The sequence below is a fragment of the Pontibacter toksunensis genome (assembly GCF_042686245.1).
Lineage (GTDB): Bacteria > Bacteroidota > Bacteroidia > Cytophagales > Hymenobacteraceae > Pontibacter > Pontibacter toksunensis.
Genome location: NZ_JBHUOX010000018.1, coordinates 56,312 through 111,239, shown reverse-complemented (window position 1 = coordinate 111,239; position 54,928 = coordinate 56,312). Strand labels below are relative to the sequence as shown.

56 protein-coding genes and 3 pseudogenes (1 of these 59 only partly in view) are annotated in these 54,928 nt (G+C 48.7%); 38 read left to right on the top strand and 21 right to left on the bottom strand.

Features of this window, described 5'->3' with window-relative positions:
* A partial coding sequence (locus ACFS7Z_RS20185; RefSeq protein WP_377488560.1) for a hypothetical protein occupies window positions 1-252 on the top strand: 252 nt, incomplete at its 5' end.
* Window positions 253-685: 433 nt separating this feature from the next.
* On the opposite strand, the gene ACFS7Z_RS20180 is transcribed toward ACFS7Z_RS20185, so the two are convergent.
* Together ACFS7Z_RS20180 and ACFS7Z_RS20175 are read right to left on the bottom strand one after the other, a co-directional pair.
* Window positions 686-1,753, bottom strand: a complete 1,068-nt coding sequence (locus ACFS7Z_RS20180; RefSeq protein ID WP_377488557.1) for an SDR family oxidoreductase — start codon at window positions 1,751-1,753, stop codon at window positions 686-688.
* A gap of 80 nt (window positions 1,754-1,833) precedes the next feature.
* Window positions 1,834-2,184, bottom strand: a complete 351-nt coding sequence (locus tag ACFS7Z_RS20175; protein ID WP_377488554.1) for a winged helix-turn-helix transcriptional regulator — start codon at window positions 2,182-2,184, stop codon at window positions 1,834-1,836.
* A gap of 199 nt (window positions 2,185-2,383) precedes the next feature.
* Here ACFS7Z_RS20175 and ACFS7Z_RS20170 point away from each other — a divergent pair, with 199 nt between their 5' ends.
* From ACFS7Z_RS20170 to ACFS7Z_RS20150, 5 genes are all read left to right on the top strand, one after another.
* Window positions 2,384-3,025 (top strand): nitroreductase, encoded by a 642-nt coding sequence (locus tag ACFS7Z_RS20170; protein ID WP_377488551.1) that lies wholly within the window; start codon window positions 2,384-2,386, stop codon window positions 3,023-3,025.
* Between the two features lie 15 nt (window positions 3,026-3,040).
* Window positions 3,041-4,051 (top strand): zinc-dependent alcohol dehydrogenase family protein, encoded by a 1,011-nt coding sequence (locus ACFS7Z_RS20165; RefSeq protein WP_377488548.1) that lies wholly within the window; start codon window positions 3,041-3,043, stop codon window positions 4,049-4,051.
* A 124-nt stretch (window positions 4,052-4,175) separates the two neighbouring features.
* Window positions 4,176-5,534: an NtaA/DmoA family FMN-dependent monooxygenase gene (locus ACFS7Z_RS20160; RefSeq protein ID WP_377488545.1), complete on the top strand. Its 1,359-nt coding sequence runs from the start codon at window positions 4,176-4,178 to the stop codon at window positions 5,532-5,534.
* A 113-nt stretch (window positions 5,535-5,647) separates the two neighbouring features.
* Window positions 5,648-6,073 (top strand): organic hydroperoxide resistance protein, encoded by a 426-nt coding sequence (locus tag ACFS7Z_RS20155; protein ID WP_377488542.1) that lies wholly within the window; start codon window positions 5,648-5,650, stop codon window positions 6,071-6,073.
* A gap of 56 nt (window positions 6,074-6,129) precedes the next feature.
* A complete protein-coding gene (locus ACFS7Z_RS20150; RefSeq protein WP_377488539.1) occupies window positions 6,130-7,143 on the top strand; it encodes an LLM class flavin-dependent oxidoreductase in 1,014 nt (337 codons plus the stop codon).
* Between the two features lie 588 nt (window positions 7,144-7,731).
* On the opposite strand, the gene ACFS7Z_RS20145 is transcribed toward ACFS7Z_RS20150, so the two are convergent.
* From ACFS7Z_RS20145 to ACFS7Z_RS20120, 6 genes are all read right to left on the bottom strand, one after another.
* Window positions 7,732-8,583 carry a DNA/RNA non-specific endonuclease gene (locus ACFS7Z_RS20145; RefSeq protein WP_377488536.1) on the bottom strand — a complete coding sequence of 284 codons (852 nt, stop codon included), beginning with the start codon at window positions 8,581-8,583 and terminating at the stop codon, window positions 7,732-7,734.
* A 213-nt stretch (window positions 8,584-8,796) separates the two neighbouring features.
* On the bottom strand, window positions 8,797-8,979 hold the full coding sequence (locus tag ACFS7Z_RS20140; RefSeq protein WP_377488533.1) for a hypothetical protein: 183 nt from the start codon (window positions 8,977-8,979) through the stop codon (window positions 8,797-8,799).
* Window positions 8,980-9,606: 627 nt separating this feature from the next.
* Window positions 9,607-9,777 (bottom strand): hypothetical protein, encoded by a 171-nt coding sequence (locus ACFS7Z_RS20135; protein WP_377488530.1) that lies wholly within the window; start codon window positions 9,775-9,777, stop codon window positions 9,607-9,609.
* Between the two features lie 526 nt (window positions 9,778-10,303).
* Complete coding sequence (locus tag ACFS7Z_RS20130; protein ID WP_377488527.1) at window positions 10,304-10,780, bottom strand: helix-turn-helix domain-containing protein; 477 nt, start codon at window positions 10,778-10,780, stop codon at window positions 10,304-10,306.
* Between the two features lie 21 nt (window positions 10,781-10,801).
* A complete protein-coding gene (locus ACFS7Z_RS20125; protein WP_377488524.1) occupies window positions 10,802-11,095 on the bottom strand; it encodes a type II toxin-antitoxin system HigB family toxin in 294 nt (97 codons plus the stop codon).
* 150 nt (window positions 11,096-11,245) lie between these two features.
* Window positions 11,246-11,623, bottom strand: a complete 378-nt coding sequence (locus tag ACFS7Z_RS20120) for a hypothetical protein (RefSeq protein WP_377488521.1) — start codon at window positions 11,621-11,623, stop codon at window positions 11,246-11,248.
* Between the two features lie 531 nt (window positions 11,624-12,154).
* Here ACFS7Z_RS20120 and ACFS7Z_RS20115 point away from each other — a divergent pair.
* Window positions 12,155-12,556 (top strand): JAB domain-containing protein, encoded by a 402-nt coding sequence (locus tag ACFS7Z_RS20115; RefSeq protein ID WP_377488518.1) that lies wholly within the window; start codon window positions 12,155-12,157, stop codon window positions 12,554-12,556.
* Window positions 12,557-14,638: 2,082 nt separating this feature from the next.
* Here ACFS7Z_RS20115 and ACFS7Z_RS20110 read toward each other — a convergent pair.
* From ACFS7Z_RS20110 to ACFS7Z_RS20100, 3 genes are all read right to left on the bottom strand, one after another.
* The gene (locus tag ACFS7Z_RS20110) at window positions 14,639-14,914 is read right to left on the bottom strand and encodes a hypothetical protein (protein WP_377488515.1); all 276 of its coding nucleotides are present in this window, start codon (window positions 14,912-14,914) and stop codon (window positions 14,639-14,641) included.
* A gap of 665 nt (window positions 14,915-15,579) precedes the next feature.
* Complete coding sequence (locus tag ACFS7Z_RS20105) at window positions 15,580-15,843, bottom strand: hypothetical protein (protein ID WP_377488512.1); 264 nt, start codon at window positions 15,841-15,843, stop codon at window positions 15,580-15,582.
* The gene (locus ACFS7Z_RS20100; protein WP_377488509.1) at window positions 15,836-16,591 is read right to left on the bottom strand and encodes a ParA family protein; all 756 of its coding nucleotides are present in this window, start codon (window positions 16,589-16,591) and stop codon (window positions 15,836-15,838) included. The genes ACFS7Z_RS20105 and ACFS7Z_RS20100 overlap by 8 nt, the downstream gene beginning before the upstream one ends.
* Window positions 16,592-17,792: 1,201 nt before the next feature.
* Here ACFS7Z_RS20100 and ACFS7Z_RS20095 point away from each other — a divergent pair.
* Window positions 17,793-18,866, top strand: coding sequence for a replication initiation protein (locus ACFS7Z_RS20095; protein ID WP_377488569.1), 1,074 nt, complete (start codon window positions 17,793-17,795; stop codon window positions 18,864-18,866).
* Window positions 18,867-19,041: 175 nt separating this feature from the next.
* Complete coding sequence (locus ACFS7Z_RS20090; protein ID WP_377488566.1) at window positions 19,042-19,782, top strand: replication initiation protein; 741 nt, start codon at window positions 19,042-19,044, stop codon at window positions 19,780-19,782.
* Between the two features lie 30 nt (window positions 19,783-19,812).
* On the opposite strand, the gene ACFS7Z_RS20085 is transcribed toward ACFS7Z_RS20090, so the two are convergent.
* Window positions 19,813-20,838, bottom strand: a complete 1,026-nt coding sequence (locus tag ACFS7Z_RS20085; RefSeq protein WP_377488506.1) for a replication initiation protein — start codon at window positions 20,836-20,838, stop codon at window positions 19,813-19,815.
* 774 nt (window positions 20,839-21,612) lie between these two features.
* Here ACFS7Z_RS20085 and ACFS7Z_RS20080 point away from each other — a divergent pair.
* The 22 genes from ACFS7Z_RS20080 to ACFS7Z_RS19975 all read left to right on the top strand — a co-directional run bounded on the left by ACFS7Z_RS20080 (window position 21,613) and on the right by ACFS7Z_RS19975 (window position 39,176).
* Window positions 21,613-21,807, top strand: coding sequence for a hypothetical protein (locus ACFS7Z_RS20080; protein WP_377488503.1), 195 nt, complete (start codon window positions 21,613-21,615; stop codon window positions 21,805-21,807).
* A gap of 248 nt (window positions 21,808-22,055) precedes the next feature.
* Complete coding sequence (locus ACFS7Z_RS20075) at window positions 22,056-22,487, top strand: plasmid mobilization protein (RefSeq protein WP_377488500.1); 432 nt, start codon at window positions 22,056-22,058, stop codon at window positions 22,485-22,487.
* 71 nt (window positions 22,488-22,558) lie between these two features.
* Entirely contained in the window at window positions 22,559-23,950 is a 1,392-nt protein-coding gene (locus ACFS7Z_RS20070; RefSeq protein ID WP_377488497.1) for a relaxase/mobilization nuclease domain-containing protein, read from the top strand.
* A gap of 10 nt (window positions 23,951-23,960) precedes the next feature.
* Window positions 23,961-24,587 carry a ParA family protein gene (locus ACFS7Z_RS20065; RefSeq protein ID WP_377488494.1) on the top strand — a complete coding sequence of 209 codons (627 nt, stop codon included), beginning with the start codon at window positions 23,961-23,963 and terminating at the stop codon, window positions 24,585-24,587.
* A 156-nt stretch (window positions 24,588-24,743) separates the two neighbouring features.
* Window positions 24,744-25,151, top strand: coding sequence for a hypothetical protein (locus tag ACFS7Z_RS20060; protein WP_377488491.1), 408 nt, complete (start codon window positions 24,744-24,746; stop codon window positions 25,149-25,151).
* 69 nt (window positions 25,152-25,220) lie between these two features.
* Complete coding sequence (locus tag ACFS7Z_RS20055) at window positions 25,221-25,601, top strand: hypothetical protein (protein ID WP_377488488.1); 381 nt, start codon at window positions 25,221-25,223, stop codon at window positions 25,599-25,601.
* Window positions 25,602-25,623: 22 nt separating this feature from the next.
* Window positions 25,624-25,920 (top strand): DUF4134 domain-containing protein, encoded by a 297-nt coding sequence (locus ACFS7Z_RS20050; RefSeq protein ID WP_377488485.1) that lies wholly within the window; start codon window positions 25,624-25,626, stop codon window positions 25,918-25,920.
* A gap of 3 nt (window positions 25,921-25,923) precedes the next feature.
* Window positions 25,924-26,220, top strand: coding sequence for a DUF4133 domain-containing protein (locus ACFS7Z_RS20045; protein ID WP_377488482.1), 297 nt, complete (start codon window positions 25,924-25,926; stop codon window positions 26,218-26,220).
* A 32-nt stretch (window positions 26,221-26,252) separates the two neighbouring features.
* Window positions 26,253-28,697, top strand: a complete 2,445-nt coding sequence (locus ACFS7Z_RS20040) for a TraG family conjugative transposon ATPase (RefSeq protein ID WP_377488479.1) — start codon at window positions 26,253-26,255, stop codon at window positions 28,695-28,697.
* Window positions 28,672-29,343 (top strand): plasmid transfer protein, encoded by a 672-nt coding sequence (locus ACFS7Z_RS20035; protein WP_377488476.1) that lies wholly within the window; start codon window positions 28,672-28,674, stop codon window positions 29,341-29,343. The genes ACFS7Z_RS20040 and ACFS7Z_RS20035 overlap by 26 nt, the downstream gene beginning before the upstream one ends.
* A gap of 4 nt (window positions 29,344-29,347) precedes the next feature.
* Entirely contained in the window at window positions 29,348-30,040 is a 693-nt protein-coding gene (locus ACFS7Z_RS20030; protein ID WP_377488473.1) for a hypothetical protein, read from the top strand.
* Window positions 30,041-31,036, top strand: a complete 996-nt coding sequence (locus tag ACFS7Z_RS20025) for a plasmid transfer protein (protein WP_377488470.1) — start codon at window positions 30,041-30,043, stop codon at window positions 31,034-31,036. It begins immediately after the preceding gene.
* Window positions 31,037-31,050: 14 nt separating this feature from the next.
* Window positions 31,051-31,659, top strand: coding sequence for a conjugative transposon protein TraK (gene traK, locus ACFS7Z_RS20020; protein WP_377488467.1), 609 nt, complete (start codon window positions 31,051-31,053; stop codon window positions 31,657-31,659).
* On the top strand, window positions 31,637-31,990 hold the full coding sequence (locus tag ACFS7Z_RS20015; RefSeq protein ID WP_377488464.1) for a hypothetical protein: 354 nt from the start codon (window positions 31,637-31,639) through the stop codon (window positions 31,988-31,990). The genes traK and ACFS7Z_RS20015 overlap by 23 nt, the downstream gene beginning before the upstream one ends.
* Window positions 31,983-33,152, top strand: coding sequence for a conjugative transposon protein TraM (gene traM / locus ACFS7Z_RS20010; RefSeq protein WP_377488461.1), 1,170 nt, complete (start codon window positions 31,983-31,985; stop codon window positions 33,150-33,152). The genes ACFS7Z_RS20015 and traM overlap by 8 nt, the downstream gene beginning before the upstream one ends.
* Before the next feature lies 1 nt (window position 33,153).
* Window positions 33,154-33,948 (top strand): conjugative transposon protein TraN, encoded by a 795-nt coding sequence (gene traN / locus ACFS7Z_RS20005; protein ID WP_377488459.1) that lies wholly within the window; start codon window positions 33,154-33,156, stop codon window positions 33,946-33,948.
* A gap of 67 nt (window positions 33,949-34,015) precedes the next feature.
* On the top strand, window positions 34,016-35,983 hold the full coding sequence (locus tag ACFS7Z_RS20000; protein WP_377488456.1) for a type IV secretory system conjugative DNA transfer family protein: 1,968 nt from the start codon (window positions 34,016-34,018) through the stop codon (window positions 35,981-35,983).
* Window positions 35,980-36,336, top strand: a complete 357-nt coding sequence (locus ACFS7Z_RS19995; RefSeq protein WP_377488453.1) for a helix-turn-helix domain-containing protein — start codon at window positions 35,980-35,982, stop codon at window positions 36,334-36,336. Before ACFS7Z_RS20000 ends, ACFS7Z_RS19995 begins: the two co-directional genes overlap by 4 nt.
* 59 nt (window positions 36,337-36,395) lie before the next feature.
* Window positions 36,396-37,028 (top strand): DUF4099 domain-containing protein, encoded by a 633-nt coding sequence (locus tag ACFS7Z_RS19990; protein ID WP_377488450.1) that lies wholly within the window; start codon window positions 36,396-36,398, stop codon window positions 37,026-37,028.
* A 14-nt stretch (window positions 37,029-37,042) separates the two neighbouring features.
* Window positions 37,043-38,146: a DUF3991 domain-containing protein gene (locus ACFS7Z_RS19985; protein WP_377488447.1), complete on the top strand. Its 1,104-nt coding sequence runs from the start codon at window positions 37,043-37,045 to the stop codon at window positions 38,144-38,146.
* A 21-nt stretch (window positions 38,147-38,167) separates the two neighbouring features.
* Window positions 38,168-38,611: a beta-barrel fold lipoprotein gene (locus tag ACFS7Z_RS19980; RefSeq protein WP_377488444.1), complete on the top strand. Its 444-nt coding sequence runs from the start codon at window positions 38,168-38,170 to the stop codon at window positions 38,609-38,611.
* 250 nt (window positions 38,612-38,861) lie between these two features.
* The gene (locus ACFS7Z_RS19975) at window positions 38,862-39,176 is read left to right on the top strand and encodes a hypothetical protein (protein ID WP_377488441.1); all 315 of its coding nucleotides are present in this window, start codon (window positions 38,862-38,864) and stop codon (window positions 39,174-39,176) included.
* A gap of 29 nt (window positions 39,177-39,205) precedes the next feature.
* Here ACFS7Z_RS19975 and ACFS7Z_RS19970 read toward each other — a convergent pair.
* The 6 genes and pseudogenes from ACFS7Z_RS19970 to ACFS7Z_RS19945 form a co-directional block, all read right to left on the bottom strand.
* Window positions 39,206-39,754 (bottom strand): annotated as a pseudogene (locus ACFS7Z_RS19970) (heme NO-binding domain-containing protein).
* 793 nt (window positions 39,755-40,547) lie between these two features.
* On the bottom strand, window positions 40,548-41,315 hold the full coding sequence (locus tag ACFS7Z_RS19965; RefSeq protein ID WP_377488563.1) for a potassium channel family protein: 768 nt from the start codon (window positions 41,313-41,315) through the stop codon (window positions 40,548-40,550).
* A 21-nt stretch (window positions 41,316-41,336) separates the two neighbouring features.
* A pseudogene (locus ACFS7Z_RS19960) lies at window positions 41,337-41,615 on the bottom strand (potassium channel family protein); the annotation flags it as partial.
* A 211-nt stretch (window positions 41,616-41,826) separates the two neighbouring features.
* On the bottom strand, window positions 41,827-42,654 hold the full coding sequence (locus ACFS7Z_RS19955; RefSeq protein ID WP_377488438.1) for an ImmA/IrrE family metallo-endopeptidase: 828 nt from the start codon (window positions 42,652-42,654) through the stop codon (window positions 41,827-41,829).
* 12 nt (window positions 42,655-42,666) lie between these two features.
* Window positions 42,667-43,020, bottom strand: coding sequence for a hypothetical protein (locus ACFS7Z_RS19950; RefSeq protein ID WP_377488435.1), 354 nt, complete (start codon window positions 43,018-43,020; stop codon window positions 42,667-42,669).
* A gap of 2 nt (window positions 43,021-43,022) precedes the next feature.
* Window positions 43,023-43,697: a hypothetical protein gene (locus tag ACFS7Z_RS19945; protein ID WP_377488432.1), complete on the bottom strand. Its 675-nt coding sequence runs from the start codon at window positions 43,695-43,697 to the stop codon at window positions 43,023-43,025.
* 189 nt (window positions 43,698-43,886) lie between these two features.
* Here ACFS7Z_RS19945 and ACFS7Z_RS19940 point away from each other — a divergent pair, with 189 nt between their 5' ends.
* Genes ACFS7Z_RS19940 through ACFS7Z_RS19930 form a run of 3 tightly spaced genes read left to right on the top strand, consistent with a single transcriptional unit; the run spans window position 43,887 to window position 46,636 of the window.
* Window positions 43,887-44,330 carry a YegP family protein gene (locus tag ACFS7Z_RS19940; protein WP_377488429.1) on the top strand — a complete coding sequence of 148 codons (444 nt, stop codon included), beginning with the start codon at window positions 43,887-43,889 and terminating at the stop codon, window positions 44,328-44,330.
* A gap of 57 nt (window positions 44,331-44,387) precedes the next feature.
* Complete coding sequence (locus ACFS7Z_RS19935; RefSeq protein WP_377488426.1) at window positions 44,388-46,154, top strand: ThiF family adenylyltransferase; 1,767 nt, start codon at window positions 44,388-44,390, stop codon at window positions 46,152-46,154.
* A complete protein-coding gene (locus ACFS7Z_RS19930; protein WP_377488423.1) occupies window positions 46,151-46,636 on the top strand; it encodes a Mov34/MPN/PAD-1 family protein in 486 nt (161 codons plus the stop codon). Before ACFS7Z_RS19935 ends, ACFS7Z_RS19930 begins: the two co-directional genes overlap by 4 nt.
* 364 nt (window positions 46,637-47,000) lie before the next feature.
* Here the strand turns inward: ACFS7Z_RS19930 and ACFS7Z_RS19925 are convergent, their stop codons facing one another.
* Entirely contained in the window at window positions 47,001-47,708 is a 708-nt protein-coding gene (locus ACFS7Z_RS19925) for a response regulator transcription factor (protein ID WP_377488420.1), read from the bottom strand.
* Window positions 47,709-48,457: 749 nt separating this feature from the next.
* On the opposite strand from ACFS7Z_RS19925, the gene ACFS7Z_RS19920 reads away from it, so the two are divergent.
* From ACFS7Z_RS19920 to ACFS7Z_RS27440, 4 genes and pseudogenes are all read left to right on the top strand, one after another.
* On the top strand, window positions 48,458-49,555 hold the full coding sequence (locus ACFS7Z_RS19920) for a hypothetical protein (RefSeq protein WP_377488417.1): 1,098 nt from the start codon (window positions 48,458-48,460) through the stop codon (window positions 49,553-49,555).
* Window positions 49,556-49,718: 163 nt separating this feature from the next.
* Entirely contained in the window at window positions 49,719-50,687 is a 969-nt protein-coding gene (locus ACFS7Z_RS19915) for a YheT family hydrolase (RefSeq protein ID WP_377488414.1), read from the top strand.
* A gap of 275 nt (window positions 50,688-50,962) precedes the next feature.
* On the top strand, window positions 50,963-52,969 hold the full coding sequence (locus ACFS7Z_RS19910) for a cadherin domain-containing protein (protein ID WP_377488411.1): 2,007 nt from the start codon (window positions 50,963-50,965) through the stop codon (window positions 52,967-52,969).
* A gap of 164 nt (window positions 52,970-53,133) precedes the next feature.
* Window positions 53,134-53,258: pseudogene (locus ACFS7Z_RS27440) on the top strand (IS982 family transposase); the annotation flags it as partial.
* Window positions 53,259-53,498: 240 nt separating this feature from the next.
* On the opposite strand, the gene ACFS7Z_RS19905 reads toward ACFS7Z_RS27440, so the two are convergent.
* Together ACFS7Z_RS19905 and ACFS7Z_RS19900 are read right to left on the bottom strand one after the other, a co-directional pair.
* Window positions 53,499-54,101, bottom strand: a complete 603-nt coding sequence (locus ACFS7Z_RS19905) for a TlpA family protein disulfide reductase (RefSeq protein ID WP_377488408.1) — start codon at window positions 54,099-54,101, stop codon at window positions 53,499-53,501.
* 358 nt (window positions 54,102-54,459) lie between these two features.
* Window positions 54,460-54,928, bottom strand: the 3' portion of a protein-coding gene (locus tag ACFS7Z_RS19900; RefSeq protein ID WP_377488405.1) for a hypothetical protein. 305 nt of this gene lie beyond the right edge of the window; only the last 469 of its 774 coding nucleotides appear in the window; its start codon lies off the right edge, out of view — the gene reads right to left on this strand; its stop codon occupies window positions 54,460-54,462.

The following is a 54,928-nucleotide window of genomic DNA, read 5'->3' as shown; positions in this document are numbered from 1 at the left end:
GATGTTATGATTCATGCGGGATTAAAGATTGAATCTGAAGAAGTAAAAAAAGACAGAGAGTTGGCTTTTGACGGACCGGCTGATGAAGAGGTGTTAACTGCCTGGGAAAACCGCCTGGATCGGATGACTGCTCTTCAGCAATTTTTTGGGAAGGAAGAATTCTCAAATGTAAAAACACAGTTCCTGAACATGATGGGAAGTGCTGATCATCAATGTGAAACAGAGATAAATTTCTTCATCGGAAGAAAATAAACATACGCCTAGCAATGCTCATAAGCCATAGCTGCTAAAGGCAAACGCATAAGCCAAAGCTACGGCTCATATACTCAATTTTACCATTCTATAACATATTTCAGCTTATCGGCTACAAACAGTGAAGGCTCCTCTGGATGAGGAGCCTTCACTGTTCTATAACGACAATTATGTTACATAGAAGGTTAACGGTTTAGTATAGTTATCAGCGCCGGTAAGCTACTGATGAAGTTTAATACATAAGGAATGTCCTCCGCCCTTCTAGAGACGAGCAGGGCAGAAAAAGACATTGTGGCTACCAGTGTTGGCCGCTGGTATTTTATTCTTAAAGCAAAAGCTGTCCATTATTTTACTCATCCTAATTCAGCTTATTTAAGCTTTTAGCCCTTCCTTTATTCGATGTACTTGCCGTAAGATTTGTGATGAAGGGACTTCAGGGAATCAACCTATCGTTGCGCAGTTGCGTGAACAGGTTGAAAAACGACTCTTCCGTTTGCTGATAGACGGTGAAACCCAGCTTGCGGCTCTTTGACATGTCCGTCATCACCTCAATCGGACGTCCCAGGTCCAGATCGGTGTGCCAGGGCGAGGCCAGTCGGCTTAGATCCGGCTCGGCTAAATTGTACCGTACGGCCATTTCACGCCACATGGGACCATCCTGGGCCATCTGGTCCTCCAGGGGATGAACGGTACCATCAAAGCCAACAGGCTCTACATCGAACCAGCGAGCCAGGCGCTTCCACAGCCATTTCCAGCGAAAGTACTCTCCGTTCACTACATTGAACGCTTCGTTATGGGCTGCTTCCGTGGTGGCTGCCCATATCAAATGCTTGGCCAGCACCCGGGCGTCGGTTACATCCGACAGGCCGTTCCATTGCGCTTCTGATCCAGGAAATCGGAACGGGCGCTTCGTTTCCTTGCAAATAGTGGCGTACACGGCCAGGGTGGTTCCCAGGTTCATCTGGTTGCCTACTGCTTTGCCAATAACCGTGTGCGGGCGGTGAATGCTCCAGGTGAAGCCATCACGGGCGGCAGCGGCATACACTTCATCTTCCTGGGCATAATAGAAGTTCTCTATATCCAGCCGGGGCTGCTCCTCGCGCAAGGGCGTCTCAGGCAGAAACCCTTCTTTCGCATAGGCTTCGAATGGACCCAGGTAATGCTTCAGTCCTGTCACCAGGGCCACGTGCTGCACCGACTTCTTCGGAGCCAAGGCATCCAGCAGGTTACGAACCATCGCTGCATTCACCCTGATGTTTTCTGCCTCCGTTTCCATACGCATCCAGCTGGTGAAAAACACGTGCGTGGGCGCAACATCGGCAAGGGCGGCTGACAAGCATTCAGGGCTAAGAAGGTCTGCTGCAACTGGCCGTAAACCCTCCAAGCTCACATGAGGATTTCGAGCCAGGCCATAGGTAGTCCACCCCTGCTTTACTAATTCTTCTGCCAGGTTGCTGCCTGTGATCCCGCTTACACCCACCACTAAGGCTATTCTATCCATACTCTTTTCCCCGTTCTTTAAAGTCATCTAAAGCTTATAGGTACGACTTTTAGCTTCAGGAGGCTACCAGCAAATCAAGATCATCCCTTTTCAAAAATTTTCTGTCGGTGATTCAATCCCCAATTCTTCAGCGCATTGATGACAGGAGTTAAAGTATCGGAATAGGATTCCGGTTTATACAAAATCTTAACCGGGTAATCATCTACTACCACGCGCCTAATGAGTTGGTGCTGCTCCAGTTCTTTCAGTTCCTTGGCTAAGACCTTGGGCGTAATTCCCGGTATACTTTCCTGTATATCGGTAAAACGCTCATTGCCAGTTGCTACTGAAATGATAATCGGCAATTTCCATTTACCATTAATTACCTCAAGTGCATCCCGCACTGGTTTTATTGTATCCAGACAGGATAAACAGGGTTTTTTAGCTGCCATAACGCTTCTGTTATAAAGTAATTCACTTTCCTTTAGGAAAGCACTATACAAAGTAAAGTAAATATCCATAAATTTGCAAAAATAGGTTTCACAGGAATTAAGTCCGCTTTTTAAAAGCCACCATATGGCAGAAATAACATTGAGCAATAATATAAGTGAGAGCCTAAGAATCAGCCTGGCTTTTCAAGACGTAGTCCAAATGCGCAGATCCTGCCGCGGGTTTCTACCGTCGGCAGTCTCCGGAGAAATCGTCACCTCGGTGCTGGAAGATGCCCAAAAGGCTCCTTCCAACGGCAACACGCAGCCCTGGAACACGCACATCGTGTCAGGGAATAAATTAAAAGAGCTGTCAGTAGCCCTATTGAAGGAACTTGAAGCTGGAAATTTCACACCGGATTTCACCTTTGACAACAATCATTTTTATGGTACTTATTCCGATCGCCAGAAGGCGCAAGGGAAGGCGTATTATGAAGGGATGGGTGTAGCCCGCGGTGACAAGGAAAGTCGCAGGGCAGTCGAAGAGCTGAATTGGAAATTTTACAATGCGCCGCATGCGGCATTTCTCTTTATGCCCTCATTTGGAGATCATGTTAGGGTAGCTTCCGACATGGGTATGTATGCACAAACGTTTCTTCTATCCCTTACTGACCATGGCCTGGCCGGAATCCCACAGACTGGTTTAGGCTTTTTCGCCGATACAACCAGGAAAGTGTTGAATGTTTCTGATGAGTTTAAGCTGCTATTCGGGGTTTCTTTCGGATACGCTGATCCGGATGCACCAGGCAATTCCATTAAGATGGGCCGGGATTCGATTGGCAGTAATGTAACTTTTCACGAGTAAAAGTTAAATAAGAAAATGAAAGCTATCAGATTTACGAATGCAGGCCGAAGCCTGGCTTTGAATGAAGAGCCCACCCCAAAGACGGGCCGCTATGACGTGCTGATTAAAGTACACGCTGCTTCACTTAACTACCGGGACCAGGCGATATTGGATGGAGAGTATGGTGGCCCGTTTAATAAAAACGGCGTCCCTTTATCGGATGGGGCTGGCGAAGTCGTGGGGGTTGGAGATGGCGTTACACGGGTAAAAATCGGGGACCGCGTTAGCGCCAATTGCCACCCGCACTGGATTGGCGGCGCTAATCTGCCGGAATATCAGTCGGATAGCCTGGGCATGACCACCGATGGATGGCTGGCCGAATATATCCTGGTGCACGAAAACGCGGTTGTTCATCTGCCTGCCTATATGTCTTACATCGAGGCTGCCTCACTGCCGTGCGCCGCTGTTACGGCGTGGACAGCCCTTAACCTAGCGTCACCCCTTCAGCCTGGACAGACGGTACTGGTGCAAGGCACAGGTGGCGTTGCCTTGTTCGCACTACAGGTAGCACGAATGTTCGGTGCCCAGGTATTGGCAATTACCTCGACGGATGAAAAAGCGGGAAAGCTCAAGGAGTTGGGTGCGGAAGCGGTCGTCAATTACCGCACGTTTCCTGATTGGGAACGGGAGATACTTACCCTCACCAATGGAAAAGGCGTTGATAAAGTGGTCGATATTGCCGGGGACAAAACAATCGTGAAATCAGCAGCATCTACCCGTAAAGGCGGCGATATTACTATTGTCGGGTTTGTAAGCGGCATGGGCGGTGGAATACCCCCGATTGACATACTCTCCCGCGCCATCACTGTTGTGGGCACGGGTATTGGCCCGAGGATAAATTTTAACAACCTGCTCACTGCCATGGACATGCACAAGGTAAAACCCGTCATCGACCAGGTCTTTCCTTTTGCGGAATACCGGGAGGCGTACCGGCGCATCGAAAGTGGAAACCATATTGGTAAGGTGGTCATCGAAGCAGCAAACTGAGCAGGTTGTTTACGAGCTAAACCAAAGCGCGCATTTGAAAAAACGCAATTAAAAATTTTTGTAATAATAAGTAACCGAGAGTCAAGGCATTGGCCTGACTCTTAGAATAGAGGACATTAAAGTAATGGATAAAAATAATAAAGGACAAATGCACATCATTGCGCAATTGTCCGCTGGGCAGGGGCTGGAGCCAGGCGGTTGGCGGTGGCCGGGTGAAGACAAAGCCGCCTTCATGAACGAGGATGTCTTCATCAAAGGGGCGCAACTCGCCGAAAAAGGAAAGCTAGACGGATTCTTTTTAGTAGATGTTCCGGCAATAAGTGACGATATCGCCAAAACACCACAAGGAAGCAGCCTGGACCCTATCGTCCTGATGGCGCTGATGGCCAAAGCAACAGAGCGGGTGGGGCTTATCAGCACCATGTCCACTTCCATCAACGAACCTTTTAGTATCGCCCGCACCATGCGGACGCTTGATTTGGTGAGCAAAGGAAGGATGGGCTGGAACGTGGTGACGACCGGTAACCCCAGGGCTTTGCTTAACTACTTTGCCGGCACCCCGGAACACGGTGAGAAACATGGCAGAGCCCGGGAAGTATGGGAAGCAGTGCTCCGCCTGTGGGGAAGCTGGCCGGAAGGCGCTTTGAAACTGGACGTGGAGTCCGGGGTTTTCGCGGATGACAAGCTTATTCACCCCATCAACTTTCAGGGAGAGTATGTCACCTCCAGAGGACCGATCAATCTTCCGCCCTCTGCGCAGGGCATGCCCGTGGTGTTCACCGCCGGTGGCGGGGAGTACGGTTATGATTTCGCGGCTACGAAGGCCGATGCCATGTACGGCAACCCGCCTACCCTCGAATATGCCGTTGCATTTTGGCAGCAGCTATCGGCGAGTATCAAACAGGCTGGCCGCAATCCGGATGATTTCACTATTTTCAACGGCATCGGAGTCTCCATTGCTTCCTCTGAAAAAGAAGCACTGGAAAGACGGGTTGCCCTGGATGAATTAGGAGAACCAGCCTCGCGGCAGCAGTATTTAAGCCATATGCTAAGTATCCCGGTAACCGGACTGGATATCGACGCCCCGATTCCAGACCACTTATTGAAACTGGCCCGTCCTAACCGCAGGGACCACCGCTCCCAATATGCCTATGATTTGGCGATGAAGGGCTTCACCATCCGGGAGGTACTGGCCCACGGCCCTATCAACTACCATCCTGTTTTCCTGGGCACACCCGAAAGTATTGCGGACAAACTGCAGCAGTGGTTTGAAGCCGGCGTAGGAAAAGGGTTTAACATTATTGGTGATTCCGGTTTGAGTTCATTGGCTGATTTCGTGGACCAGGTGGTGCCTATCCTTCAGAAACGGGGCTTGCTGCGCACGGAGTATACCGGTTCGACGCTCCGGAATCATTTAGGCTTGCCTTACCGCAATGGCTTTGCTGAATTTGAGGCGAAAGCCCCAGAAGCGACTATAAAGTGAAAATCAAATAACATGACAATAGGAATTAGTAGGAACAGGTACGATTGGAAGCATATTGGCAGAAAAACCGTCTGAGTCCGGCCACCATTTTGAAAGCACCATATAATACAGTTATGAAAGCAATGTATACAGCCGCAGCAACGGCAACAGGCGGCAGAAACGGCCATGTAAGATCAGACAACGGCGTTCTGGATATCCAGGTCAGGGCGCCCAAAGCCATGGGCGGCGCCAATGACAAGTACACTAACCCGGAACAGCTCTTTGCAGCGGGCTACGCCGCCTGTTTTGACAGTGCCTTAAACCACGTCATTCGCCTGGAAAAGGTGAAGACAGGGGAAACGTCCGTGACGGCAAAAGTGTCGATCGGTTCCATTGAAAACGGCGCATTTGGGTTGGCAGTGGAACTGGCGGTGAATATCTCTGAGGTGCCGATAGAAGAGGCGCAACGCCAAACCGAACGGGCGCATCAGGTTTGCCCTTACTCCAATGCCACCCGCAATAACATTGAGGTGAAATTGACGGCAACGAATAATCAATGAGTTGCTGTGAATCGGAAAAGGGCAATAAGATAAAACGTACCGATACAATTTAATCTATGGATCAACAGAAGATAGCCTATTCCATTCTGGAGCTGGCCATTGTTTCGCAGGGGGAAACCATACAGCAGACGCTGCACAACTCATTGGCATTGGCAAAGGAAGCGGAGGCACATAACTACAGACGCATCTGGTTTGCAGAGCACCACAATTCGGATAGCGTCGCCAGCAGCGCCACCTCCCTGCTCATCGGTTACGTGGCGGAAAACACTTCTACTATCAGGGTCGGCTCGGGGGGCATCATGCTCCCCAACCACTCCCCCTTAATTGTGGCAGAGCAGTTCGGCACTCTCGCCCACCTATACCCGGGCCGCATTGACCTGGGCCTTGGAAGGGCGCCCGGCACGGACCAGGCGACAGCGCAGGCCATCCGGTCGGATTTCATGAAGCTGGCACAGCAGTTCCCCGAGGAGGTGGCCAAAATCCAGCGGTACTTTTCTATGGAAAACAAGAATGCCCCTGTACGGGCAACCGTTGCCGAAGGCACGGAGGTACCGCTGTATATACTGGGGTCCAGCACGGACAGCGCTCACCTGGCGGCTAGGAAAGGACTGCCCTACGCGTTCGCCAGCCACTTTGCCTCCACCCACTTGTTCAACGCCTTGGAAATCTACCGACAGGAGTTCCGGCCTTCCGGGTTTCTGGAGCGACCCTATACCATGGCGGGGGTGAATGTTTATATCGCCGATACCGATGAAGAAGCGGAAAAATTGTTTACCAGCCTGATCAGAATGTTCGTGGGGATATTCACTGGAGCCAAGGACCCGTTGCATCCACCAACCGAAATGAGTGAGGAGTTAAGGGAAATGTTTCAGCATCCTTCTTTACAGCAAATGCTGAAGTACTCCTTTGTGGGGAGCAAGCAAACTGTAAAGAGCGATATAAAAGCATTTCTATCTGAAACAGGAGTAGATGAATTGATAGTGGTATCAACTATGTATGATAAAAATGACCGGATAAAATCTATCAAGCTATTTGCCGAAGTGATGCAGGAGATAAATGAAAATCGCTAAAACCGGGCAGGAGTTATCAGCCTAAAAGTATTAAAACAAAAATATCCCATTTTTCTTTAGGAAAGCACTAGTGTCTCTTTTTGCCATCTCAAAAATCAATATCTCATTCTGTTTTTGAGATGAATTAATGATACTGATAGGAAGACAGGATGAACTGTCCAAGGTAAAGAAGCCGGGTAAGGGGATTGTCATAAGGCGCGGGTTTATGGATCCCCTGTTCAATAGAAATCTTATTCCTTACCCAGTTTTCTTGTCTACAGCTTAGATACTTACTTTCTCTGTTTTAGATAATTTATCTCTCTGATCAACAAAAGGGAAAAGTGTATCTAAGGGACGTCGTACAAACATAGGATGTTCAATAGAAGCACTACTGGGGAAATGGAACTGAGTGCTGAAAGGTCTAATTAGAAAGTTAGCTGCTATCTCGTGGCCTCCGGCAGGTTTTACTCCCACGTCTAGTACTCCGCAACTTGGCCTGCTTTTGAGATGGCTAAATGAGGCGATAGGATGTTGTCAGCTATATTCCTGCTGTTTTCTTTGTTCCTGTTCCACATTCGCTTGTTCCTTTTGCCGATTACAGCTTTACCTCTACCGTATAGGCCCTGTGTCCACCTGGCTCTCCAGCGCCTGCTGCATCTGTATCGGCAAGGCTGAAAGCAGGTCATAACCGGTGGCCTGCTCGATGGCATCCACACTCGTGCGGTAGGTGCCCCAGTCCGGGCGGACGGTGTTGCTGTTAGGGGTGTCCAAGGCTATCACGCGCGTGCCGGCGTTTATCCGCTGCAGGTCGTTTTCCCCTTCTTCCAGCACTACCAGCACCTTCCATATCCGGTTAGGCACGGTCACGTTCCCATTGTCAATAGTCCTGGCGGTGCCGCTGTCGCCGGTTCCTCCTATGCCGTAGCTGCCCATCACCACATACACCTCCATGCCATCCCGCACCAGGTCCCGGGTATAATCCTCCAGGTTCGCCCACGTCTCCTGGTTGTTGTTGGGAGCCTGCGGGATGATGTTGGTCATCAGGAATGTAGCGGCGTTGTCGTCCTCTGATTTCGTTCTGTCTGCCGAGGGGGTGTTGTGCCCGCGGTCAAAGCCACTGCCGGTGTAGCTGGAAGTGGTGACGCGGTACCACCCCTGGGGTAGCTCCGGGTCGGTTCTGAAATTATTCTGCCGCGGTGCATTCCCAAGCCAGTCCTGGCTCACGTGCCAGCTCACCCAGTTGGGCGTGCCCCGGTCCCGGCTGTAGGAGAGCGCGAACTGGGGCTTTGTTATCAGGTAGTTGTTGAAGTTGCTCTCGTCTGCGGTGGCTCCGCTGGGATTGCCCAGCAGCAGTTGCTCCTCTTCCAGCGTGAGCACCTGCTGCGGCGCTACGTCAGTTTCCTGACAGCCAGAGAGGAAAAGAAAAATAAGCAGGAAATATCGGTAGGTGTGTTTCAGCATAATTCAAAGTTAAACAGGATTCCCCTGCCGTTGCCATATATAATGGCATTTACTGCGGGAGATGCAAGGTAAAGGGTTTGGTATCCTTTGTATTGCACCCATGCCAATGAAGTACGGTGAAGCTCCGGGATTGGCTTCCCACTGCAAGAGCGCAGGTTGAACAGGATATATCCTACAGCGTACACTTATCTGTGAGGAGGCAAATGAGGTAGTTTACCTTATAAGCTCAGCCAGGTCAATCATCTCCAGGTACGGCTCCAGGAGCTCCCTTCGCTCGAACCCATGCACCAGGGCAATCTGGTTATCTTCCGGCGAGTACCACACCTCCACGAAGAAATCAGACATATGGTAGAGCACCACACTGCAGCCTATCTCTGTGCGGATTGCCAGAAACATACCGTGCTCCCAGACAAGGTCTGCCCTGGTGTCATGGGGATAAAGATTAAACTAGTAAAAATTCATCCTCTTCCGCTATATGCTCCTTCTATCATACGGTTCTGGGAAACTTTGTCTGTCGGACCGGCTCTTTTGCAGGATTTGCTTTCATCACCAGGTACAGCATCTCCACTCCTCCTGCCGTTCTTTTCCCCCTTCTGTCATTGCCCCTCCCCAGCAAGCTTTGCTCCCTCTTCCAGCACTCCACCAGATTATGCTAATCTGTCAGAGAGCTTCCCGTTGCTGGCCACCCTTCCGCCAGCCTCCTCTATGCGGTACCCTCCATTCTTCAGCTAGCGGAAAAGTGGCTTTCCTCCAAGCGCAAGGCAAGCGCGACCCGCATATTATTGAATAATCATGGTAAGTACAGTAAACATAGTAATATGGGCGTACTTTGTTTTCTTCTTTAAGCTTACTGTTTATTCTCCATGGCTAAGCAAGCATGAACTACAGCTTAAGAGAAAACCAACATAAACATGGTATTACTACAGATACACAGTAAACATAATACTAGGTTTCTGAGTAAGTTAATATTACGACAAAAGGGGAAAGAAAGCAGGTGCCTGGTACTCCCCCTGCCCTGTGGCTTTATTCACCCATTTGCAGCCATAGCTGGTACTCAGCCGGGGAAAGATGTAGTTCCATATAAGCGGCCATGCCTACGGTGTCTGCCTGCTCCCTCGACTCCAGGTAGAAGTCCATCATCGTATCTTCAACATGTTTCAGTGAAGCGTTCGCCTGCTCCTGCTTCTTTACCATCTGAAACGTGCTCTACACCAGGACAAGTGCAAAGCTTCCGCAGATAATCAGCCTGGGAATGTTCTTTCTGTAGAACTTCTGCCGGGGTGTGAGTTCATTGAATGCTTCATGCAAAACTGGAATTAATATTTTGCCAAAAGCTTTACCTTCTCGAAGTACCTGTCTACGTGTTGGGGGCAGGATGGAGAGTTTTTAGTATCGTTATACAAGAAGATCTTATTTATCTTTCTCCCCCATCACGCACTGTTCCATCATGGCTGTGAGCAAGCTTTGATAGCTTTGCCTCGGTTAATCCCATACATTTCCTGTAAACTGGCATTTCAGCATAGGCATTATTTTTCATGATGCTCTGGGAACTTTTGGTCGTATTCCAGCCCAAAAGCATGTACTCCCTTTGACCCTAAAGAAACCGCTTGGTGCCATAAGTCTGAATGTAGAGTAACATCTGCAGGTATAGCAAAAAGAAGAACCACTCGGCAGGAGTGGTTCTAATATAGTGGTATTATGTTTACTCTGATTATCGTGGTTACTTAGTAACCTTAGAAACCCGCTGAGCCCCGCGGTGTGGCTTGCCTCCTCTCACGCTCTTGCTGCTTCTTACATGCGAGCGGCTACGATGGCCATACACGCTCCCTTCGCCTGTTACCCCATAGTCCTGCACCAACACTTCCAAAGGGAAGCCCAAGCCCTTGTGAAGTCCCCGGATCATGTCTATGGAGAGTTTGCGCTTGCGGTTCAATACCTTCGAGACAATCGCTTTATCGCCAATGTAGGGCACAAGGTCCTTATCCATCAGCCCCAAGTCCTCCATCCTAATCTTTATGAACTCTATCGGGTCAGGCGAGCTGATAGGGTAATTATCCTGCTCATACTTGTTAACTAGCAGGTTCAGCAGCTTTAGCTCCTCTGCCTCGGCGCTGCCCTCTGGTGCATCAAACAATTCCTCGATGCGAGCCAGGTACGCTTCGTACTGCTCTTCGTTCTCTATGATTCTTATCTGCATGGTCTTGGTCTTCGGTTAAATTCACACAGTCGCTGCGTCTATCTTGTCATACTCAGCATGCGTGCCAACAAACTTGATCATCATGCTTTTGTATTGGAAAGACACCCGCGCCACTATTCTGTAATGATTGCCTTTGATGTTGAACACTACCCTGCTATCACCCACTAGATCAGCACTCGGGAAATCGTTTTTCAGGGCGTTCAGGTCTTTCCACTCTGCCTTTACGGCTACTTTATACCAGGTAGTAAGCGCTGCCTCCGAGTCTGCGTGTTCTTCATAGAACTCCCGAAGCTTTTTCAGGCTCATTACATTCATCTTGCGGTGTGTTTATGTAAGTATACGACAAATATACACATAAGTTGACAATTTGTCAACTTGCAAAAGTTGCAGGCTATACAAAAAATAGGAATCTCTAGAGTGTACAGCAGGAAGTGAATGTTTGCCCAAAAAGCACTTATGAATATTTTAGAGGTAGCCGCCAAGATTGAAAAGGACAGAGGCAGGGCGTTTGTTGCGGTCAACAAACCAGAAAAGGAGATCTTTATCATGGATTATGATGCCTATGATGATGTTGTCCAGCAGGAGCACCAAATCATCTTCTATCAGGTTAATGTACACCTCTCCCTCGCGTATCTGCTCCTCTGAAATATTATTTATGATGCTATAGGCAAAGGCATACTTCTGGCAGAAATTAACAAACCCTGTCACAATATCACAAGGGAAATAACTGTCGCTTGGAAAAATGAGGTTCAGTGTGTGATACTTCGACAGCTCCTCCCGGGCCTGCTCCAGAGCATTATATATGTCATTGGAGAAGTTTTCGTAGACATTAGCACCAGCCACTAGTTTATCCAGCAGTACCAGCTTCTCTCTTACCCGCCGTGCGTTTCTGCCTTTACCTCACAGCCACTTTCCTTGTCCTGCCGTGAAATCATACTGAAATATTGAAATACTGAATAACGAACATGCATAATTACAGTAATTCAGTATGGGGGTCATACATAAAAGACATAGGAGCTGCCTCAGGTGGTGTGGGTTCACTTGCTCACTGTCAGACCTTACACAGCATTAGCACCTCAGCTACCATTCCCTTACAGCCACTCCCATGCAAAAGTGCGGGGGCAATTCACTCAGGCGCAAGGGTAGCCTTGTGTGCGGGACACGGGGACAAGGTAGTACGGGAAAAAATGGGTATCCCCTGCCGGGGAGCCTCCGCATTTTTGCCGTCTCCACCTATGCCCTTAGTCCGTCCTGAAGGCAGGTGGGGCACCATACTCAGTTCCTCACACTAAAAAGGCAACGATTATGGAAAAGCTCACCAGAAACTCCTCCTTCTCCAAAGTGGCATAAATCAAGCTCTCCTACCGCGCCAAAGTGATACCCTCCCAAAGGCCGCAGGTCACCTCCTCCACCGACTGCTACAATGTGCTGAAGGAAAGCTGGGACACGGGCAAGATAGAGTTTATGGAACAGTTCAAGGTCATGCTCCTCAACAGGGTCAACAGGGTGCTGGGCATCTACGAGCTGTCGACAGGAGGCGTGGCCGGCACGGTGGCAGACGCCAAGCTCATCTTCGTGGTGGCCCTGAAAGCCTGCGCCTCCTCCATCGTCCTCTGCCGCAACCACCCCTCCGGTAACCTCAAGCCAAGCGCGGCGGACATGCAGCTAACTAAGAAGCTAAAAGCCGGGGGCGAACTGCTCGACATCGCGGTGCTGGACCACATTATCATCACCAGCGAGAGTTACTACTCGCTGGCGGTCGAGGGGCTTTTATAGCCCTTTTCCCCCTTCAGGCAGACCACTAATAGAAGAATTTCTGGCGGAAAGAACCGATTGGGTTGCCCGCTTCTGGGTACAGTACGCTGCAACAGAGTAGTTTTCTATCAGATCCTTCTGCCTGGGAAACAGAAGTCATCCGGCTGGGCCCAGGCAGCTTTACCTTCCGGCCGGGCTTCACCCTCCGTTTTGCAGGTGGAATAACATGCGCTTACGCACTTGCCTTACGAGCCTATGCTCCAGTTTAGGGACATTGCCGGCACAGAGTAAGTCCCTTCAGCTCGACACCCGCTGCGGACTAGTCCTTCCCCTACCGGGACACTACTACCTGTTTCTGGTGGCAGTTTACTGTTCCCATTAGTGAGAACATTGGTTTCCTGAAAGTATGCGCACTTCCTATCCTGTACCCTCCCGCCTGTTTGATTAAATCAAACAGGCGTTTAATTCTGGGTTTGTACAGCAGAATTATAGTACCACGGTATTACTGACTTATCGAATTATTCTCCTACTGAACTTCAATATGGCGGTATAACTAAATTACAGTAATTCATAATGACCAAAGTACGGTCATACATCTCCGTATCATAAAGCCGCTTACGCTACGCTGCAACCATACCCTGTGGATCCACAAAAAGGCTTATCAGGTCTTATACAAAAGGGGAAAAAAGAAAACTATGTTGCCCCATCCGGTGCACTCGAGAAACAGGCAATTCGTATATTTCTGCGCCGGCTTACCCCGTGCCACCCTCCTCCTGCCTTAACACTGGCTTTTAGATGATGACAGTGTGACGGTGACCGGTTTTAGCTTGCCCGCCAAGTGACTGTGGCCGACAACTGAGAAGAGGACGAATTACCGCCTGCTTTTAGCTGGCTAAAGACACCAAAGGAGTTATCGTTCCGGATGAAACGGAGCAAAGGCGCTTCCGCCGCTGTCAGGGAAGCTGAGCCCCCCAAATAAAACCGGGCCTGTACCGCCCGAAAGTTGTTGCCTTTATGAACTCTAAAGACCGCTTCTCAGCTGACTCCACTCCTATGTCCTCCATGCTGACCAGCACAGCAATTACCGCTCTTCTGTCCACACAGTTTGCTCTTCTCCCCTTTTGTAAATCAGGTATTTCCCAAACCTTTCCCTTCCCCGTCTGAGCCACCTCTTTTACTTTGAGTTCTGCTGTAATACTAACATGCAGTCATACAGTAAGACATTCATGCAGCAATGCCGAAAGATGGAACCACCATATTTCAGTCATGCCTAATTGCCGTCATTCTTCAATATGGTATGACAGGTTTATATCCTGGTTTGCTGTGCATTACCTGTGAAGCGCTGGCAGCATTTTAAAGGGGCTAGTGTATTTCTACTACCTGCGGCATACACCTAGTGGGCAGGACATTTTCTGAAGGATGATGCTCTGCCTGCTTCCCTCCTCCCGGGTCACCCTTTTTTTCCTTGTGCCTGTTACTAAGGCCAGCTATTCGACTGTGGTTAAAACAGGCGGGAGAAAACAGCCTTGTCGGTAAATGACTGAAATACCGTATGACTTTAATTCAGTCTTACCGTCATGTTGCAGAGCAATAGTTCTGAACGCATGAAATGTTGTTTTGTAGTATGATATTCATGTCGAATAGTTGACTTTCTGTACGACGGTATAATTGTGAGTCTGAACGACAGTCTTGCATAGGTCTTGGTGCATTATAGTCTTTCAAGCGCGATACCTTTCCCCATCTACCATGGTGCTCTATTACAGGAGCAGATCTTCCTGTTATCAACCTTGTGGCAGCAATGGTACCAGGAGCAACGAACCTTTCCCGGTCTCCTTAAACTTTTTTAAAACATACCTGCTTAAATGAGCAGGAGAAGTAGTGTTTGTCTGTCATACTAAATGAACGGAAGGTTGAAATATTGTATGCCCGTCATTTCGAATGACCGTAAGGTTGTAAGTCTGTTTTCCGGAACAGCAATCCTGCTTTCTTCAGGCTTTTGTCATCGCACCTGCATGCCTCCCTTATTCAAAGCCGTAACGCAAAACCCTTATTAGCAGGAGATATCGAATGATGACTGCACTGTTGTAATTCCGTCATTCAGAATTACCGTAGTATCGTATCTTTGTGTTTCAATACTTTAGTACGACTGTGTTTCTGTATTGCCATCATACTGCCATACAGAAATACCGTTTCTGGTGTTCCCTGATTTTCTGCTTTTAACGCCTGCAGCAGGATGGCAGTGACTGCACCGGGGACTGCGGGAATGCCAGGCGCATTTCGTCTGCGCCGTAGGTAGCAGGGAGTAGGGGAGAGGTCTTCGCGCCATTCTCCGGCCCAGGTGTTCTTTCCAGGGCGGTTAAATGTTCTGAGGGGTGTCATCTGAAAGGGTGATCGCCTTCTTTTCAGCGCTCACTACCAGGGGAAGAGCAGGCAATCGTATAAGATGTGTCTGCCTGGGGTATGGAGCGTGACATTTATAACTACGTCCCAGCCTTTCCCAGGAGAGAATGCTGTAGGCAAAAGACGGTATTACCGTCACAACTAATGACTGAACGGCAATGTGACTGAACTACCGTAATTTGGAGAGGCAAAAGAATACTGCACCGAAATACAAAAACGTACGGGGTATAACAGCTATTGAATCAAGCGACAGGGCTTCAACCTGTGTTATGTTGTTGACAGTGAACTTACCATTATTTACAAAGAGGGGCATAACAGGAGCCTCTCCCTGTCAGTTCCTCCTTTTGAAACCATCTGCTTTCTTTAGGTGGCCGGCTAACCGCCGGGGCTAAGTAGTCTTCTTCCTGCCTACACGCGAAACAGCCTTACCGCAACATGATAGGGCGGTAAGGCTGTTCGGCTGGAAATCGGGTTACAAAGAGGCAGCGGCGGCAGGAGGGGAGGTAGGTTGAAATTCCCCTGTTCCCCACCATCTACTCGTTACCAGGTGGTTCACCTATTCCTAATAACATGTGCCTTGTCATCATACGGTATGGCAATCGTTTTGTGTGACAGTCTTACGGTCATACAGTTGTGCCCTCCACTTACAACTCTAAGGGTTTATCATCCGGTATAGGCTCAAAGTCCTTGTCCTTCAGCGCCTCCAGCAGGATGGCTTCCACTATTTCGGACCTGTCTTTGCGGGAGTGCCAGGCCCACCGCTCAATTTTATCTGCCAGCATCGGGAGAATGGAATAGGTGACGTTGTCCCTTTTTCTCCCCTTCTTTCCCATTTTCCGGTAATGGTACTCTACGGTTTTTGGCTTGTTCTTAGCCTTCAGGTCCTCTGCGAAATCGTTCTTAGCCATAGCGTTCAATTAGTTCTAGTGTTAACTTATTATAATCCTCTGCTCCGTTGCACCCCGGATCATAAGAGAAAATGTCTTTGTGCTTCAGTTGCGCCTCATACAGCTTGTTATTCTCGCGGATGTAGGTGTTGAACGTTTTATAGTCCGGGTCACTTTTGATGGCGTTAGCAATTGCCTGCAGCGCCATCCCCCTTTTCTTCTCATTGTAGCGCGTCAGCACAATACCGCCCAACTCCAGACCGGTGTCTTCCGAGATACTGTTACAGTGCCCGATAAGGGTGTCAATCCCATCATAGCTGAAGAACTCAGATTGCATCGGCATGATGTAATAATCTGAGGCATACAGGGCATTGTAGGTCATCAGACCCAGGTGGGGGGGGGTATCGATGAGCACATAGTCGTAACGGCCTTCCACGTGCTTCTTTATAGCCTTGCGGAGGATGTCCTCCCGGCGCGGCTTTCCGGCGATGGCCTCCTCAAATTCCAGCAGCGTCTTGACCGATGGGATAATATCCAGCCGCTCGCCCACTGGAACAGTGGCATCCTCCACACTCACAGCCCCGGTGAGGACCTGCCCGATGTGATACTTGCTAACATGGGAAAAACAGGCGCTCAGGTTTGCCTGAGCATCCATGTCAATGAGAAGTACTTTTTTCCCCTGGCGCGCCAAACCGGCCCCCAAGTTAGCGGCAGTGGTGGACTTGCCGACCCCTCCTTTATTTTGCGCAATGGTAATGATTTTTGTCATGCGTTTTTACTGTCCTGTTTTATAACTGCAAGTTAGTAAAACAAAAATACCGAACAATGGTCATTCTATATTACTGTCATTCAGAAAGACAGTAATATATCAATACGGCCGCCCAGCACAGGAGCAATTCCCGTTTTGTTTCCTTCCTCTTCGATCCGGTGGCAGCACATCCTTTACAGGAGCGCCACACCATGCCCTGCGCCCCCAGGGGCACCTGATGGCACCGCTTTTACAGAAGCAGGTTTCATAAATCAAACGCACGAAGTGAATTCCTCCAGATAGCCTTCAAAGAGGAGTATGTTTTCCCTAATTCAGTATACAGCCCAACAGACAGGCGCCATCACCGGGAAGGATCCTGCTTCAGCGGAACCATAGAACGGTATAGGAAATACAGCCTGAAAAAACATAACTCAGGTTATTTTCTCTAGCCCCATCCCAGTTAGCTATCTGCGGGTGGCACAACACAACACGATGCGCCCTGAAGGAGCATCGTTTATTGTGGTCCAGGCATCAGAACAGGGGAGAGGAAGCCTTTTGGTCTATCCCTGGCTTATCCTCCTTTGCCATCCTGCCCAGGCAACGCCGACGCTTCGGCAAAAGGCAACTCCTCACAAAAGCAGACTCTTTCCGGCTACTGGGATACAGCGTCATCCCAAAGGCTGCCTTCAGGTGAGCATCCAAACAAAAAAGTCCCTACCTTCCCTGTGCCAACTCCTTTGCCTGCCCATCCTAGGAGAGAAGAAAGGAAAGGCCTCCCCGAAAGGTGAGAAGTACTGAGTCCATCCCATCCGAAAGATGAGAGATACTGAGTAAAAAGAAAGGAAGACGCTACATAGGCGCTAAAAAGGAGAAATACTGAGTGAATCAGGCCCAGAAAGAGCAAAAACCGGCTCAGCAGTTCTCACCTTTCACCCTGACTGAGCGTTTCTCACCTTTACTCAGTGGTACTCACCTTTCCCCACTCAGCAGTTCTCACATTAAAGCCCCATTTGCCTCAGTACTTCTCTTATTTCCCTAAAGCACTCTATATAATGTATTTAAAATAGATCTATAAAATATACGTATCTTTTATGTGGCTTAGGAAAGCCACGCACCCTGTGGATAAGTCGGCAAAGGAAGAACAAAACGAGAAAACGAGGTTCGCAGAACCAATTTGGCGCACCGGGCGCGAAATATGAGGGATACTGAGTAGCTATTGCGAATGCGGCAGGAGCCGCTTACCTTAGATTACATGGATGACCAACTCTCAATGTTCACACTCGGTCCTAAAGGGGACCTGGTACCGGCGGACGCCACCCCCGTTTCCCTTCGGGGGGATGCACAGGTAGCGCTCTCTAACTTCCTGCTGAACGGGCAGTTCCGGCTCAATTACATTGAATGGCGCCTCTTCTTCTCCATGCTTTCCTGCATCGAGGAGTCTGATATTGAGTTCAAGGATTACTTTATCCGGGTCCAGGACATCATCGAGCTGGCGGACCTCAAATCCGGGAGCCACCTCTACGAAGAGGTCAGCAAGAACATCAAGAGCCTCATGAGCCACGTGGTCGAGTGGGAGGAAGGCCCCAGCACCACCCGTTACGCCCACCTTGTCACGGACGCCACCTATTACAAAAAGCAGGGAATCGTCAAAATCACCCCGCACCCGGACATGAAGCCCCACCTGCTGCAGCTAAGAAAGGAGTTCACCCAGGCCCAGCTCAAGCAGTGCATCCGTTTCTCCAGCACCTACACCTCGCGGATTTACATGCTCCTCAAGCAGTTCGACTCACCTAAGGCCGGCTACCGAATTATGAGTATCACTGAGTTCAGGTTCAAGCTCGGCCTGGATTACACACAGAAACTAAGCAAGGGAAAGGAAGTGGAGTACCACCTTTACCCGAAATACTCCGATATCCGCCGCTGGGTTCTCATTCCCGCCCAGCAGGAAATCGCCAAAACCGACATTCCCTTCGAGTTCACGCCCATCAAAACAGGGCGCAAGGTGACTGCCATCAAGTTTACCCTGCTGAAGGGCAAGAAGCTGAGAGCCACACCCGAGACACCGCCACAGACCGAGCAGCTCACGGAGCGCCAGGCGATGGCCTATGCCCGCATGGCCAAGTTCCGGTTCACCGACCACCAGATCCGCAGGATACTCCAGAACGGGAGCCTGACCGACATCAACAAAGCCTGTTACGAGGTGGAAAACACGGACTACAACAAGCTCGGCCACCCCATCGAAAACAAAACCGCCTACGCCTACGGCATCTTCAAGAAGAAATTCGGCCTGGACTAAGTCCACCTGCCATTCCAAATGCCTCCAAACGCGATATAAGGCAAACGCGCTTGCAAGAGGTTGCGTTTTGAGTCCGCGCCTGTTTTTCAGGCAGGTATTTCACTCATTTTTTCTCACATTTCAGGCAATTTAACGTGTTTTTGCTATCTTAGGCAGGCTTAACCTGATGCCTGTGATGAACGCCTCCCCCGCCAGCCAGTCCCTTCCGTACCACGTGTTTGCCCACTCCGACTTCGGCCTGGACACGCTGCAGACGAAGGTCTTTATCCACCTGCTGGAGCAGATTTCCTCTTACGAGCGCCTGCTGCCTATCCGGGCGAACCTGGCGGACGTACTGGGTAATCCACCCACCCCGCAGCACTACACGCTCCTCGAGGAGGCCCTCCAGGACCTGGCCGGAAAGCGGCTGACCAAGCCGGGCCCCGGCCGCCGCAGCATGGGTTTTTACCCCCTTTTTGAGTACCTGACCTTCCACCACGAGCAGGGGGGTTACCTGGAGGCGCTTTTCTCCGAACATGCCCGCCCCGAGCTGCAGGAGCTCACCAGCACCTTCTCCCTAAAGGAGATCGCCAGCCTGGTGACACTCCGCCACAGCCACACCCAGCGCCTGTTCTGGTTTCTACGCGCTTATGCCGGCGAGCGGAAGGTGGAGCTGTCGGTGGAGGAACTCAAGGAAGTGATGCTGGGCGTGCGCAAGTACCGGCAACGGGACGCCGAGTATGAGCGCTACTATGACTTCAAAACAAGGGTGGTGGACCAGGCCATCAAGGCCATCCGCGACAGGGGGCTGCTGGACATCCGCTACCGCGAATACCGCCACAAGCGGGTGGTCGTCAAGCTCGTGTTCACCGTCCACTCGTACCGCCTGGCCAGTCCTGCACAGGACCGCGCCGCCCAGCTCATTTTATTTCCCTGAGCCGGGCACAGCCCGAGCGCTTCCGCCTTCTTACTTTTCCAGCGGTTCTTTCACCGGCCACTTCAGCAGGTGGTTGAAATGCTTTTTGAGCAGCACGGCAGACCAGGCCCCGGCAGGGACGGGCGGCTGCTTCCGCTCGTGCAGCCTGTTGGTGACAATGTCCAGGTTGAGTTGCTTCATGACAGGCCACAGCAGGGCCTGTGGCACCCGCTCCACTACGTCTTCTGCCTGCTCCGGGGTGAGGCCGTAGGAAAGCGTCAGGCGCACGTAGGCGGTCTCTTTCTTGCCTTCATACCGGGGCATTGCCTGCGTGAGCCCCAAAAGCTTTTTGCGGGAGTTGGCCGACTTGATGTTATAGAACCGCACCCCGATGACCTTCTTGCCGGACCTGAGCAGCTCGGTTTCAAAGGTGAGGGGGTTACCAGCCTCGGCGGAGACTTCCCGCACCTCCTCCACGGCCGGCTCAAGCACATAGCGCCTGAAGTCATTCCACTGGGTGTACTTGTCCGGTTTCCCCTCCTCCTGCTTCACCAGGATGGTCTTCAGGTTCTCCAGGGAGTCCTCGTAGCGGGTCAGCGACTCATAGCTTCTCAGAAGCCAGTACAGCTTATAGGAGTGGCCGGTCTTCAGCTTGAGGAGTATCTCCAGTTCCCCCAGCGTAAAGCCTTTCTTCAGCTGGATGAGGTAGGGCTGAATCTTGCGGCCCCAGGCCCCGCGGATCAGGTTCTGGCCCACCTTCATCTCCATGGAGTCAAACAAACCGCAGGCGTCATAGTCGTAGGGGCCGGCATCCACCCTGAGCAGGTTGATGCGGCGCTTGTCCAGGCTTTTCACGGCCTCATGCAGCAGCTTGTACATTTTACCCGAGCCACCTGTCCCTAGCACGTCGCTGATTCGGATGGAGACCTCGCCCAGCTCCCGCGCATCCTTTGGAATCGTCTCCAGCAGTTTGGTGAACACCTTGGCCTCCAGGTGGGTAAAGGCCAGGTCCGAGCGCACCAGGTTGTTATGCTGCGCCACCGTCAGGAAAGTATCCAGTTTTTTGAATTTTTTCATGCCCCGTCCTTTCTGCAGGTCAAGATAGAAAGTAAATACAGAAAACAGAATCAGATTTCTCTTTATTCTTTTTCAAAACCGTACTTTTCTCTTTCTCCAAACGTACTTCTCTCTGCATAGACCGTACTTTTCTCTGCATAGCAACGTACTTCTCTCTGTATTTTACCGTACTTTCCTCTGTTTTGTGTGTTATAACCATGTGTCAATCAACATGTTGCAGCGCCTTGAATGAATAGAATGAAGGAATGGGTAGAATACTGGAATAGGCTCCAGGTATTTTTTTTACAAAAGGGAAGGAAAAGGAGTGCGTATCAGGGTCGTGGGTTTACACGAATGCGTGCCATCCGACCGAAGTGCCTGCCTTAAATGCCTCTTTAAGCGCAGAATTGATACCGCCTGGCCGTACTTTTCTCTGTTTTCTCCGCTTCAAAACATTTCTGGCAACCTGCAATAAAGAGAAAAGTACGAAAATGCGGATTACGGAATACGGAAAACGCATTACTGATTCCGCATTGTGTCATGCGGATTGCTGTTTAAGGAAAGGGTTTACCCGTTTTTGTGAAGCCCAGTCCAACCGATTCCCTAAACGCCTTTGAAAAGAAACAGGATTGTTGCGCATTGCAGATTATGCAACACAACTTAAACAATTTACAACGTGGTCAGGTCTGTATGTGGTCGGTGACCCGGGCATCCACCAACAGCTAGACTGAGTAGTAGTGTATCAAAAATCAGTATAAACAACATCTGAGTACCACGTATATTGCACTTTATATTATGTGTCATTTTGATTTTTATGGTATTATGAAAGACATGCCCATTATCTCAGCGGAAGAATATGAATTAGCGGTGTTCCGCCTTGAGAAGCTCACAGACGCTGCGCCCGGTACCGAGGAGGCAAAGGAGCTGAAGGTGCTGACCAGGCTTATCGCTGCGTTTGAATACAACAGGCTCCCAACCAGCCCCGATTAGTTTAGCATGATTTGAGCCAGTCCCCCGATAATGCCTGCACTAAGTCAGGCTATTCATCTTTGTCCATCAGGAATTATTACATTCTTCCCAGCCATAGTTAACCATGCCGCCGTTATGGTTGATTTTCTTTCTCCGGAAATTTCTTTGCAAGATGTGTTTTGAGGGCCCTCAAAACCTCTTGCCCTGCTCCCCACATAGTGGGAGCAGGGGGTAGATTATTCGCAACTCATCATCTTTAAAAATACCAGATGGACAATCAAGAGCAGGCTCAGGAGTGGAACCCGAAAGGCGGCCGGCCAAAGCTACCGGCAGGGGAGAAGAGGGGCTTCGTAGTGAAGCTCCGGTTTACTGAAAAAGAGCGCGTTCAGCTGGAAGAGCAGGTCCGGGAAGCCGGCTACAATGACCGGAGCGAGTACCTGAGGAGAAAGATTTTTGCCTCTGCCGATGTCCCTGTCCATAACCCGAAGCAGCTGTTCCGGGCCCTGGATAAAACAGGTGGGGAGCTTAAACGGATAGGTACCAACATCAACCAGATTGCCAGGTATATCAACTACCTGGAGAAGAATAACATGGTGGAGGGAAAGGTGATTGCCCAGTATAACCAGCACTTTCAGGAGTTCCTGCAGGTGGAGGAGGAGTATGTGAAAGCTATCCGCACTTACCTGCGCACCCTACGCTAAATGCACATTACGTTTTCCGTATTCCATATTACGGATTTGCTTTTGCGATTATCCCCTACATTTACCGGGCTATGATAGTCAAGATTCTTTCCTCCGCTGCTACCTTCTCAGGGGTGCACTACAACGAAGACAAGATAGCCAAAGGCACGGCCCAGCTGCTGGCATCTGAGAACTTCAGCCTGATCCACCCGGGCGCGTCAGGCGTTGCAGACATGGACTATAAGGGCTATCTGCTTTCCTGGTCCCGGTCTGATGACAACCGGCAAATGGTGAAGCAGCCGCAGTTCCATGCCGTTATCTCCTGCGAGGGCAGGGAGAAAGGCGCTTACGAGCTGCAGGACATCGCCGAGCAGTACCTGGAGAAGATGGGATACGGGGAGAACCCGTACCTGATCTACTTCCACTCTGACACGGATAACAATCACGTGCACCTGGTCTCCTCGCGCGTGAATGGGGAGGGCCGGAAGATTGACGACTCCTTTGAGCGCACCAGGAGCCAGAAAGCAATGAAGGAAATCCTGATGAAGGATGTGGGCGAGGAGATGCGGGCGCACATCAGGAAGGCCCTTGCTTACAACTTCTCCACAGAGGCCCAGTTCAGGCTGCTGCTGGAAGGGCAGGGGGTGAAGGTGGAGGAGGATGGTATCAGCTATTGCTTTATCAAGTATGGGCGGATAGTGAGTGCGCTGGATAAAGCAGAAGTTGCCGAAAAGGCAGCCAGGTATGCTGCCCCGGAAGCAAGGGTGAACCAGCTCAAAGCACTCTTTACCAAGTATAAGCCGGGGCTTGAGGCAAAGGAGCTGCAGGCGCTGCTGCAAAAAAAGTTCGGGGTGGAGCTGGTGTTTCACCTGGCGAAAGGCAAGGATACCCCCTACGGCTACACCATTATCGACCATGCTAAAAAGCAGGTGCTCAAAGGCTCGCAGGTCATGAAGCTAAGCGAGCTGCTCCACGCTGCCGGGCAGGTCACCCCGGAGCAGCGACACGCCCAGCGCACGGAGCAGGCCAGCCAGTGGACGATTACCAGCCAGGCGGAGGCGCGTATCCTGCAGCGCGTGTTCCGCCTTAACGCTGATAGCCTGAAGGTAAACAGCCCCAAAGACGAGGAGGCGCGGGAGTATACAGGTGACAGGTTGAACAGCATGCTGGCCAATGGCAGGAGCCTGAATGACATTCTGCAAAGCAACGACTGGAGCATTGCCAGGCTGGAAGGGCAGCATTACCTGGTTGACAAAAGGGAGAAGGCTATTCACCCGATAAGTGAGCTGACCAGCCGGCAACTGGACTACGGCTCCGCGCACCTGCTGGACCTGGACAGGGAGCTGAGCCCACAGGCCAGCCGCCAGCTGGCGTACTCCTCCGGCTCTATCGCGGAACTGCTCCAACTCCTGGCCGAGGGTCTGCAGCAGAGTGGCCGGTCAGCAGAACAGGAAAGAAAAAACAGACGAAAGATAAAACGCTAATCGACAGGATATGAAAATAGTAATTGCAAACCAGAAAGGCGGCGTAGGAAAATCAACCATCTGCGTGCTGCTGGCTAATTACCTGGCACTGGACAGAAACGAGGAGGTGGTTATCTTTGACATGGACCAGCAGGAAACCGTCTACTCCAAGTGGGAGCGTGACCGGGAGCTGTACTCAAACGACCCGTTGTATGAGGTGCTCAAGCTTGACCTGGAAGATTACCCTAAGTATGCCGCGGATTTGGATGCGCTGAAAGGAGAAACACAGGTCATCATGGATATGCCGGGGAGGCTGGACGATGATTCTATTCTTACTGTCATTAAAGACGCGGACCTCATTATCTGCCCTATTGCCTACGAGCGGAGCGTGTTCGAGTCCTCTCATGTGTTTGCCAGGGTAGCGCGCCACCTGAACGCTGATAGTCAAATTGTCTTCCTTCCTACCAGACTAAACAAAAGCATCAAGTACGAAACAAAGGAGAAGGTCCGGGAGGCGATGGCCAGCTTCGGGGAGATAGCCCCGGAGATAGCGGAGCGGGTGGCCCTGCAGCGCATTGACACAGTATCTATCAGCACAGAGGCACGGGAAGTAGTGCAGGAAGCCTTCGATTTTATCTATGATAAGTATATTAGATAGGGAACATATATTTTGAATTTAAGCCCTTCAGGAAAATTTTCTGAAGGGCTTTGCTTTTATTGCTTAAATTTTAAATATTCTTTTACAGAATAATATTACTATATTATTCATATGTCGTATATATTACGTATGTCAATGAATAAAAATAATTCACTGTTGGATAGCATAAAAGCTAAGATGGGTGCTGAGAAATTACCTGTAGAAGCTGTGCCGACGAGCACCCTTAAGGTCGTGACTGAAAGAGAACAGCGACCAGCTGCCGCTCATCCAGGGGATAGGGGAGCATCTGCCACCAAAAACCCAAAGGATATAGATACTATTCTCCATGAGGGAGGATTCATGCAGCTGTTCAAGGTCTTAGAGGCTGCCCGTAAGGAGATGGAGATTGACAAGAAAGCTGTCTATGTGGACGAGGAGAGCGCCGAAGTGCTTGACCTGCTTAAGAAGAAAGCAAAAATAAAATCAAATGCGCTGGTTAGCTACCTGCTGCAGGAGTTTTTCAGCAAGCACAAGGCGCTTATTCAGGAATTGGTTGAGAAGCGAAGCAATAAATTTATTGATTAAAAAATTATATGCTTTAGGCGTATTTATTTAAGTATATAAAGTAAAGTGTTCATTCTAATATAGGGAGTTATGGCATGGAGTACATTTTTTGGGGTTGTGATAGGAGCGTACGCCATTTACTATGTGCTCAACTTCCTCTACGATTTATTCTTCTCACGCAAACAGATGGCGCCTGCCGATGCAGGTGTGCATTATGACATGGAAGAACTTGCCGATGCCGAGGAGCAGGGGTATGACTTGTCTCAGGAAGCAGCAGAGGACGATGAGCCGTATGCCGACGATCAGTACGATGACGAAGAGGAGGAGGAAGAAGATCAGCCCTATGAGCAGGAGGAGCTCAGCACAGTACCAGAGTCTGAGCCTGAGACAGCACTGCGGGTGGAGGGGCAGGGCATCCCCCTGGAGGAGTTCCTGAAAGAAGCTAAATCCTATTCCAGTTCCATATTTTAAAACCAGTTCAATCAATTCCTTTATGAAAAAGAGACTTTCTTTCGTGGCAGTTGCCCTACTGGCTTTCGTGCAGCAGACCAGGGCGCAGGGGGTAGAAGGCATCGATGCGGCCTCCTCTGAGCTTACCACTTACGTGGACCCCATCGGCACGCTTATCATTGTCATCGGCGCCATTGTGGGCCTGGTCGGCGGCGTGCGGGTGTTTATCAAGTGGAACTCCGGAGACCAGGACGTGCAGAAGTCCATCATGGGGTGGATGGGATCCTGCGTGTTTTTGATGCTGGTGGGCGTGGTGGTGAAGGCTTTCTTCGGCGTGTAGCCCATGACCACCGGGAGGCACGCAGGATACCCTGTGTACAAGGGGCTGCAACAGCCCCTTGTATTTCAGTCCTTTAAGGGACGCTACATCTACTGGGCAATGGGCAGTGTGTTAACAGGCTTCTTTTCTGCTGTGCTGCTGACCGTTGCCGTGAACTTCCTCGCCGGTTTTATCGCCCTGCTTGCCGTTTCAATGGGTGGCCTGCTCTATACCAACAGCCGCCAGAAGAAAGGCCTGCACGCCAAGTCCAAATCCGCCGGAGTGTACATCATGCCCTCCCGGTTAAGCCGCCGAAGCTAGTGTCCTTACCGTCCACACTATTGACCCTGCGTATGAAAAACAAGCACTTTACCCTACCCTATATCGGCATTGACCGCGATGTACATGATATTCTCTATCATGAGGCAGGCGACCATTCTGTTGTCGTTCGCATTACGAATCCGGTGCTCCAGTATGCTGCCGATGTGGACGCTTACACCAACTTTCATTATGTGTTTTCTAACATCGTGAGACTAGTGGGCTCTGGCTATACCCTGCAGAAGCTGGATATTTTTGCGCGGAAGCAATTTAAAGGCCGTGCCTCGTCTGATTTTCTTAGTCAGAAATACAATGAGGCGTTTGCGGGAAGAGAATACCGTGACATCACCACCTATCTCACCCTAACACGGGACGTGAAGCGCTCGGCCTTCTTTACCTATGAGGCAAAAGACTTCAAGGCCTTCCAGCGCAACATCACCAAAGTGGTGGAGTTGCTGGAGTCAAAAGGGTTTCTGCCGCATGTACTGGTAGAAAAGGAAATCAAGGCGCTCATCAGCCGCCTGCTGGCCTTTAACTTCTCAGATGAAGTGTATGGCCTGAGCAACTTCAGCGCAACGGAGGAAGGTATAAAATCAGGAAAGAAAACTATCAAGAGCATCTCTCTGGTGGATGTGGACGAAATCAATTTCCCTGCCTCCATCACGCCTCACACCGATGTGAACCTGGGCTTTAATCTTCCGGTGGACCTGCTGCACTTCCTGCACAAGATACCGGCCACGGACTGCGTGATTTACAACCAGGTGATTCAGATTCCGGACCAGAGGGGGGAAGTAAATAAGCTAATCGCTAAGCGCAAGCGCCACACCTCCATCCCGGACCCTGCCAATGATTTGGCTGTAGAGGATATTGACCGCGTGATGGCAGACATTGCCAGGGAAAACCAGCTGCTCGTGCACGGCCACTTTAACATACTCGTGTCTGCCCAGGAGCAGCACATCGACAGGGCCGTGAATTACATCGAGAGTGCTTTGTTCTCATTGGGCATCATCCCCTCGCATAATGCTTACAATCAGCTGGAGCTGTTTCGCTGCATGCTGCCCGGCAATGCCTCCGAGCTGAAAGGGTATGATAAATTTCAGACCACCTCGGATGCCGCGCTGTGCCTGCTGTTCAAAGAAGGATTACTCAAAGATGAGGAGTCGGGCTTCCAGGTATTCTTCTCCGACCGGCAGGGCATCCCGGTGGCCATCGAAACGAGCGACATGCCCATTAACACCAACCGCATGAACAACCGCAATAAGTTTGTGCTGGGCCCTTCGGGGACGGGCAAGTCCTTTTTCATGAACCACCTCATCCGCCAGTATGCGCTGCAGGACACAGATGTCATCCTGGTAGACACCGGGCACTCCTACAGTGGCCTGTGTGCTTACTACGGAGGCAAGTACATCACTTACTCAGAGGAGGAGCCCATCACGATGAACCCTTTCCGCATCTCCGTGGAGGAATTCAACGAAGAGAAGCGGGAGTTTCTCAAGTCACTTATCTCCCTGCTCTGGAAAGGAGCGGACGGCACCGTGAGCCAGATAGAGGACAGCGTGCTTTCGTCGGTGGTGTCAGCCTACTATGAGGACTTTTACAAAAGGGGAAAGGACAGCAGCTACCTGAGCTTTCAGAGTTTCTATGATTTCTCTATCGAAAAGATAGGCGCTATCACCAAAGCCGAAGCCATTCCTTTTGACAGCACCAGCTACCGCTTTATCCTCAAGAAATTCTGCATCGGCGGGGAGTACGGCACCATCCTCAACAACGCCATGGATGCCTCGCTTTTTGATGAGAAGTTCATTGTCTTCGAGATTGACGCTATCAAGGAGCATAAGGTCCTCTTCCCCATCACGACCATCATCATCATGGACGTGTTCCTGCAGAAGATGCGCCACAAGAAAAACCGCAAGGCGCTGATTATTGAGGAGGCCTGGAAGGCCATCGCCTCCCCGCTGATGGCGGGCTACATTCTCTACGTCTACAAAACCGTGCGCAAGTTCTGGGGGGAGGCGGTGGTGGTGACCCAGGAGCTGGAGGATATCCTGGGCAACGCCGTGGTTAAGAACAGCATCATCAACAACTCAGACACCATCTGCCTTTTAGACCAGACCAGGTTCAAAGACAACTTCAGCGAAATTGCGGGTTTGCTTTCCCTTAATGCAGTGGAGCAGAAGAAAATCTTCACCATCAACAACCTTGACAACAAAGAAGGGCGGGGCCGCTTCAAGGAAGTCTATATCCGGCGGGGCAGCACCGGCGAGGTGTACGGCGTGGAGGTGTCGCTTTACGAGTACCTGACCTACACCACGGAAAGAAGGGAAAAGGAGGCGCTGCAACTTTACATCGGCCGCTACCCCACTTACCGGCAGGCGCTGGAGGAGTTCGTGCAGGACTTCCGCGCATCGGGCATGAAGCTGAACGAATTCATAAACTTAATTAACAAAAAGAGCCATGAGAAAATACCTGTACTTCCTTAGTGCACTGGTCCTGGGATGGACTTCCTCACAGGCGCAGCAGCTGGTCTTCGACCCTGCGGTGGTCTCTACGCTTGTGGTGAACCACACTGCGCAGCAGGCGGCCTTAAATGACATCAAAGAAAAGGAAACCGAGATATCCGCCACACAGCAGAGTATCACTTTCAAAATGGGGGAAATCAGGCGGCTGGAGGAGAAGATGTACAACTCGCTCAAGTTGGTGCAGTCCATTGTAGGACAGAGCAAAAACATTGTCTATGCCTCCACCATTGCCCAGGACATCGGCACCTACCAGGGCCAGATGATGGACATTGCCCAGGGCGACCCGGAGCTGCTGCTCATCGCCGCTAAAACAGAGCTGGAGCTGGTGAACCGTACCGCTGACCTGTTCACCTACATCTACCAGGTGGCTGTGGTTGGTACCGACGTGAACCTGATGACGAATGCCGACCGGCTCTCCCTCATTCGCCACGTGGTGGACGAGCTGCGCATCATGCGGGGCCTTTCCTATTCCATCGTGCGGAAGATGCACGTGGCCAGGCATGCCGGGCTGATAAAGACCATGAATCCGCTGGGCCTGAAGTACCCCAATAACAGCCAGGCTATCATCAGGTCGCTGCTCGATGAATACAAGACCATTAAAAAGTAAGGTGATGATGGCAGCGACACAAATTTATGATATTCCCGCTACGGATCTAATAAAATCCAAGCGAGGTAAGGGCAGTGGCATATATGCTTTTCTTCTTCTCTGTGCTGTCTTTCTGGCCACGCTTCCGGAAGGCAAGGCACAGGCTCCTGTTTCCATAGTGGATGGGAAGTATGTGCGCCACCAGATGGAGCGGGAGGTTGTGACGCGCTGGAACAGCTTCGACCCGAAGTGGTACTTCATGCTCTTCCATAACAAGTACCGCAAAGGCGATGACCGCCGCAACATGCTCCAGCTCCTGCCCACCATGGCAGCTGTCAGGGGCAACCTGCGTGCTGCGGAAAAGGAAGAGGAGGAGGTAACGGTTATCTGGGAGCAGGAGGTGTTCAAGAGTGCGGACCGCAGCCTGAACAAAAGCTTCCACCTGCTCTATGGCGAAAAGATAGGAGCGCTGAACACAGAGTTGAATGAACTGCATGCAGCCGCTATCGCGGCAGGCGTGGACGTGGACATCCTGCTCAAGCTGCGCCAGGAGAAAGACAGGATTAACGCTGACATCGGGCTTACCAAAGAAGCCTATGAGGAGGATGCGGTAAAGGCCAAGTCCTTCCGCGGCTACCTGGCAGATATGCTGACGCTCCGGGGCTACTACAGGCGCATCATCTCCCTTTTCAATACCACCAACCACTTAGCAAAATAGATGCGCGAGCTCATCGACCAAGCCATATTTGACCTTTTTGACGGCCTGTTCCTCAGCGTTCAGGACCTGGCCGGCAGCTTCCTGGCTGACGCGCAGGCGGTGGCCGCCATTGCCATGCTGCTCTACTTTGCCGTGGAGGCCTATAAGATGATGGTGGGGGATGAGCCCCTGCGCTACCTGGCCCTGTTCCGCCCTTTTGCCCTGGCATTGGTAATCATCTTCTGGGGCGGCTTTGTGGACGTGCTCAACTTCCCGCTGACTGTGGTCAGAGACAGTGCAAAGGAGATGTATGCAGGGCAGATAGACCAGGTGGGGGATATGCACCTGGAACGGGTCGCATTGATAGACAGCGTGGCTATGAGGCTTTCAGATAGCAGCGCAGATTTTGAGCAGGTGCAGGCAGAAACCAGAGACAAGGACTGGATGGAGAAGATGGGCATCGACCTGGAGCCGATGTTCAATAAGATGAAAGGCTACTACCTCCTGCTCATGGCCAAGATGCACTTCACGATGATGCGCCTGGTGGAGTACGTGGTGGTACTGCTCTACCAGGTGTGCATCTACATTGTCTTCTTCCTGCAAATCATCTTCGCCGGCATCCTGGTGATACTCGGGCCTTTCGCCTTTGCCCTGAGCATCCTGCCCGGCTTCCGTGACTCCTACCTCACCTGGATAGGCCGCTATGTGGCGGTAGGGCTCTACTCTACCATCGCCTACATCGTCATGTCTATCTCTTTTGTCTTGGTCAAGTACGGTTTGATGAAGGAAATAGAGATTCTAAAGGCGGTGATGCAGAACGAGGAAACATTCATCGCCTACGTCTCTTACCCCTCGGGCAGCATCAGTTTCTACATTGTGAGTCTCCTCATCGGGGGGCTGGCCATGCTCACGATACCTGTGATTTCCACCTGGATAATCAACACCAGCGGCATCGGCAACGCCATCGGCTCTATGGCCGGGGGGGGCGGCAGGGCCCTGCGCAATTTCTCACGGTAAAATTTAACAGCACCATGATTCAAAGCATTGAAAAGAAAATAAAACTTGCCTTCGCTATCAGCATCGGCAGCTTCCTCACCTCTCTTGCTGTAGTAGTGGCGGTGTGCGTGTTCGCCTACAGCCTGGTTAATGAGCAGCGCAAAAACATTTACGTACTGGACCACAACGTGCCGGTGCTGGTGCGGCAGACAAATCAGGGCACCAACCGGGAAGTGGAGTATGAGGCGCATGTGAATATGTTTCACCTGCTCTTCTTCACACTCCCGCCGGACGATGAATACATCCAAAACAACCTCACCAAAGCCATGTACCTGGTGGATGACACGGGCCTTGCGCAGTACAACAACTTAAAAGAGAAAGGCTATTACAATTCCATCCTGTCCAGCTCTGCCCTGCTTACCATCCAGACGGATAGTGTGGTGGTAGATGAGAACCGGCACTTCACCTACTACGCCCGGCAGCGCATTGAGCGGCCTACTTCCATTGCCACCAGGGCACTGGTGACAGAGGGGGATTTGCAGGACGTGCCGCGCACAGACAACAATCCGCACGGGCTCATCATCAGGAACTGGAAAACCGTGCTCAACAAGGACCTGGCGTATGTGGAGAAGAAGAATTTTTAACCGACTCCTCCACATCAGGAGAAAGGCGGCCGGTTGGGCAAACCTTCACCAGAAGGCCATGGTGGCAGGTATGTTTTGTCTGATGGCATGTGGCATTATATGGCTAGTAGCAAGCCGTGAGGAGGCGCAGGGGAGCTTTGATGCTACAGCGAAGCTCCTCTACTCCGGCCTGGATAGAAAGCAGCAGGCGCGGCCTGTAACATCAGATATGATGGAGATGATGCGTCTCTATGGAGAGGTGCAAAGAATCAACCCCGACAGCCTCACAGTACAAGACAGCGCTTTTCTAAAGGATATAGACAAACAGCTAAACCGTATCATTCATGAATAAGATTGACTTCAAGAAAGGGCGCTACATCCTGCCGCTCATCGTGCTGCCGTTCCTCTTTATCTTCAATTACCTCTACCTCGATACGTTCGGGACTGAAGGGGAACCCGCTCCGGCGCCAGGTGCTGCGGTGCTGGTGGAGACAGCCTCTCTGAATACGGACCTGCCGGACGCCAACCTTAAAAAGCGTGAGGTGAAAGATAAGTTTCAAGCCTCCAGGGAGGCGCACAAATACAGAACCGACTACTCTGCTATCCGGGAGCTGGGAGATAATGGCACTGCTGACAAGCAGTATGGCAGCGTGTACTCAGCAGAAGAGCAGGCCATGCTGGACAGCCTCAACAGCCAGATACTGGCCAACCAGCAGCCGGAGCCTTTCATGGAGCGCGTCAGCCAGCGGCAGGAGCGTAGCCGTTATGCCTCGGCACCAGCTCCAACGAGAAGAGCACCCCAAAAAACTGAGTCGGATTATGAAAAGGAAATGCGCCTTTTTAAAGAGCAGATGGCTTACGTGGATTCTTTGTCCCGGGTAGGCAGCGAACCAGTAAGCAGACCAATTGCTGCGCGGCCAAGGCCAATGAACGAACCAGTCGCAGAGCCTGAGCCGGAGGCATTGGCCGTGAGCAAAACAGCCAATACCAACAGCGCCTACTTCAACACAATTTCAGGAACGCCGGATGAGCAGTTCATCAAAGCTATTCTGGATGAAGGCCTGAAAGTGAGGGAGGGGGGCAGGATTCGCGTCAGGCTGCTCGACGACATCTATGTCGCCGGCATGGAAATAGAGAAAGGCAGCTACCTCTACGGCCTTGTTTCGGGCTTCAGCGCGCAAAGGGTGGATATCACCATTACCTCCATACTGCAGGGAGACCAGGTTCTGCCTGTTAGCCTCAGCGTGTATGATAACGATGGCTTAAAAGGACTGTATGTGCCTGATTCGCAGTTCCGGGAGTTCACCAAAGAGCTGGCCAGCCGTGCCACCCAGGGGCAATCGATTGACTTTGAGAACAACCCAGAGAGCTCCGCCCAGATACTTTATTCCATGGCAGACCGCATGGCTCAGACCGCGACACGGGCAGCGGGCAGCGCCATCAAACGCAACAAAGCAAAGCTCAAGTACAACACCATTGTCTACCTGATTGATAACAAAGCCAAAAAAAGATAAAATGAAGAAGCCCTCAATTCTACTCCTCCTCTTCCTGTTTTCTGTTGCCTCCTTCGGGCAATCAAAAGAACCGGAAACCATCTACCTGCATAAGGACATCTCCACGCACTTCATCAGCCCGGAGCCTATCCAGTATGTTGACATCTCCACCGACGATGTGGCGGGCGATATACCGGTCACCACTATACTCCGGGTAAAGCCTAAGAACGGCAAGCCAGCGCTGGGCGTGGTGACCATCGTAGGGGAGCGGTTCATGGTTCAGTACAGGCTAAACTATGCCCACACGGCAGGCGAGGCACAGACTGAGGTCAGGATTGACCCCACGCAGGTAGATGAATTCATCAACCCGGCTGTGGCCATGAGCACCGGGGACATGCAGCGCTTTGCGCTAGCGGCTGTGCAGCAAAAGCCGAAGGTAATGCACGTCTCCAACCGCGAGCAGAAAGTGGAAATACGCCTCAATAACATCTATACCGTGGGGAATTACTTCTTTCTGGATGTGTCGATGAAGAACAGCACCAACATTGCCTATGATATTGACCAGATCCGCTTCCTGATTGAGGATAAGAAAGTCGTGAAGGCCACCAACTTTCAGCAGCTGGAGGTAGAACCGGTGTTCACGCTCTATGACACGGATAACTTCAAGCGCAAATACCGCAACGTGTTTGTGTTCCGCAAGTTCACCTTTCCGGATGAGAAGGTCTTTCACATGGAGGTGGCAGAGGAGCAGGTGTCCGGCCGCACTATCTCGCTGAAAATGAACTACAGGGACGTACTGAACGCGGATACGCTGTAGATTCATTACCATCATGATGTTAATGAACCTCATTACTTTCTTTTCCCTTTTGTAAACCATTACTGCTATGGAAGAATCAAGCGAGCTGAAGAAGCTGTATTCCTTTCTGCAGGGCTTTGTCTACTTTTCCCTGATGGTGGAATTTGCCGTGCTCCTGTACGCGGATGCAGCCTTCCTGGCCAGCGTGAAGCCGGTTGTGGACAGGCTGGCTCGCCTTCCCATCTACGAGAACATCTACTTCTCCAAAGCGTTTACCTTTGGGCTGATTATGATAGTGGCCCTGGGCACAAAGGCGCAGAAGAACCTGAACTTTGACCCGCTGAAGCATATCTTCCTGCCGCTTCTTGTGGGGGCGGCGCTGTTCCTGGGTTCGGGTTTCTTCTATTATTATGTAAGCGAGACGGTGCTGTTTTACGGTATCACGCTGTTTGAGGTACTCTATACCGTATTTTCCCTGCTGGGTGCCATGCTGATCCACGTAGCGCTCGACAACGTGTCCAAGCGCATCCAGAGCGGCCTGATGGAAGATAAGTTTAATGTGGAGAATGAGTCCTTCGGGCAGTCGAGCGAGCGGATGGAAAACCCCTACTCGATCAATATTCCCATGCTCTACTACCACAAGCGGAGAATAAACAAAGGCTGGCTCAACATCGTCAATCCCTTCCGGGCCACACTGCTCATCGGTACGCCCGGCTCCGGAAAGTCTTTCTCGGTTGTGAACCCATTCATCAGGCAGATGCTGGCCAAGGGCTTTTCAATGGCGGTGTATGATTTCAAGTTTCCCGATTTAGGGAAACTGGCCTATTACCATTACCTGGTGAATAAGAAGAAAGGTCCCCTCAAAAACCACCGGTTCCATGTCATCAACTTCAACAGTGTGGCGCATAGCCGCAGGTTCAACCCATTAAAGCCCGAGTACCTGCCCACGCTGGCCGATGCGGTAGAGACAGCCGAGGCGCTGCTGCAGTCGCTTACTAAAAGCGATAAGGAGTCAGGCGCTGCGCAGTTCTTCACCCAATCGGCCGTCAACTTCCTGGCCAGCTGTATCTTTTTCATGAGTAGGTACCAGGAAGGGAAGTTCTCCACTTTTCCGCATGTGCTGGCCCTTTTGAACCTGAGTTATGATGAAATCTTTGAGCTGCTCTTCTCTGAGCCCCAGCTCAAAAGTCTGCTTTCTCCCTTCCGCACGGCTTATATGAACAAGGCTTTCGACCAGTTGGAGGGGCAGATTGGAACGCTCCGCATCAACGTGGGGCGCCTGGCTACGAAGGAAACCTTCTGGGTGCTCTCCGGCGATGATTTTGACTTGAAGATAACAAATCCAAAAGAACCGGCTGTGCTGGTGATTGCCAACGACCCCTCCACGCAGAGCATCAACAGCGCCTGCAACGCCCTTATCCTCAACCGCATGACCAAGCTCATCAACTCGAAAGGCAACCTGCCCTGCGGGCTGATAGTGGATGAGTCGCCGACGCTTTACGTGCATAAGGTGGAGAACCTGATAGCCACCGCGAGGAGCAATAAAATAGCTGTGCTGCTGGGCCTTCAGGAGCTGCCGCAGCTTCGCCAGCAGTACGGCAGGGAAACGGCTGACACGATTTGTGCCGTGGCTGCCAACGTGCTCTCCGGCTCTGTGAGGAACAAAGAAACACTGGACTGGCTGGAGCGGCTGTTCGGGAAGGTCCGGCAGCAGAAGCAGGGGGTGAGCATCGACAGGAACAGAACCTCCGTGAGCGTGAATGAGGAGATGGGGCCACTCATACCCGCCTCCAAGATAGCTAACCTACGGGCAGGGGAGATGGTGGGGCAGGTGGCCTTTGATAATGCGGTATATGACGGCAGGCACGTAAGCGGCACGTACAACTGCAAAATCAATCTTAACCTTCAGGAGGTTGCAAAAGAGGAGGAACAGTATGCAGATATGCCAATATTTTATAAATTTGGAACAACCGCTGCCAGAAACACTACACTTGAAGCAAACTTCATTAAAATCAATAAGGATATTGACTCACTCATTTCTGCGTTTCAAGTATGAACATTGCACTATCAGACATAGGGGGAAAGCTTAACGCGTTCCGCAAATCACTGGGCCTTACACAAAAGGAGGTGTCCGTGGCGATGGGAATCCACCAGACACAAATGTCCAAGCTGGAGAACGGGGAGGGCAGCAGCATTGAGCTGCTGCTACAGGTATTGAACTACTACGGCACCAACTACCAGGTGAAGTACATCCTGGCAGACACATTCGATATTGTCATGGGCACAGAGGGTGAAGCCTACACAAGCCCTTACAACAGCATTGCTGTGGAGCGGCTCACCCTGCTGGGCGAGGAGATGATTACCCAGTTGGGGGAAGTGAAAAGCCTGCTGAGCAATTCTCCTTCTTAGCACCCCCTCATGCTGCTTATGGCATATCATGAAACAATTTATACGTTTAAAGAATCTGTATGAACTTTGACATTAAGGATCTCCCATATGCGCAGTTTGAGAAGCTGGGGTTAGGCAAAAAGGAAGTGCTCAACATGCCGCCTGAGGACCTGGCCGCTTTGCTGTCCGGGAGCCGCACCAGCCTTCGGACCTTCTCGGTGGAATTCTCCGGAGGGCAGCGGTTTGAAGCTGATGCCAGGCTCTCGCTCTTCCGCAACCCCGATAACTCGCTCTCGCTCCAGGTGCACCCTGTGCGTGCCCAGGTAAAGAATGATATCGGCGCCACGCCCGAGGAGCTGGAGAAGCTAAAGGCTGGGGGTGTGCTGGTGCGGGACCACGTTGCCCTGAACGGGGAAAGGGAACCCCATTATTTCCAGCTTGACCGGGAGACAAACGAGATTCTGAAAGCCCGGGTGCGCGACTTCATTGTGCCGGGTGCCATAAAGGACGTGGTGCTGAGTCCTGACCAGAAGGAGCAGCTCCGGCAGGGTCATATGATAGAGCTCAGGGCAAAGGGAGGAGAGGAGCTGATACGCGCCCGTGTAGACCTGAACGAGCCGCGGGGCTTTACGACAAAGTCAGAGGTGCTCGGGCAATCGGAAAGCAGGGGAGCCAGTACCGAAGAGATAAAGCCCTCCGGATTAAAGCGCTAAATTCAATGTAGGAGATGATAACGTTCAGGGAATACCGGGAGAAAGTGTCCATCATGCAGGCAGCTGAGTCACTAGGCTACGTGGTGGACCTGCGCAAGGGGCGCAGAAGCCTGGAGTACAAACACCTGGACGGGGATACAGTCATCATCAGCAATCCGCGAGACCCGGGCAGGCAGCTGTACTTTAACCGGGATGGCAGCACCGATAGGGGCTCCGTCATTGACTTTGTGGCCAGCAGGCTCCACCGGTTCAGTGAATCCTACTCCTCGCCAGTAGAGGGCGTTAACAAGGTGCTTTCCCGCCTGGCCAGTGAGCCGCAAGCCTTTACCCCTGCCTTTACCCCACCGCCGCCTAAAGCCTTCGACGCGGCCCGCTACGAGTCTCAGCCGCTGTCAGCAGGGAAGCTGCACTACTTAACGAAAGAGCGTGGCCTTGACCGGGAAACAGTAGCCAGGTTCCTGCCCTTCATTCGCCTGGTAAAAGACACAGCCAAAGACCCGGAGAAAACATACGCTAACATTGCCTTCCCGCTTACAAAGCCTGGCGCTGATGCTGTCATTGGCTACGACTTCCGCAACTATGGTTTCAGGAGCGTAGCGGCCGGCTCAGACAGGCAAAATGGTATGTGGATAGCAGACTTCGCCGGCAGTCCGGCACGCACCCGGAACGTGTTCTTCGGGGAGAACCCAATCGATATCATGAGCTTTTACCAGCTACGGCGCAGGGAGCTGGACATGGCCTCCGCTGTCTTCATCTCCTTTGGCGGCGGCATTGCCCGGAACCAGATCCGCCTGGCCCTGGAGCACTGGCCACAGGCAGCCAAGAGAACCCTGTTTGACAATGATTACCAGGGTAGGGTGTATGACATTCTCCTGGCCACGGCCATCGCCGGCAAGGACTCCTCTTTCCGGAAGGGATCAGACAGCCTGCATTTTACGGTTAGCGACAAGAAATTTGAGATACCTGTCTCGAAGCTCAGCCTGAGCACCTTTGAGCGGGCGTCTGGTATCCGCTCCGGGCTGCACGTGCACAAGGCCAGTGGCGTGAAAGACTTCAATGATCTGCTTCACCCTTCTACTGCGCAAAAAAAAAAGCGTAGCGGTGAAGCTATAATGTAACCCAACTCTAAAAACAAGCTTATGAAAACACTATCAAGGTTAACCGTGCTCCTGTTCTCTGTTTTGCTCCTGGCTGGTTGCGGCGACTCCGGGAAAGACACACCTACGCCCGATGCTGCTACCTTCAGGGTGGATATAGCGCAAAGCGGCGACTACGAGAAGTTCGGGAGGATTATCAGCATCAAGGGCGGGGAGTTCTACCGCACCGGCACCCAGGAGCAGATGCCGGTTGTGCTTTTTGAGGAGCACCTGACAGAGGAAACGTATTCCTATGAGGCGGAGGGCGTGAGAGAGCTCAACATTCAGACCACCTATGGGTTCTCATCTGTAGAGACTCCGCCAGCTGCCATGGAACTCAAAATTACAGTATACAAAAACGGGAAGCAGATTGACCACCGGACCTATGGCTATACTGAGGAGGACTCTGAGGTAAATGAATTCCTCACCTACAAGGCCAATCAGTAGACAGCGCCAACACATAGCCTTCGTTTGATGTTACAAAACACCCGCATCCTATCAGGAAAATCTCTGCTTAAGATAGGTTTCAGCTGATTTAATTAACAAAAAAGCCTGAAATTAAGCCGCGATTTTCATGTTACAAAACGACGGTATAATCCCTTGTGTGACGGTTTTTATACTCGTATTTTTAATACTGTAGTAGACCCTGTAAAGGGTGCCTGACCTAGGTCAGCACAATAAGTAACAGCAGTATGTGATGGAAGAAAACGAAGAAGGAGACATGACAGACGAAACTACACCTCCACCGCTAAATGAAGATCGCCCGTTTGTTCCGTTACCGCGGGAATGTGCGCTCAACCGGCCATTTGATACCGCCCCATTGCTCGCTTTGCTAATGGCCAATGATGGTCCTATGGGGGTGGCGCAGTCGCTGGATCAGGCCTATGCGACACTGGCAGAGTACCTGGCCGATGACCCGAACACAGCCGGGCAGCAGTATGGTCACATACTATATGACCTGCGCAGGCTGAGGAACGCGCTGCTGCAGGGGGGTGGGTGGCACCAGCTGTAGGCCTTTCCCTGCAAGATTCGCCTATCAGGCTATAGAAAGTTTACTCTAATCTGCACCCTCTCGGCATGCGGCTCTGTGGCAGAGGCCACACTGACGCGGTCACTCTCGTCAAAGTAGCTGGCTAATCCCTTGATGATGCCGATGGCAAAGCCGGACATCCTGCGCCTGGAGTGATATTCAATGATGAGGAGGTTCTTTCCGACCATCGTCACGTGCAGCGGCGGCGGGTTGGTCTTATCATTCTCCTTCCGGATGCCCCCGTGCATGTGAGAGCCGATGTTTTGCAGCATCTCATATGTTCTTCAGGAGGGGTCCACAAAGCGTTTGAAGACCAGCAGCAGGTCAGGCACCAGGAACTCTCCGAAACGCTCCTGAAAGACTTCGTATGAAATGCCCTGCTTTTGGGAGGCAGCCAGCATGATGGTAAGTAGCTCGGAGATAGGATACACCTCGTTCATCTGGTAAGGCGAGGCTTTACGGATCTGCAGCCCTTCTCTCTTCAGGATATCCATCCAGGTGTTGTAGTTGTGCTTGTACTCCACGAATCGCTTCAGAAAAACGAAGATAGACCCGTGCATGGTGTCACCTGTTAAAGAATGCATGATGTGTTTACGCTCGTTACTTGATAAACTCAAAGGTATATCCTTTGTTTTACTACCGTAGCCGCCGCACTCTTTAAATACTGCTGCATGTTATCTGTTGTATTGTAGTCGTTTCTGAGCGAAGGCTTTACAAGAAGTCATAAGTGTAAAAGTCACCTTTCAGCAGGTGACTTCTCTTCCTCAGATAAAGGCTTTCCCCGGCAAGCTTTGCTCCACCGTACAGCACTCCGCCATATGCTGCTCATTTGACGGAAAACTTCCCGTGCGCTGGGCACTGCTCCGGCAGCTTTATCATGGCGATGCGCTCCATTCTTCCGCTGCCGGAACAGTGGCTTTCCTACCCGCACAAAGCAGGCGCCATCCTCCTTTAGCTTAAGAAAGAGAAAGAACAAACGTGTAAAGACTGTAATAGTAGATTTGGTTAGCGGACAGAATAATGCCCTATTACCGAGTAACTTATAGTGCTACAAAAGGGAAAGGAAAGCAAGACTGCTAATGTTTTGTATTCCCCGTACTCCTCAATCGCTTCAACATGCTTCTCCTGAACATATCTTGTGAAGCTGAGATTCGCCTGGCATTATTTAATCCTTTCGCTACCATCGCTTCGCTCATGCTAGACGGCAGGTCCTCCAGCCCTTCCCCTAGTGTTAGTGCGTAGGATGGTGCTGTATGGCCTCCTGATGATAGCGGTAGGTGGAGGGAGCTACAGCTAAAGAACAATTATATACTGCCAATTCCTTGCCGAGCATAGTTGGTCTGCTAAAGTTACTTAAAACTTGCCTTCTACTGTTTGGAATACCTTCCGTAAGGCATCCTTTGCATGTCCATTGCTCATTACGATTACATAGTCACCCGGTTCAACTGGGGTTCCCGCAGGAGGGTTCTTGATCAGCACCCTTTGGTTTCCTTTCATCTTGCTTAGGCCAAGCATAACCGTATTATAGTTTGATTTAAGCTCATGGAAGACCTCTTCACTTTCTCTGTTAGCGAAGGTTGTCTCAGGTAGTATTTTGTATTCATGCACGTCAAAATCTTCCTCAGTGCGTGACGTACTGAGGAGGTCCAGGTTCATGTCTGCTACATTCGGTTCAAATATATAGCTTGCCACTAGCTTAGAGGCAATTTCGTTTTTTGTGATGACATAGGTTACGCCAGCGGCCTTAAAGGTTTCCTTTAGCTGGAGCTTATGCAGGTTTACCACAATCTCCGGATTGGGGTAAAGCTTTTTGAAGTTGATGACATACAGCAGTGCTTCAGAATCATCATCAAAGCTGATAAAGAGTGTAGCCGCCTTATTTGCATTTACTTTCTCCAATGCCTGGAAATTGCTGAACTCATTGAATAAGACGAATACCTGCTCTTTACTATACTTTGAGTAGATCAGATCAACGTCGTCTTTACGATCTGTTATTATAGCGATCTTTTTCTTGCTGTAGTACACCTCATCAGCAACAAGGCGGCTAAAATCGCTCCAGCCTACAAATAGGACATGGCCAGTGAAATCTGTGCCGTGAAAGCCTAATCTCCTGTCTTCCAAAATAGTTAAGATCTTATTTGAAATTGTACTGATTAAAAAACCGAGAACGCCAAGACTTGAGAAAATATAAAGATACCCAATGGCTCTGCCTCCTGGCGTTACAGGGAAATAATCGCCATAACCTACTGTAGTTAAGGTTACAAAAGTATACCACATTGCCTGCTCCATGCTTCTAATAGAGCTATCTGGGTCAGAGGCTTCAAAATGAATGAGTAAGATATTACTGAGCACTACAAACAGTAATAACAGTAATATGAGCAGGTAGGGCTTTTTAAAGTTCATTCTGATAGCAAAGTACAAAACAATGCGTGAAATGAAATGTGAGAAGGGGCTTAGTTTTGAAGAATGAATGGAGTACCTATTAAAACATACTCTATGACGCCTGTTAATGAAAAGTCATTTGCTTCATACAACAACCGGTTATGTAATACTTTTGCATATATTCCTATATATTTATTGTCTTATAATTTACCTTATGTTAAGTAAGGAATTTCTTGTGAGGGTCAATTATTCATAGATTACTTAATGTTAACAATGTGATTCCTCCATATGCTCCTAGCTTTTTCGACTCTTCATTTAGTATTAAATTATCCTTACCAGTTGGATGAATAGACTTACACCATGTAGACATGGTGGTGACTGATTTATGAAAGTCTAGTGAATAGGCATCTTTCTGGTGCAGCGCCTTGTATGTAGCCGTATCCCTTCCAGGGGAATAGGTTAGATGAACCTTCCTTGAAAACAGGTCCATAAACGACCTTGACTGAAGAGACCACTGATAGCCAGCATCTCCCCATTTGATCAGCGAACAGGGACATATATTTCTTTTTATATAGTTAACTGCGGCACTGAGTACTGATACTTGAAAAGTGTCTGAAAGGAATAGAATAGCAGCCATGCCTGTCTTCTTGCTTCCCTTGCATGTATCCATGAATCTACTTTCAGGCATCAAGAGATTGGATGCGAAGCAATCAGCCTCTATTTCGGCGAGATTTTCGTTGTTGTATATTTCCACCATTGACGTGTGCGGCTTGACCTTGCCACTCGTCAAGGCGTTTCTGTGCTCGTCAATGTAAAAGTGCCCTAACTCATGTGCTATGGTAAACCTAGCGCGTGGAGAATTTGGATTTCCAAGTTTATCCAGGTTCAAAAAAATGTGAAACTTACCTTTATGGTACTGCAGCATACCATCGAAGAAGGTCTCGTATGCTCCATAGTCGAACGTGATGGAATTTGCAGCGGCAATTGCCCCTAAGTCCACAACCTGTGAGGGAGAGAAGGAGTCTGCTATCGTTTCAGCCAATGCAGCAATTTCAGCCTCGCGCTTTTCCCTTAGCATTGCCTTTTTGATTTAGTCTCTGCCTTCGGCTTTCTTTCTATCCTCTTCCATTCTTTGACGTATGTAGGCTGGGATTTCCTTGCCCTCTCTTGCGGCCTGTGCTAAATTTTCTTCTATTGCTTTTGCATCTTCACTTTGAAATTCATTTTTAGGCTCTACGATCCCTCTTCTTTCTATATCAAATGGACTCCTTAATGCTTCTGGTAATTTAACGCTTGAGTTATCACAGATACTTATGAAGGCTTGTATTTCTTGGTCAGACTCAGGGACTATAAAACCATTTTGTCCTAAGAAGCTAAGTACCCTTTTCTCGTATGAGTTTTCATCAGGGTTAGCAGACACATTATTGTTTTTGGTTATTTTCATAATTAAGCGTTACCCCCGTTTAACATTCTAACTTTCTTGAAGAAGCGTTGCTTTACTTGCCTTACATTGAATGAGGTTGTATTATACTTTGAGCAAAGACCTTGCATAATCTCATCTGGTAAATGGGCATTCTTCCTGTGAACATGGGTTAAATAGGCCATAACAATATCTTTGTCTCTTGTCTTGAGTGACTCCATGGCATCTCTGACGCTTTCCCTGGAGATAGGGTAGTCATCTTCATGTAGATCATCATTTTCCTCTAGAGTATCAGCTTCTGATTCAGGCTCTGTTGGTAGTCTATCTACAGAGAAAAAGGCTTTCCTTTCAGGATTATGAGCTGTAAACGATTTCAACTGCTCTCCCATTATTTTTACAAGCCAGGCCTTTAATTCAATTTCTTCATCATACCCCTCTCTCGGTTCAAATTCAACCGCTCTTTCGCATGCAACGAGGAAAACGTTTCCAGATAAGTCAAGTGCAAATTCTGAGGGGTTGCTGAAAAACTTGCAGGCCTGAATGCAAGCCTTGTAGATGAATTCCATATACCGTTGATGAAATTCAATAAAAGCATACTGATATTCATCGGGGTACTGGTCCTTATAAGAAATAACTAATAAGATATCCTGTATACTTTCACCTGCATAAGGGTTTTTGTCTTTTAGTTTTTGTTGCTCCATAGTTCGGTAGTCACGCTTTCGCCTAAGTCTTAAGAGCTAGCTGTAAATGCTGTACAGTAGCCTCTATGCGGATTCAGTGTCCTTCCCACATTTCCCCTCCTACATAGTTCCAAGCGTGACAGTACCGTCTTGTCACGCTTGGAACTATATATAGGACAATATAATATTTTAACTTTTAGCACAAAGCTTATGAAAGGGTTTAATTTTTACCAAGACAAGAGTCTTCAGTGGCGCTGGCGCCTGAAAGACGGGAATGGAGCAGTAGTGGCTGACTCCGGAGAAGGCTACAACGACCGTAAGGACTGCGAGAAAGGAGCGGCCCTGTTCACAACACTAGGGCCAAATGCCCCAGAACGAAAGGTATCTGGAACTGAAGAGTCGGGCAATGGTCCGGAGTGGGAATACTTTAGGGACAGGGCAGACGAGTGGCGCTGGCGCTTTCAGGCTAAGAACAACAAAATTCTGGCCGACAGCTCGGAAGGCTACTCCAGCGAGTACAACGTAAAGCGGGCTATTCAAAACGTTAAGTCCTTGCTTCGCGAGATCGGCAACCAGAACAGCAGCGGCAACAACGGAGGCGGTTACATTCCTCCTAGCCAAGGCGGTTCTACCGGTGGAGGGCGTTTTGCATAAACCACTGCCATTATGAATGAACTTGACCAATTGGCGTTAAGCCAAAGCAGCGTCTTGATGTCAGAGATGAGAGGTGTTGAGCTCCTGGGAGACTGGGAGCCAATTCCCTCAAGCAATGCTTGCATACTGCGTGTCCGCTTAGAGCTGCTTAATACGGCACCAACGAAAGATATTCCCCTTTTTACGGAGTGGGGAGTCATTGTTGATTTCAACATCGATCCCTGGGGAAAGGTACAGGTGCATCCTTCCAACGGACCAGGAGGCGTAACCACAACTTTTGAGCACCAGCAGTACAACGGAGGTCCGCACCCTCTATGGCCGGTACGCAACGGACATATCTGCAGCCTAAGCGAAACGCATGGGCTTGCCGCTTCACGCAACGCTATGGAGACTGAGCCCCCCTCAACCGTTCACCGTGTGGTGTGGCATATGGCTAGAGCGGTGGAATGGCTGCAATGCGCTGCTACAGACACTTTAACAGTTGCGGGGGATTCCTTTGAGCTACCTGACTTTGATACGGCCTTTAGGTACAAAATAGCTGATTCTAAGAACAGGATATTTACATTGGCCTACTATGAAGACGGAGACTCCTTTTCTCACTGGAAACAGAGCCATTTTTACATTGGTACTGCGGCTGTGTCTTATTTGAACCAAGTTGCCATAGTGCGGGAGTTCAAGGACCACAGAGGTGACAAAACTGTACATAAGCCCTCCTGGGGAACAGCGATTAATCAATTGCAAAGTCATCAAGATGCTTTATGGGTACGTCTAGACGAGGTACCAGCAATAAACCGCTGGCAAGTGCCTACGACCATGAAGGAGCTTGCTGAGGCTGTGGCCAGTCAAGGAAAGTCGCTGATCGATTTACTCAGGCCGGCCTTAGCAAAGTTTGAGACTCACAATGAGCTTCTGCTGTTTGTAGGTATGCCGATTCCCCGCAAAGTGAAAGAAGCACCCTACAGGTATCATTGGCAAGCGCTTGTGTTGTCGCCGAAAACAAACGTCTCCGCTAAGGCTCGTGTTTCCCTAGTAGAGAACGCGCTTCGAAGTGCCTCGTCTGTGCGTTGGGTGAGCAGAGCAGAAAACTGGCATCCTGATGATTTGCAAAACAGAGGAAGGGTTTCGCCTCCTTTACGGAAGGCGAATGTGCTCCTATTAGGAGCAGGGGCCCTGGGCGCTAATTTGGCTGAGCAGCTGGTCCGTATGGGAGTTACGGATATGACCCTAGTGGACCCTGACCTTTTGGAGGCAGGCAATCTTGTTCGCCATCCGCTCAATCTGCCACAGCTGAACAGGAACAAGGCCGTTTCCGTTGCCGATGGCTTGAACCATGCTAATCCATCGGCCAGGGTGGTAGGGCTTGCGGTATCAGCTACTTCAAAAGATAAGGCTTTGGAGGATGCAGTACGTGCCGCTACACTCATTATCGATGCTACTGCCTCCGACACGGTACTGCGGGAGCTGCCGTTTCTTGGCATTACAGGGTACGTGCCGGTTATCAGCATTTCGTTGGGGCTTCATGCGCAGCGCTTGTTCTTCTATGCTGACTCAGCCTCCTGTTTTGACGCTGATGCTTTTTATAAGTGGTTTAATCCTTACAGGGTAGAAGAACATTTAGCCGTTTTGAAAGAAGACATGCCCCGTGGTATCGGGTGCTGGCATCCATTGACGCCGGCCCGCCTTAATAGAATAGTAGGACTGGCTGGTGTAGCGGTGGAGCTTATTGAGCAGGTGTGTGAGGGGCAGATTTCACTGCCTGTCGGATGTTGTCACTCATGGCATGCTCCGAAGCTTGAGACAGCTGAGAGAGAATCAGTCGCATGAACCATTTATTCGGCTCTTCTGACGGGAAATACTGTGCCCACTTCCTGAATGAAGCACTCGATGTTATCAAGGATGATATTTCCCGATACCACCCCTTAGAAACGGGTGGTGTTCTGATAGGTCGTTACGGCAGTAACCTTCGTATGGCAACAATTTCCATCGCGACCCCTGCTCCAGTTAACTCAGAGCATGGCCTTACCTCTTTTGTGAGGGGAACTGAAGGTATATCCGAAGCCTTAGCAGATGCCAAAAAGATAGATCCGCTGTTGCACTATGTAGGCGAGTGGCACAGTCACCCATCATCCACTCCTCATCCGAGTGCTGTAGACTCAAAGCAGATGCAGAAGTTTGCTTTAAAGCGACTGTATGGTGCCCGTACGCCCCTGCTCCTGATTGTTGGCGGTTCTCCTTTAGAGGGTTTACACGGGGAAGTGTATCTCTATCGCGCAAAGATAGCTCATACAGTTCTGTCGGCACTCTAGAATTTATAAGTTAACGCTGTCTTTTTATATGTTCTCAAGCCGCTGCGCAATGTGCTCTACCACTTCCTCGCACCATCTGTCTGCCAGGTTTAAGCAGGTTGAAAAACGCACCCGGGCGCTTAAACTAAATCAGAGCGAACTTGAAAAGCTTTTCTCAAGAGCTTCTTTTTTAGCCACTTAAAATGAAGTTGTACAGAAAAAAAGTTGACAGTTGGTATCGTCCTCATAAAGAAACGAAATATAAGGAATCAACAGGGCAGTCAATGCCTGTTAATATCAAACTGGAGTAATCTCTGTACTTGCCCAAGACTTCCTCCTCCTGTCAAAATGTTATTCTTCTGATATAAAAAGCCTTATCGGAACATCATATTAAGTCGAAAGCCCGAGCGTACTGGCTAAGCTCGAAAAAAGAATTGGTGTTGAGTTTTTGCTTGATGTTTTTCCGATGAGTATCTACCGTAGCTGTAGAAATAAAAAGTATTTCGGATGTTTCTAGTGAGCTTTTTCCTAAAGCCATCAAACGTAAAATATCATGCTCGCGACTAGTCAGCTTTGCAAAATGATGATAGTGCCTACGCAGAAAGTTATTTTCTTCTAATAAGCGTTCAACTTTAGCAGTAACGTAGTGCATGCCATCTATCGGAATAGCAATTGTGACAGCTAACAAGGGTTTTTCAGCTTCATCGCGCAGCAGAATTTTGGTACTCGCAAAATGCCATTTCCAATTTCTTTCACTTGCAAATCGTACTTGCTGAAAAACCACACATATTTCTTCATCATTATTTCTTTCCAGAAGCCCTAGCACTTTGGGAACATAATCTTTCGCGTCTTCAGGGTTGAAGAACTGAGAATAGTACTCCTCTGCAGTGATACTGGTAATATATTCAAGGGACACACCTAAAGGAATTAAGCCTCTTTCATTCATCCAAGCCACTGACCAATCCCTCAGATCATGGATGATAACAGCACCAGGCATTTTGTTAGCTGTATCTATCATATCTGCAACGCAGGCTTTGATTTTACTATCTGAACTTTCGCTGAAGGCAGTGGTATCAGTCTGTGTCTCTTTCATATAGATTTTAAAATACTCCGGCAAAATGAACGCGCTTAAAAGAACTGTTTTACCATATTTCTCACGCTCACTGTTCTAGCCGTGTGCGGCAGAATTCTTCAATGATATTTTAGAGGTTTTTGGCTAATAGCTCAGGTAAGTCAAGCATACTTTTTATTACCCTTCAAAGTTGCAAATTTCCACTATTACGCCTTGCTTTTTGCCACAGGCTAACCACGGTAAATTTTTAAAACTGCAAGCAACCCGCTATTTCTACTTGCTAAGGCAGAAACAAGTGCTAATCTTTGATAACTCAGAACCAATAAGTGCGAGCCAAGTGCCAACGCACAGGAAGTAAATGTTGTGCAATATTGATTGCAGCGGCACCCCAGCACTAATATCTAGTGCTGTCAAAGCTCGAATTGTATAGTGATTCTTTAAATGTGTGCTTTCCCTTCATTATGAGCATTCATAATATATAATTTATTTGATATCGTTGCCAGAACCACGCAATTTCTTGGAAAAGAACATGAAGTAGAAGCCTCCATATTGTAAATAATTTTGACATAGCTGTGGAAAAATACCTATAAGTGGGTATTCTTAATATAAATTAAGATATGCTTTTTTGTAGAATAAATTATATGTTATAATTAAACCTATAATTAGACGAACGCTTTGAGACTAGTCTAAAACTGTTTTGATTATCAAATTTTTACCAATAAGAAAAGGCCACCAGTATTTTGTTTTTTTACCTAGTGTTAAAGTTTTATATGGAAAAAGTTAATGTTGATTTCAAACGCCATTTCCAGGATTTTGAAGAATGGTTTTTAACAAAACGTAGTGACATTAATAGTCATTACGCTACAGATGATTGTATCAATGATGAATTGTTAAGAACAACTTATAGTGAGATGACAAATCATCTAAAAATATTAGGTGAATGTAGTTATTCATTAGATATCCGTGAGCAGGAGGCTGGAAAGAAACACGTTCTTAACTCTTCTTTATATAGGTATATTCAAGAGTCGCCTTATTACTGGCAGATAATAAAAAAGCCAAGAGGCTATGCTGGTGATGCAGAGATGATGAACATCATATATCGGCATGAATATGAAGGAAAAACCCCTTTTAGCAAGTTATTCCACAAGGCTTCAGCTTCTGTAGAAGCTTGCCAAGCTGTTAGAAATAGAAGAAGGTTTTTAACTGAGGAAATTAACAAAGTCCAGGTAGGAAATATTTTAAGTTTTGCTGCAGGCCCAGCTCAAGAAATCCTTGACTTGAAAGAACATGATACATTAACCCCTGGCAGAAGATATTTGGCAATCGATCATGATATAAGCACTTTAAGAGACGCATCAGTTAACAAGAGTGATAATTTGAACTATGCACTTGGCAACGCTTTTCAATTAATGAAAGGAGAGTACAGAATCTTTACTCCTAGAAAAAGATTCTATGCTAGTTGTGATCCAACAAAGGATATGAAAGGCCTAAGAAAGTTCTTAGTACATTTCAAATATAAAGTCGACACTCTTAAAAATCGCAAATTTAGTCTTGTATATTCAGCTGGCCTTTTTGATTACATCAAAACATTTCCAGAGGATACAAAGGGTACTACTGCACTAACTAAAAACTTATTCAATTTAGTTGAGCCAGGGGGAGAGCTAATAATTGGCAATTTTAGCCCTACTATTCCAATTGGTACTCGGTGGATGATGGAATATGTGTGTGACTGGCAACTAATCTACCGAGGTAAAGAAGAGTTGATGAACTTCACCAAATCAATAAACAAAGGACAAGTCGACTCTGTAGAAGTGACAAGTGAGCCTACGGGTATTAACTTGTTTCTTAAAGTTAAGAAGAGAAGCTAGGCTTTTTACTTCTTCTAACAGGAAAAAGCACATAGTAAGCTAAAGACAGTGTCGTTATAGCAAGTTTGTACAAAAGAATTTCTTTGTAAGGAGTAATTTAAATACCTCTGTACAACAGCTGGTCGAGATTTCTAAATCAGAGTTTATTTACCTCCTCTCAATTATGCCAGTTAATCATTCTAAAGCGAGAATTCCTTATTATCTCTTCAATGGGCACATACAAACTATTTACTCTTGGGCATTACGGCGGATTTCTTATATACACTATGAAAGAGAAAGAGTAACTACTCAAGATGATGATTTTTTAGATTTAGATTGGTCAAGGGTCGGAGGAAGAAATCTTGCTGTCCTGTGCCATGGATTGGAGGGAAGTACAAACAGTGCTTACATGAAGGGCATGACAAGAGCTCTGAATGCTCATTATATAGACGTGCTAGGATGGAATTACAGAGGTTGCAGTGGAGAGGCCAATAAGCTGCTAAAGTCTTACCATGCAGGTTCAACAGATGATTTAAGTTTTGTTATAAATTATGTATTGAAAGAAAATCCTTATCAAATACTGTACTTGATTGGATTCAGTTTAGGAGGAAACTTAGTTCTTAAATATTTAGGAGAGGCCCCTTCTAAAGTGCCCAAAGAAATTAAAAAAGCGACAGTCTTCTCAGTTCCCTGCCATATTAAGTCTGCTGCAAAACAGATGACTTTGCCTTATAATGCGTTCTATCAGCGTAGATTTATCAATTCGATGGTTGGTAAAATAAAGCTGAAGTCTACATTGTTTTCCGGTAGCTTAGATTTAACTAACTGCGATAAATTAAAGACTTTCAAAGAATTTGATAATAGGTATACAGCTCCTTTACATGGCTTCCATGATGCTGATGAATACTATGAAAAATGCAGTTCAAAGCAGTTCCTTAACAATATACAAGTACCTACTTTGTGTGTAAACGCACTAAATGATTCATTCTTGTCGAATGAGTGTTATCCATTCATTGAAGCAGTAAACAATCCTTATTTAATACTTGAAGTCCCCTTGAGTGGTGGGCATCTTGGATTTGTAGAAGGGGTAAGAAATAACAGCAGCTATGTAGAAAGACGCACAATAGAATTTGTACACAATAACGAATACTAGTTAAAACGTATTGACCATTCTCACTAAAGTGCTGGTGCCTGATTTTCTAAAACTTGATGCTGTAGGAGCACAACTGAAGGAATATTATACCTGCTTTTACTTCACTGGTAAAGTTCTGCTGTCAAGAAGAATACCTGAAAGGAAGTTAGTGTAAGGGAAGCTTTTCCTTACATTGAATAGAAATAGTTTACCCCATAAGAACTGGTAGTTGTTAGCACAGCAGTAAGCTCGAAAAGAGCTATAAATCTCAAAAGCGTCTCATTAGCTGAAGTTATATGAAAAAGTTTTACATCAGCCTGTTGTTGATTTGCTGGCTTTCCAGCATCACACTTGCCCAGCAGCAGAAGCCGACAGGAGGTGGAGCGTATACCCCTCCTGTATTTAACTGTGTTTCTGGAGAGCAGCGTCAACATATTGTGCAAATGCTGGACACAAATAGCGAAATGCTCCGCGAGCGGGGACGTCTCAGCTCTGATGGGCAAAGGGCAAAGAAAGCTGCCTTTGCCTGGCCCCTTAAGCAGTCTCAGGGTTTTAGCGACCCTAGCTACTACGCTATCACCAATTATGTCGATCATGATCCCGATTTTCCAAGTAAGCTGATAGACTATAACTGTGGCACCAGAACTTATGATATTGCTTCAGGTTATAACCATACTGGCACAGATATTCAATTGTGGCCTTTTGCCAGAGTCATGCAGAGCAAGAATCAGGTGCAGGTAATAGCAGCTGAGGCTGGTACCATTATTGGAAAAGAAGATCAAAACACAGACGAGAACTGTACCATGTGTTCCAACTGCAACTGGAACGCGATATACGTCCAACATGCAGACGGGTCAGTAGCTTGGTACGGGCACTTAAAGAAAAACACCCTTACCCTAAAAGGAGTAGGGAAAACAGTTGAGAAAGGCGAGTTCCTTGGGTTTGTTGGAAGTAGCGGTAGTTCTACGGCGCCTCACCTTCATTTTGAGGTTTATAAAAGCACTACTTATAATGCCGCCAACAGAATAGACCCTTTTGCAGGAGAATGTAACACTTTAAACGGTAATGACACGTATTGGGAGGATCAGAAGGCTTATCGGGAGCCAACTATTAATAAAATCATGACGCACTCTGCTGCTCCCAACTACAATGACCAGTTATGTCCTGCACTGGAAGTTATAAATGAAGAGAACAGTTTTCAGCGGGGACAGCATGTACTTTTTGCATCCTATTTCCATGACCAATTGGTTCAAACTAGTGCTAATTACGTTGTTTACACTCCCAGTAATCAGATCTTCCAAAGCTGGACGCTCACCTCTCCAAGTAGTTATAGTGCTAGCTGGTGGTACTGGACGTACATCCTCCCCGCAAACGCCCCCTATGGAGTCTGGCGCTACGAGGTAACCTACAACGGACAGAAAGTAACACATAATTTTACTGTAGGTGCCCCAGCTAGTGTTAGCTTTTCAGCAGGGGAGTTACAGGAGAATCAACCGGTGGGAACGCTTGTGGGAAACTTGTCTTCTGCTTCTGATGACCCTAACGACTCCTTTACCTATAGCTTAAAGGCCGGAGAGGGCGATACCGACAACACCTCCTTCACCATCAACGGAAACAAGATTAACACAGCCGCAGTGTTAGACTATGAGCAGAAAAAGACTTACAACGTTCGCCTGCAATCTATGAACAAGCGCGGCCTTTCATTGGAGCGACAAATGGAGATTGCAGTAAAAGATGTAAATGAACAGCCAACAGCTATCACAATAAACAAAAATAACATAGATGAGAACAATGCGAAGGATGTTGCTATAGGCAGCTTCACAAGCACCGATCCGGATGGCAACGATACCCATGCATATACCTTGTCGGATGAGGGGAACAGTGATAATGCTTATTTCACTGTAGAAGGGAATGTGTTAAAGGCATCCGAAATCTTTGACTATGAAGTCAAAAGCAGCTACCATGTTCATGTGCAGACTAAAGATAGCGGAGGCCTGATACATAAAGAAACTCTTGTCATCTCCATCAATGATGTACAGGAGTCAGTTACAGGCATATCTGAAGAAGAGAAAAGGATTTTAAAAGTTTATCCTAACCCAACTGTTCGTTTTCTGGTGATACGTTCGGAGGAAACGGTAGAACATATTAGTATCGTGAACATGTATGGAAGTACCGTCTTAACGAAACAGCCACACTTCAAAGAAACAGAGCTTGATCTGAATCTGCTGGCTTCTGGAATATACATAGCGCTGGTTTCCTCCAGAGGAAAGGTGTACAGGCGCCAGATAGTGGTAGTAAAGTAAGAATGATAACCTTCTAAGGAGGTAAAAGATGACACAGATAAGCCACTACAACATCGATTTCAAGAAGCTGCCTGTCTGCGATAACCTCAGGGAATAATCCCACAGTGGTCTTAGAGAGGATATCCACCATGGGGAAAGGCTCCACCGGCTTGTCCTACGACCTTAAGCTGCTGCACCTGGTCGCCAAAATAAGGAGGAACTTGAAAAGCATGCTCCTTACGCTCAAGGATAAGATCAACCTGATGAATAGGGGGGCATAGAGGCAGACAACAACATCCTGATGAGCGTCTGAGATATCGAACACACCCGCCACAGAAACCCCATCAGCGCCGAATGTTACCAGCTTTTAGTTATCATAACAGCTTTATTTCTTTTAACGAAACTAAAGGAAACAGAATGCTACCGCTGCATGAGTACCCGTTCAGTTACCTTTTTATTAAACATAAAAGTCGTTATTGGGCTATGGTTGGGTGTATGCAAAGCTAGTATCCAAGCAAGGGTTGGATTTACATTGTGTTAGCAACAGCTATTAATTCTTTGATAAACTTTCATCTATGTGTGGTAAAATACTTTTAAAAGTTTTCTCCTTATCTTCTGAACCTCCCAGTATAATCTTTTTAACTATTCCATTCTTGTCTATGATCATAGTATAGGGGTAGATTTGCTCGGTAATAAAGTCTTCTATTATCGCCTTTCGTGCATTTGCCACAGGGGTAAAATTGAAAGGCCTTTTCTGCAGAAATGTTCTTATTAGTTCTTCATCTTCTTCGGGTGCAATGGAAATGAATGTTACGTTCTTATCTTGATACATTTGCACTATTTCATTAAGAGCCGGCATTTCCGCAATGCAAGGCTTACAACCCGTATTCCAGACATTGATTACTACTACCTGTCCTTTTAAATTTTTGAGTGCGAGTGTTTCCCCATCCAGAGCTTTTACACTAAAGTCAGGGGCATTACTGCCAATCAGGCAGTCAAGCATTTTATACTTTTGGGTAAAAAAGTTTGGGTCTTCAACATCTACTCCATTCATTATTTGAGAACATTTCGTGTATTGTTCTTTGTATGTCTGTGCTTGGAGAGATCCACCAAAGAAGAAGGCGAACATTGTTAGTAGTACAATACGATTCATAATGATTACTTTGAATAGTGGTTGCTAACTTGAGGATGTATAGAGTAATATAAAGAATAATTTTCTAATTCCTAGCGTTTTAGCAGAAGCCCTGGATGATTCGGGTGTTTTAGCCGCTACCAACGGCCCCGGACTTTACTTTCTTTCCCTTTACTTAATATAAACAGACCTACAGACAATTCCCAGACCCTCTGAAAGTACCAAAACCTTATCCCCCGATTCCAGCCTCTGGAGGGGTTTCACCTATAACTATCATTATAGAACAAGCAAAGGCTCCCCGTTATGAGGAGCCTTTTACTTGTTTGCATTATAAGCCAGGTTATGATAAGCAGAAGCAGCTAAAATTATGTGTGTCCTATCATTTTTTCTTTAACGTCACGTTACCACTCCTCATTAATGTCAATTTAGTAGTGGTAAATACCATATTATAAATATGGTTATTTAAATCAATTTCAAAGCATACGTCATTAAGAGCTCCAACATCTATTATCTGCATTTTAGGATTTTCATCATTGAACTTTAATCGATATTCATTTTGATAAGAATACCGTTTTTGCTTGCAGAAAAAGTCTAGGTTACCTCTCATCTTATCATCAACAGGATAATATTTAACCATTTTTTCTTCTAATGATTTATTAAGGATGTTTAACCTTTTTCTTATTCTATCGACAAATTCACATGGATTAAAAATAAGGACGAATCTATGATCTGAGAATTCATCAATAAATTTTTCGGGCACAAAATGCTTGTGTTCTTTAACATTAGAATTTAATGTAGTAATGGCATACAAGCTTAATATGTTTGCATCTTCGCCATTGAACAGCATA

Bases quoted from the DNA above. Each gene is read 5' to 3' on its own strand.
- ACFS7Z_RS20100 (WP_377488509.1), bottom strand. From the start codon at position 16,591: ATGACAAAAATCATTACCATTGCGCAAAATAAAGGAGGGGTCGGCAAG.
- ACFS7Z_RS19910 (WP_377488411.1), top strand. From the start codon at position 50,963: ATGAAAAAGTTTTACATCAGCCTGTTGTTGATTTGCTGGCTTTCCAGC.
- ACFS7Z_RS20160 (WP_377488545.1), top strand. From the start codon at position 4,176: ATGGATAAAAATAATAAAGGACAAATGCACATCATTGCGCAATTGTCC.
- ACFS7Z_RS20035 (WP_377488476.1), top strand. From the start codon at position 28,672: ATGAGAAAATACCTGTACTTCCTTAGTGCACTGGTCCTGGGATGGACT.
- ACFS7Z_RS20085 (WP_377488506.1), bottom strand. From the start codon at position 20,838: ATGAAAAAATTCAAAAAACTGGATACTTTCCTGACGGTGGCGCAGCAT.
- ACFS7Z_RS19945 (WP_377488432.1), bottom strand. From the start codon at position 43,697: ATGGAGCAACAAAAACTAAAAGACAAAAACCCTTATGCAGGTGAAAGT.
- ACFS7Z_RS19920 (WP_377488417.1), top strand. From the start codon at position 48,458: ATGGAAAAAGTTAATGTTGATTTCAAACGCCATTTCCAGGATTTTGAA.
- traN (WP_377488459.1), top strand. From the start codon at position 33,154: ATGAAGAAGCCCTCAATTCTACTCCTCCTCTTCCTGTTTTCTGTTGCC.
- ACFS7Z_RS20055 (WP_377488488.1), top strand. From the start codon at position 25,221: ATGGCATGGAGTACATTTTTTGGGGTTGTGATAGGAGCGTACGCCATT.
- ACFS7Z_RS20110 (WP_377488515.1), bottom strand. From the start codon at position 14,914: ATGACACCCCTCAGAACATTTAACCGCCCTGGAAAGAACACCTGGGCC.
- ACFS7Z_RS19925 (WP_377488420.1), bottom strand. From the start codon at position 47,708: ATGAAAGAGACACAGACTGATACCACTGCCTTCAGCGAAAGTTCAGAT.
- traK (WP_377488467.1), top strand. From the start codon at position 31,051: ATGATTCAAAGCATTGAAAAGAAAATAAAACTTGCCTTCGCTATCAGC.
- ACFS7Z_RS20040 (WP_377488479.1), top strand. From the start codon at position 26,253: ATGAAAAACAAGCACTTTACCCTACCCTATATCGGCATTGACCGCGAT.
- ACFS7Z_RS20025 (WP_377488470.1), top strand. From the start codon at position 30,041: ATGCGCGAGCTCATCGACCAAGCCATATTTGACCTTTTTGACGGCCTG.
- ACFS7Z_RS20140 (WP_377488533.1), bottom strand. From the start codon at position 8,979: ATGTTTCTGGCAATCCGCACAGAGATAGGCTGCAGTGTGGTGCTCTAC.
- ACFS7Z_RS19985 (WP_377488447.1), top strand. From the start codon at position 37,043: ATGATAACGTTCAGGGAATACCGGGAGAAAGTGTCCATCATGCAGGCA.
- ACFS7Z_RS20170 (WP_377488551.1), top strand. From the start codon at position 2,384: ATGCGCAGATCCTGCCGCGGGTTTCTACCGTCGGCAGTCTCCGGAGAA.
- ACFS7Z_RS19990 (WP_377488450.1), top strand. From the start codon at position 36,396: ATGAACTTTGACATTAAGGATCTCCCATATGCGCAGTTTGAGAAGCTG.
- ACFS7Z_RS20150 (WP_377488539.1), top strand. From the start codon at position 6,130: ATGGATCAACAGAAGATAGCCTATTCCATTCTGGAGCTGGCCATTGTT.
- ACFS7Z_RS20155 (WP_377488542.1), top strand. From the start codon at position 5,648: ATGAAAGCAATGTATACAGCCGCAGCAACGGCAACAGGCGGCAGAAAC.
- ACFS7Z_RS19930 (WP_377488423.1), top strand. From the start codon at position 46,151: ATGAACCATTTATTCGGCTCTTCTGACGGGAAATACTGTGCCCACTTC.
- ACFS7Z_RS19905 (WP_377488408.1), bottom strand. From the start codon at position 54,101: ATGAATCGTATTGTACTACTAACAATGTTCGCCTTCTTCTTTGGTGGA.
- ACFS7Z_RS20050 (WP_377488485.1), top strand. From the start codon at position 25,624: ATGAAAAAGAGACTTTCTTTCGTGGCAGTTGCCCTACTGGCTTTCGTG.
- ACFS7Z_RS20145 (WP_377488536.1), bottom strand. From the start codon at position 8,583: ATGCTGAAACACACCTACCGATATTTCCTGCTTATTTTTCTTTTCCTC.
- ACFS7Z_RS19950 (WP_377488435.1), bottom strand. From the start codon at position 43,020: ATGAAAATAACCAAAAACAATAATGTGTCTGCTAACCCTGATGAAAAC.
- ACFS7Z_RS20080 (WP_377488503.1), top strand. From the start codon at position 21,613: ATGTGTCATTTTGATTTTTATGGTATTATGAAAGACATGCCCATTATC.
- ACFS7Z_RS19980 (WP_377488444.1), top strand. From the start codon at position 38,168: ATGAAAACACTATCAAGGTTAACCGTGCTCCTGTTCTCTGTTTTGCTC.
- ACFS7Z_RS20175 (WP_377488554.1), bottom strand. From the start codon at position 2,184: ATGGCAGCTAAAAAACCCTGTTTATCCTGTCTGGATACAATAAAACCA.
- ACFS7Z_RS20065 (WP_377488494.1), top strand. From the start codon at position 23,961: ATGAAAATAGTAATTGCAAACCAGAAAGGCGGCGTAGGAAAATCAACC.
- ACFS7Z_RS20000 (WP_377488456.1), top strand. From the start codon at position 34,016: ATGGAAGAATCAAGCGAGCTGAAGAAGCTGTATTCCTTTCTGCAGGGC.
- ACFS7Z_RS19935 (WP_377488426.1), top strand. From the start codon at position 44,388: ATGTCAGAGATGAGAGGTGTTGAGCTCCTGGGAGACTGGGAGCCAATT.
- ACFS7Z_RS19995 (WP_377488453.1), top strand. From the start codon at position 35,980: ATGAACATTGCACTATCAGACATAGGGGGAAAGCTTAACGCGTTCCGC.
- ACFS7Z_RS20135 (WP_377488530.1), bottom strand. From the start codon at position 9,777: ATGGTAAAGAAGCAGGAGCAGGCGAACGCTTCACTGAAACATGTTGAA.
- ACFS7Z_RS20075 (WP_377488500.1), top strand. From the start codon at position 22,056: ATGGACAATCAAGAGCAGGCTCAGGAGTGGAACCCGAAAGGCGGCCGG.
- ACFS7Z_RS19915 (WP_377488414.1), top strand. From the start codon at position 49,719: ATGCCAGTTAATCATTCTAAAGCGAGAATTCCTTATTATCTCTTCAAT.
- ACFS7Z_RS20045 (WP_377488482.1), top strand. From the start codon at position 25,924: ATGACCACCGGGAGGCACGCAGGATACCCTGTGTACAAGGGGCTGCAA.
- ACFS7Z_RS20095 (WP_377488569.1), top strand. From the start codon at position 17,793: ATGCGGCAGGAGCCGCTTACCTTAGATTACATGGATGACCAACTCTCA.
- traM (WP_377488461.1), top strand. From the start codon at position 31,983: ATGAATAAGATTGACTTCAAGAAAGGGCGCTACATCCTGCCGCTCATC.
- ACFS7Z_RS19940 (WP_377488429.1), top strand. From the start codon at position 43,887: ATGAAAGGGTTTAATTTTTACCAAGACAAGAGTCTTCAGTGGCGCTGG.
- ACFS7Z_RS20180 (WP_377488557.1), bottom strand. From the start codon at position 1,753: ATGGATAGAATAGCCTTAGTGGTGGGTGTAAGCGGGATCACAGGCAGC.
- ACFS7Z_RS20070 (WP_377488497.1), top strand. From the start codon at position 22,559: ATGATAGTCAAGATTCTTTCCTCCGCTGCTACCTTCTCAGGGGTGCAC.
- ACFS7Z_RS20105 (WP_377488512.1), bottom strand. From the start codon at position 15,843: ATGGCTAAGAACGATTTCGCAGAGGACCTGAAGGCTAAGAACAAGCCA.
- ACFS7Z_RS20090 (WP_377488566.1), top strand. From the start codon at position 19,042: ATGAACGCCTCCCCCGCCAGCCAGTCCCTTCCGTACCACGTGTTTGCC.
- ACFS7Z_RS20130 (WP_377488527.1), bottom strand. From the start codon at position 10,780: ATGCAGATAAGAATCATAGAGAACGAAGAGCAGTACGAAGCGTACCTG.
- ACFS7Z_RS19975 (WP_377488441.1), top strand. From the start codon at position 38,862: ATGGAAGAAAACGAAGAAGGAGACATGACAGACGAAACTACACCTCCA.
- ACFS7Z_RS19955 (WP_377488438.1), bottom strand. From the start codon at position 42,654: ATGCTAAGGGAAAAGCGCGAGGCTGAAATTGCTGCATTGGCTGAAACG.
- ACFS7Z_RS20165 (WP_377488548.1), top strand. From the start codon at position 3,041: ATGAAAGCTATCAGATTTACGAATGCAGGCCGAAGCCTGGCTTTGAAT.
- ACFS7Z_RS20125 (WP_377488524.1), bottom strand. From the start codon at position 11,095: ATGAATGTAATGAGCCTGAAAAAGCTTCGGGAGTTCTATGAAGAACAC.
- ACFS7Z_RS20030 (WP_377488473.1), top strand. From the start codon at position 29,348: ATGATGGCAGCGACACAAATTTATGATATTCCCGCTACGGATCTAATA.
- ACFS7Z_RS20015 (WP_377488464.1), top strand. From the start codon at position 31,637: ATGTGGAGAAGAAGAATTTTTAACCGACTCCTCCACATCAGGAGAAAG.